Source organism: Staphylococcus sp. HMSC056G08 (genome assembly GCF_001812305.1).
Classification (GTDB): Bacteria; Bacillota; Bacilli; order Staphylococcales; family Staphylococcaceae; genus Staphylococcus; species Staphylococcus simulans.
The window spans coordinates 57672-109573 of the sequence record NZ_KV808446.1; the positions used below are offsets into that span (position 1 = coordinate 57672).

45 protein-coding genes (1 of these 45 only partly in view) are annotated in these 51902 nt (G+C 35.1%); 37 read left to right on the forward strand and 8 right to left on the reverse strand.

Translation table 11 applies throughout. From position 1 onward, the window contains the following. Positions 1 to 1014, reverse strand: partial view of a 2,3-butanediol dehydrogenase gene (locus HMPREF2846_RS02655; RefSeq protein WP_070468887.1) — the 5' portion only. The gene continues 39 nt to the left of window position 1, outside the view; 1014 of the gene's 1053 nt are visible here — the first part of the coding sequence; its start codon is at positions 1012 to 1014; its stop codon lies beyond the left edge, outside the window. Positions 1015 to 1329: 315 nt separating this feature from the next. Between HMPREF2846_RS02655 and HMPREF2846_RS02660 the strand changes: the two genes are divergently transcribed. From HMPREF2846_RS02660 to HMPREF2846_RS02680, 5 genes are all read left to right on the forward strand, one after another. Beyond that, the gene (locus HMPREF2846_RS02660) at positions 1330 to 2019 is read left to right on the forward strand and encodes a zinc-ribbon domain-containing protein (RefSeq protein ID WP_070625567.1); all 690 of its coding nucleotides are present in this window, start codon (positions 1330 to 1332) and stop codon (positions 2017 to 2019) included. A 115-nt stretch (positions 2020 to 2134) separates the two neighbouring features. Beyond that, positions 2135 to 3055: an FAD:protein FMN transferase gene (locus tag HMPREF2846_RS02665; protein WP_070625570.1), complete on the forward strand. Its 921-nt coding sequence runs from the start codon at positions 2135 to 2137 to the stop codon at positions 3053 to 3055. A 251-nt stretch (positions 3056 to 3306) separates the two neighbouring features. Beyond that, positions 3307 to 6327, forward strand: coding sequence for an NADH-dependent flavin oxidoreductase (locus HMPREF2846_RS02670; RefSeq protein ID WP_070625572.1), 3021 nt, complete (start codon positions 3307 to 3309; stop codon positions 6325 to 6327). 17 nt (positions 6328 to 6344) lie between these two features. Next, complete coding sequence (locus tag HMPREF2846_RS02675; RefSeq protein ID WP_060804743.1) at positions 6345 to 7742, forward strand: MFS transporter; 1398 nt, start codon at positions 6345 to 6347, stop codon at positions 7740 to 7742. A 287-nt stretch (positions 7743 to 8029) separates the two neighbouring features. Continuing rightward, the gene (locus tag HMPREF2846_RS02680; RefSeq protein WP_070625574.1) at positions 8030 to 9223 is read left to right on the forward strand and encodes a hypothetical protein; all 1194 of its coding nucleotides are present in this window, start codon (positions 8030 to 8032) and stop codon (positions 9221 to 9223) included. Positions 9224 to 9383: 160 nt separating this feature from the next. Here the strand turns inward: HMPREF2846_RS02680 and HMPREF2846_RS02685 are convergent, their stop codons facing one another. Next, positions 9384 to 10682: a TcaA second domain-containing protein gene (locus HMPREF2846_RS02685; protein WP_070625575.1), complete on the reverse strand. Its 1299-nt coding sequence runs from the start codon at positions 10680 to 10682 to the stop codon at positions 9384 to 9386. After that, positions 10682 to 11524: a zinc ribbon domain-containing protein gene (locus HMPREF2846_RS02690; protein ID WP_070625577.1), complete on the reverse strand. Its 843-nt coding sequence runs from the start codon at positions 11522 to 11524 to the stop codon at positions 10682 to 10684. Before HMPREF2846_RS02690 ends, HMPREF2846_RS02685 begins: the two co-directional genes overlap by 1 nt. A gap of 270 nt (positions 11525 to 11794) precedes the next feature. Here HMPREF2846_RS02690 and HMPREF2846_RS02695 point away from each other — a divergent pair, with 270 nt between their 5' ends. The 14 genes from HMPREF2846_RS02695 to HMPREF2846_RS02765 all read left to right on the forward strand — a co-directional run bounded on the left by HMPREF2846_RS02695 (position 11795) and on the right by HMPREF2846_RS02765 (position 28473). Then, on the forward strand, positions 11795 to 12508 hold the full coding sequence (locus tag HMPREF2846_RS02695) for a zinc-ribbon domain-containing protein (protein WP_070625579.1): 714 nt from the start codon (positions 11795 to 11797) through the stop codon (positions 12506 to 12508). A 171-nt stretch (positions 12509 to 12679) separates the two neighbouring features. After that, positions 12680 to 13183, forward strand: a complete 504-nt coding sequence (locus HMPREF2846_RS02700; protein WP_070625581.1) for a MepB family protein — start codon at positions 12680 to 12682, stop codon at positions 13181 to 13183. Between the two features lie 196 nt (positions 13184 to 13379). After that, complete coding sequence (locus tag HMPREF2846_RS02705) at positions 13380 to 16184, forward strand: type I restriction endonuclease subunit R (RefSeq protein ID WP_070625583.1); 2805 nt, start codon at positions 13380 to 13382, stop codon at positions 16182 to 16184. A gap of 585 nt (positions 16185 to 16769) precedes the next feature. Then, on the forward strand, positions 16770 to 17351 hold the full coding sequence (locus tag HMPREF2846_RS02710; RefSeq protein WP_070625585.1) for a restriction endonuclease subunit S: 582 nt from the start codon (positions 16770 to 16772) through the stop codon (positions 17349 to 17351). Then, entirely contained in the window at positions 17351 to 18907 is a 1557-nt protein-coding gene (locus HMPREF2846_RS02715; protein ID WP_070625587.1) for a type I restriction-modification system subunit M, read from the forward strand. The genes HMPREF2846_RS02710 and HMPREF2846_RS02715 overlap by 1 nt, the downstream gene beginning before the upstream one ends. Beyond that, entirely contained in the window at positions 18900 to 20132 is a 1233-nt protein-coding gene (locus HMPREF2846_RS02720; protein WP_070625589.1) for a restriction endonuclease subunit S, read from the forward strand. The genes HMPREF2846_RS02715 and HMPREF2846_RS02720 overlap by 8 nt, the downstream gene beginning before the upstream one ends. 12 nt (positions 20133 to 20144) lie before the next feature. Further along, complete coding sequence (locus HMPREF2846_RS02725) at positions 20145 to 20849, forward strand: TIR domain-containing protein (RefSeq protein ID WP_070625591.1); 705 nt, start codon at positions 20145 to 20147, stop codon at positions 20847 to 20849. A gap of 450 nt (positions 20850 to 21299) precedes the next feature. Then, complete coding sequence (locus HMPREF2846_RS02735) at positions 21300 to 22355, forward strand: toll/interleukin-1 receptor domain-containing protein (protein WP_256274081.1); 1056 nt, start codon at positions 21300 to 21302, stop codon at positions 22353 to 22355. A 20-nt stretch (positions 22356 to 22375) separates the two neighbouring features. Then, positions 22376 to 23809 carry an SIR2 family protein gene (locus tag HMPREF2846_RS02740; RefSeq protein WP_070625595.1) on the forward strand — a complete coding sequence of 478 codons (1434 nt, stop codon included), beginning with the start codon at positions 22376 to 22378 and terminating at the stop codon, positions 23807 to 23809. Continuing rightward, entirely contained in the window at positions 23809 to 24285 is a 477-nt protein-coding gene (locus tag HMPREF2846_RS02745) for a TIR domain-containing protein (protein ID WP_070625597.1), read from the forward strand. The genes HMPREF2846_RS02740 and HMPREF2846_RS02745 overlap by 1 nt, the downstream gene beginning before the upstream one ends. Positions 24286 to 24423: 138 nt before the next feature. Further along, on the forward strand, positions 24424 to 26364 hold the full coding sequence (locus HMPREF2846_RS02750) for a BglG family transcription antiterminator (RefSeq protein WP_070625599.1): 1941 nt from the start codon (positions 24424 to 24426) through the stop codon (positions 26362 to 26364). A gap of 3 nt (positions 26365 to 26367) precedes the next feature. Next, on the forward strand, positions 26368 to 26811 hold the full coding sequence (locus HMPREF2846_RS02755) for a PTS sugar transporter subunit IIA (RefSeq protein ID WP_002480170.1): 444 nt from the start codon (positions 26368 to 26370) through the stop codon (positions 26809 to 26811). A 1-nt stretch (position 26812) separates the two neighbouring features. Further along, entirely contained in the window at positions 26813 to 27097 is a 285-nt protein-coding gene (locus HMPREF2846_RS02760; protein ID WP_002480169.1) for a PTS sugar transporter subunit IIB, read from the forward strand. 20 nt (positions 27098 to 27117) lie between these two features. Next, entirely contained in the window at positions 27118 to 28473 is a 1356-nt protein-coding gene (locus HMPREF2846_RS02765) for a PTS ascorbate transporter subunit IIC (RefSeq protein WP_002480168.1), read from the forward strand. Between the two features lie 82 nt (positions 28474 to 28555). On the opposite strand, the gene HMPREF2846_RS02770 is transcribed toward HMPREF2846_RS02765, so the two are convergent. Next, a complete protein-coding gene (locus tag HMPREF2846_RS02770) occupies positions 28556 to 28939 on the reverse strand; it encodes a hypothetical protein (protein WP_070625601.1) in 384 nt (127 codons plus the stop codon). Between the two features lie 171 nt (positions 28940 to 29110). Between HMPREF2846_RS02770 and HMPREF2846_RS02775 the strand changes: the two genes are divergently transcribed. The 14 genes from HMPREF2846_RS02775 (at position 29111) to HMPREF2846_RS02840 (ending at position 43721) form a co-directional block, all read left to right on the forward strand. After that, positions 29111 to 29524, forward strand: coding sequence for a hypothetical protein (locus HMPREF2846_RS02775; RefSeq protein WP_023014777.1), 414 nt, complete (start codon positions 29111 to 29113; stop codon positions 29522 to 29524). A gap of 651 nt (positions 29525 to 30175) precedes the next feature. Then, positions 30176 to 30877, forward strand: coding sequence for a DUF5655 domain-containing protein (locus tag HMPREF2846_RS02780; protein WP_371099730.1), 702 nt, complete (start codon positions 30176 to 30178; stop codon positions 30875 to 30877). Positions 30878 to 31067: 190 nt separating this feature from the next. After that, on the forward strand, positions 31068 to 31781 hold the full coding sequence (locus tag HMPREF2846_RS02785) for a GntR family transcriptional regulator (RefSeq protein ID WP_070462979.1): 714 nt from the start codon (positions 31068 to 31070) through the stop codon (positions 31779 to 31781). 62 nt (positions 31782 to 31843) lie between these two features. Then, the gene (locus tag HMPREF2846_RS02790) at positions 31844 to 32959 is read left to right on the forward strand and encodes an SIS domain-containing protein (protein WP_070625603.1); all 1116 of its coding nucleotides are present in this window, start codon (positions 31844 to 31846) and stop codon (positions 32957 to 32959) included. Positions 32960 to 32986: 27 nt separating this feature from the next. Then, a complete protein-coding gene (locus HMPREF2846_RS02795) occupies positions 32987 to 34780 on the forward strand; it encodes a glycoside hydrolase family 35 protein (RefSeq protein WP_070625605.1) in 1794 nt (597 codons plus the stop codon). After that, a complete protein-coding gene (locus tag HMPREF2846_RS02800) occupies positions 34774 to 35253 on the forward strand; it encodes a PTS sugar transporter subunit IIB (RefSeq protein ID WP_031262332.1) in 480 nt (159 codons plus the stop codon). The genes HMPREF2846_RS02795 and HMPREF2846_RS02800 overlap by 7 nt, the downstream gene beginning before the upstream one ends. A gap of 17 nt (positions 35254 to 35270) precedes the next feature. Next, positions 35271 to 36167, forward strand: coding sequence for a PTS mannose/fructose/sorbose/N-acetylgalactosamine transporter subunit IIC (locus tag HMPREF2846_RS02805; RefSeq protein WP_070625607.1), 897 nt, complete (start codon positions 35271 to 35273; stop codon positions 36165 to 36167). After that, a complete protein-coding gene (locus tag HMPREF2846_RS02810; RefSeq protein ID WP_023014770.1) occupies positions 36154 to 36984 on the forward strand; it encodes a PTS system mannose/fructose/sorbose family transporter subunit IID in 831 nt (276 codons plus the stop codon). The genes HMPREF2846_RS02805 and HMPREF2846_RS02810 overlap by 14 nt, the downstream gene beginning before the upstream one ends. Before the next feature lie 21 nt (positions 36985 to 37005). Next, entirely contained in the window at positions 37006 to 37383 is a 378-nt protein-coding gene (locus tag HMPREF2846_RS02815; RefSeq protein ID WP_002480156.1) for a PTS sugar transporter subunit IIA, read from the forward strand. A gap of 23 nt (positions 37384 to 37406) precedes the next feature. After that, a complete protein-coding gene (gene nagA / locus HMPREF2846_RS02820; protein WP_070625609.1) occupies positions 37407 to 38564 on the forward strand; it encodes an N-acetylglucosamine-6-phosphate deacetylase in 1158 nt (385 codons plus the stop codon). A 193-nt stretch (positions 38565 to 38757) separates the two neighbouring features. After that, positions 38758 to 39780 carry a LacI family DNA-binding transcriptional regulator gene (locus HMPREF2846_RS02825; RefSeq protein WP_070625612.1) on the forward strand — a complete coding sequence of 341 codons (1023 nt, stop codon included), beginning with the start codon at positions 38758 to 38760 and terminating at the stop codon, positions 39778 to 39780. A 67-nt stretch (positions 39781 to 39847) separates the two neighbouring features. After that, the gene (locus HMPREF2846_RS02830; RefSeq protein WP_070625614.1) at positions 39848 to 41131 is read left to right on the forward strand and encodes an MFS transporter; all 1284 of its coding nucleotides are present in this window, start codon (positions 39848 to 39850) and stop codon (positions 41129 to 41131) included. Positions 41132 to 41146: 15 nt separating this feature from the next. Beyond that, positions 41147 to 42661, forward strand: a complete 1515-nt coding sequence (gene xylB, locus HMPREF2846_RS02835; protein WP_176745464.1) for a xylulokinase — start codon at positions 41147 to 41149, stop codon at positions 42659 to 42661. Then, complete coding sequence (locus HMPREF2846_RS02840; RefSeq protein ID WP_070625618.1) at positions 42651 to 43721, forward strand: NAD(P)-dependent alcohol dehydrogenase; 1071 nt, start codon at positions 42651 to 42653, stop codon at positions 43719 to 43721. The genes xylB and HMPREF2846_RS02840 overlap by 11 nt, the downstream gene beginning before the upstream one ends. 241 nt (positions 43722 to 43962) lie before the next feature. Here the strand turns inward: HMPREF2846_RS02840 and HMPREF2846_RS02845 are convergent, their stop codons facing one another. Further along, positions 43963 to 44535 (reverse strand): hypothetical protein, encoded by a 573-nt coding sequence (locus HMPREF2846_RS02845; protein WP_083309961.1) that lies wholly within the window; start codon positions 44533 to 44535, stop codon positions 43963 to 43965. A gap of 357 nt (positions 44536 to 44892) precedes the next feature. On the opposite strand from HMPREF2846_RS02845, the gene HMPREF2846_RS02850 reads away from it, so the two are divergent. Then, entirely contained in the window at positions 44893 to 45507 is a 615-nt protein-coding gene (locus HMPREF2846_RS02850) for a hypothetical protein (protein WP_060804728.1), read from the forward strand. Between the two features lie 95 nt (positions 45508 to 45602). Here the strand turns inward: HMPREF2846_RS02850 and HMPREF2846_RS02855 are convergent, their stop codons facing one another. The 3 genes from HMPREF2846_RS02855 to HMPREF2846_RS02865 are packed head-to-tail and all read right to left on the reverse strand — an operon-like array spanning position 45603 to position 48551. Then, complete coding sequence (locus HMPREF2846_RS02855; RefSeq protein ID WP_070625620.1) at positions 45603 to 47099, reverse strand: tripartite tricarboxylate transporter permease; 1497 nt, start codon at positions 47097 to 47099, stop codon at positions 45603 to 45605. Between the two features lie 16 nt (positions 47100 to 47115). After that, positions 47116 to 47559 (reverse strand): tripartite tricarboxylate transporter TctB family protein, encoded by a 444-nt coding sequence (locus tag HMPREF2846_RS02860; protein ID WP_002480147.1) that lies wholly within the window; start codon positions 47557 to 47559, stop codon positions 47116 to 47118. An 11-nt stretch (positions 47560 to 47570) separates the two neighbouring features. Beyond that, positions 47571 to 48551, reverse strand: a complete 981-nt coding sequence (locus HMPREF2846_RS02865; RefSeq protein ID WP_070625622.1) for a tripartite tricarboxylate transporter substrate binding protein — start codon at positions 48549 to 48551, stop codon at positions 47571 to 47573. Between the two features lie 331 nt (positions 48552 to 48882). Here HMPREF2846_RS02865 and HMPREF2846_RS02870 point away from each other — a divergent pair, with 331 nt between their 5' ends. The 3 genes from HMPREF2846_RS02870 (at position 48883) to HMPREF2846_RS14900 (ending at position 51586) form a co-directional block, all read left to right on the forward strand. Beyond that, positions 48883 to 50523: a BCCT family transporter gene (locus HMPREF2846_RS02870; protein ID WP_002480145.1), complete on the forward strand. Its 1641-nt coding sequence runs from the start codon at positions 48883 to 48885 to the stop codon at positions 50521 to 50523. A gap of 173 nt (positions 50524 to 50696) precedes the next feature. After that, complete coding sequence (locus HMPREF2846_RS02875) at positions 50697 to 50882, forward strand: hypothetical protein (protein WP_070625624.1); 186 nt, start codon at positions 50697 to 50699, stop codon at positions 50880 to 50882. A gap of 599 nt (positions 50883 to 51481) precedes the next feature. After that, complete coding sequence (locus HMPREF2846_RS14900; protein WP_107529461.1) at positions 51482 to 51586, forward strand: putative holin-like toxin; 105 nt, start codon at positions 51482 to 51484, stop codon at positions 51584 to 51586. Positions 51587 to 51902 lie beyond the last annotated feature (316 nt).

The following is a 51902-nucleotide window of genomic DNA, read 5'->3' on the forward strand; positions in this document are numbered from 1 at the left end:
TTGTGATTTATCGCTGACTAATTTTTCAAATCCAGATTCAACGATATCTTCTAATTCGATTTCATCTGTAACGACTGGTTTAACATTTAAGTTGCCTTCGCTGATTAAATCGATCGTTTGTTGGAAAGTAGTTGGTGTGTAAGCAATTGTTGATGTTAATTTCACACCTGTGTTTGTTAATTGCATTGGATCAAATTGTACTGGATGACTGAAAATAGATACGATAACGACTGTACCACGTGGGCGTGTCATAGAAATAGATTGTGCTAATGTAGCAGCTACACCAGCAACTTCAAATGTGACATCTACACCATTTTCAGTGTGTTCGCGAACGAATTCTACCGGATTTACTTCACCAGAGTTTACTGCGTAAGTAGCACCGACTTCTTTAGCTTTTGCTAAGCGTTCGTCAGATAAGTCGAATACAAAGATTTTACTTGCGCCAGCAGCTTTTGCCGCGATGACATTTAATAAACCAATTGGTCCTGCACCGATAACTGCTACTGTATCACCAAATAACAATTCGCCTTCTTTAACGGCTTGTACAGCTACTGCAGTAGGTTCTACTAAAGCACCTTCTTTAGCTGATACATTATCAGGTAAACGGTATACATTACCTTCAGGTGCATTAGTGTAGTATGCGAAACCACCATCTGCACCTAAACCGATAAATGAATAGCCATCATATAAATCGATGTTTTCTTCTTTTTCGTGTTTAGAAACAGTAGGGTTAACTACTACACGATCACCTTTTTTATATTCAGTAACTTCACTACCTACTTCTTCGACTATACCTGAAAATTCATGACCCAAAGTAACAGGTGCTTTTTGACCTAATAACGGATCTGGCTCATCGACAGCGATAAATACAGGTCCTTCTAAATATTCATGTAAATCTGTTCCGCAGATACCTGTCCAAGATACTTTAACGCGTACCTCATCGTCTTTTAATGGTCTGATTTCACGTTCCTCAACACGTACATCTTTTTGTCCGTACCATACAGCTGCTTTCATAAAATAAAACGCTCCCTTTCTATAATTCCAATGGGTTAATTGATTGGAATTGTTGTGAATATCTTGATGCTGGGTAACTTGTCTAAAGCCTTGTGACGCTTGGATGAAATGGTTTTCTTTAATATAATTATATCGCTAATTTATGCGTGGAACAATGTTTTTTGAGTAGATTGATATTAAGTTGAAATAGTGCGTGAAAGCGTAGCGTTTAATACAATTTAAGATAAAAAGTTGAATTGAATATTTAATGATATAGCAGTGTATGTTTTTATCAACTATAATAAAGATAACAATAAACGTGAGGGGAAAAGCGTTATGAAGTACTGTACAAACTGTGGGAAACCTTTAGCACCAGATGAACACTATTGCACAAATTGCGGTAAAGAAAACAGAGATTATCATGAATTTTCACGTTCTGAAATTCTACACGAGCGTACATCAGTTTCACCTTGGAAAGTCATCGGTTGGAGTCTGTTAGGCTTAGTTATCTTAGCTTTAATCATAGGCGGCGCTTATCTTGCTTTTTATTTCTATAGCGGAGGTTCAGGAAACCATCAACAAAGCGCAAATAATCATGAACAAGCTACGCAACATAACTTGCCAGACACAGATAAAATCTCAGTCAATGTGAATTCAACGGAGTTTAGTCAAAACTTTATGAAATCATCGAATACACATGGCTATAAAGGCTTTGAAATTGGTCAATCTAAATCAGATGTACAAAGTACATTCGGTAAACCAGAAGGTACAAAAGAAGTTCGTGGAAACAAAGTTGAATTATATGGCGATATGGGTGTCAGCTATGATAATGACAATAAAATTGATCACGTCTTTGTGATTCCATCTCATATGTCTGAAACTGAGTTTACAAGTTTTCATAACGCACCTGATATAGACCATGGAAGTATATGGTATTACGATACGCTGAAAGATAATGGATTCAGTATTAAGGTATATACAAAAGACAATATGATTGAAGCCATTGAAAATATTCCACAGATTTAATTTAAAACGACATTTCTTAAAAAGGAGTGTCGTTTTTTAATTTGAATTTCGAGAATGAAAGAGAGTTTGATAGTATAAAGATAAATCTATCGTTATGTATTGAGGAGTTGCTGAAATGAAACAGAAAGTATTAAACCTCATGGGGACACGTATTACCCTACAAATTGAACATCCTAAAGCGGAAGTACTATTAAACCATGCTGAAGAGATGTTGAAAGACTATGAAAAACGCTTTAGCGCAAATGATGATAAATCAGATTTAATGCATGTAAATCAAAATGCAGGCATTAAACCTGTACAAGTAGATGAAGATTTATTTGAATTGATTGCACAAGCACATGCGGTCAGTCTGTCTTCTGATTCTAAGTTCAATCTGACGATTGGACCATTAGTTAAATTATGGAAAATCGGTTTTAAAGACGCTCAATTACCAAATGAATCTGACATTCAAGAGCGTTTACAAAAAATCCAACCAGAAAATGTAGTATTAGATCATGAAGCATATACAGTTTATTTAAAAGTGCCAGGGATGGAAATTGATTTAGGTGCCATTGCGAAAGGTTACTTTGCGGATCGATTAAAAGATTACTTTGTCTCACAAGGTGTACAAACAGGCATTATTGATTTAGGTGGTAATGTCTTAACGATTGGTCATCCTATAAATAAAGATAAGTGGACAGTAGGGATTCAACAACCTGATTCTGAACGTGGAGGATTAGTAGGTGTAGTAGAAATCGCAGGTCAATCTGTAGTGACTTCTGGTATTTATGAACGTTATTTCTATAAAGGTGACAAACTGTATCATCATATTTTAGATTCAAAAACAGGTTATCCAGTAGAAGGGGACATTGCTAGTATAACGATTGTTTCTGATCAATCTATTGATGGAGAGATTTGGACAACTGTATGTTTTGCGATGTCGATTAATCAAGCGATTGCGGTGTTGAATGAAATTCCTGGTATTGAAGCGGTGATTATCAGTAAAGATGGTGAAGTCTTCACAACACAACGCATGACGCATCTTACATTAATTTAATATAATCACATGGTGATTCGATGCTTAAATCACCATGTGAATTGATAAAGATACTAAAATAAGTGATTGTAAAAATAATTTAAATTTATCTTGTTAACTATTTCACAAACTTTCTTTCTATGTTATACTTTCAGTGAATCAAAGGTAAATATAAAAAATGAATCACTTGATACGCGTTAACTTCTCATATGCTAAGTATGAGAAAAAATTTTGCGGTATCATGTGAAAATATTCACAAAGGAGAAGAGGGTATGACAAAGTCATTATTTGAAAAGGTTAAATTAGCTTCAGGAGCTGAATTAGATAATAGGATTACAATGGCACCTATGACCATCCAATCAGCTTACTTTGATGGATCAGTAACGGCAGAGATGATTGATTACTATAAACACCGCTCTGGTAAAGTGGGTGCGATTATTGTAGAAAGTTGTTTCGTAATGGACAACGGCCGTGGCTTCCCAGGTGCTATCGGCATAGATACAGATGAAAAGATTCCAGGTTTAAAACGTTTAGCAGATGCGATTCACGAAAATGGATCTAAAGCAATTTTACAGTTATATCACGCAGGGAGAATGGCTGATCCTAAATTAAACGGGGGTGCGACTCCAATTTCAGCGAGTCCGGTTGCGGCACTTCGTCCAAATGCGGCAGTACCTCGTGAAATGATAGCGTTACAAGTTGAAGATATGATTCACCAATTCGGTGAAGCAACAAGAAGAGCAATTGAAGCGGGTTATGATGGTGTTGAAATTCATGGTGCGAACACATATCTCTTACAACAATTCTTCTCACCTCACAGTAACCGTAGAACAGATGAGTGGGGAGGAAGCAGACAAAAACGTACGAATTTCCCAATGGCTGTCTTGAAAGAAGTACAAAAAGCAGCAAAAGATAATGGTGCTGAAAACTTCATTATCGGTTACCGTTTCTCACCAGAAGAATTAGAAGAACCAGGTATCCGTTTTGACGATACAATGTATCTTTTAAATACTTTAGCAGAAGCACATCCAGATTACTTCCATATTTCTGCGAACAGCTATAAACGTACATCTATTGTAGATACAGCGGATAAAGAACCATTAATTTCAAAATATTTAAAACTTCAAAGCGATACATTAGCTGACATTCCAATTATGGGTGTTGGTAGTATCGGTCAACGTGAAGATGCTGAAGAAGCATTAGAACTTGGATACGATTTAGTCAGCGTAGGTAAAGCTTATTTAGTTGAGCCACATTGGGCTGAAAAGATTGAAAAGAATGAAAAAGTTGAAGATTTCGTAGATATTCATGATCAACGTTTATTACACATTCCATCTCCGTTATGGAAAGTAATGGACTTCATGATTGTCGATAAAGAAGAAGAACAACGTAAATATGAACGCTTAAAAGCGTTACAAAATAAAAAGGTTAAATATAACCCAGGTACGTATGAAGTCTTCGCACAAGGACACAATGCGAACTTACCAATGAAAGTTGTGTTCTCTGAAGATGAAATCGTGTCTATTGAAGTAGATGACAGTAATGAATCAGAAGGTATCGCAAACCCAGCGTTTGAACGTTTACCAAATGAAATCATTAATGGTCAAACATTGAACGTAGATGTGATTTCTGGTGCGACAGTGACGTGTGAAGCGGTTATTGAAGGTGTGGCAGAAGCGATTAAACAAGCAGGCGAAAATCCAGACATCTTACGTGCGCGTCCAAAACCAGTTGTAGAATGGTCAGACGAAACTATCGAAGAAACAACAGATGTTGTAGTCATCGGTACAGGTGGTGCTGGTTTAAGTGCAGCAGCTTCAGTCTTAGAACAAGGCAAAGAAGTGATTATGCTTGAGAAATTCGCAGCTATTGGCGGTAACACAATCCGTACAGGTGGCCAAGTGAACGCGCCTGAACCTTCATGGCAAAATACATTCCCATCATTACATGGTGAACAAGAAACACTAGAAGCGTTAATGAACCATGATGAAAATGACATTGAAGAAGAATACCTTGAAGACTTCCGTACATTGAAACAACAAATCAAAGAATATTTAGAAACACAAAAAGAAGGACAAGATTACTTGTTCGACTCTATTGAATTACACCGTATCCAAACGTACCTTGGCGGACGTCGTGCGGATAGAAACGGTAAAGTCATCACAGGCCAATATGACTTAGTTAAGACATTAACAGACAATGTCTTAGAATCAGTGAAATGGTTAACTGAAAAAGGCGTACACTTCGATAGAACAATTGTAGATATGCCTGTAGGTGCTTTATGGAGACGTGGACATAAACCAATGAAAGCTCAAGGTTTAGAGTTCATTGAATCACTAAGTGACTATGTTCGTAAGGACCATGGTCAAATCATGACTGAAACAACAGCGGATCGTCTGATTAAAGAAGACGGTAAAATTGTCGGTGTAGAAGCAACGAAACATAATGGTGCGAAAGTTAGAATCCATACACGTTATGGTGTGGTTATCGCCGCAGGCGGATTCGGTGCGAATACACAAATGATTCAACAATATAACACATATTGGGATAACATTCCTGATGATATTAAAACAACAAACTCACCAGCAATCACAGGTGACGGTATTAAATTAGGTGTTCAAGTAGGTGCTGACTTAGTCGGCATGGGCTTCTCACAAATGATGCCGATTTCTGACCCTAAAACAGGTGCATTATTCACAGGCTTAATTGTGACACCATCTAACTTCGTCTTCGTCAACAAAGACGGTGACCGTTTCGTCAACGAATTTGAAAGCCGTGACGTCTTATCTAAAGCAGCATTAGACCAAAAAGATGGCTTGTTCTACATCATTGCTGATGAAAACATTAAAGAACTTGCGATGAACACATCTCAAGAAAAAATTGATAAAGAAATTGAAGAAAAAGTGCTTTATAAAGCAGATACGCTTGAAGATTTAGCAAGACAATTAAATATGGACCCAGACCACTTTGTGAAAACAATTGAACGTTATAACGACTTCGTGGATAAAGGTCATGATGATGACTTCAGTAAGAACGCATTCGATCTTAAGATTGAACGTGCACCATTCTACGCTACACCACGTAAACCAGCAGTTCACCATACAATGGGCGGTCTGAAAATCGATACAACTGCACAAGTCATTGATATCGATAACAACCCAATCAAAGGTTTATACGCAGCAGGTGAAGTTGCGGGCGGTATCCACGCGGGTAACCGTTTAGGTGGTAACGCACTTGCGGACATCTTCACTTACGGTCGTATCGCAGGTCAAAGCATTATTAAAAATCACTAAATGAGGAGGAACAAGTAATGGCACAAAATAAGAAACAACATCAAGCATTTAAACCAGGTACACAGCTCATCGTTGCGATTATCTTATCCATCCTCACGTATTGGTTATTCGCGCAATCCTTCTTGAACATTGCACCGCATGTTCAAAAAGATTACAACATTGATATGACTGTCGTGAATATTGCAGTCAGTTTAACTTCACTGTTCACAGGTATCTTCATTGTTGTAGCAGGTGGCTTAGCGGATAAGCTAGGTCGTGTGAAAATGACACGTGTCGGAATTATCTTGAGTATTGTCGGATCTATTTCCGTCATTATCTCAAGTATTCCTGCACTGTTGATTATCGGCCGTGTCTTACAAGGTTTATCAGCCGCATGTTTAATGCCGGCAACGATTGCGATTATTAATCAGTTCTATCATGACGAAGAACGTCAAAAAGCGTTAAGTTTCTGGTCATTCGGATCATATGGCGGAACAGGTATCGCGTCATTCTTCGCAGGACTTGTCGCAACATTCTTTGGATGGAAATGGATTTTCGTATTATCAATTATCCTATCATTCGTCGCGCTCTACTTATTTAGAGGAGTTCCAGAATCAAAAGAGCCTGGCGCTAAAAATATGAAGTTCGACGTTGTAGGGATTGCTATCTTCTTAATTATGATGTTAAGTATCAACGTAGTTACAACACAAGGAACAAGATTAGGTTGGTTGAACCCGATTACTTTAACACTCGATGCGATTTTCGTTATTTCAGTCTTTGTCTTCTACTTCTATGAAAGACAAAAACATCAACCGTTTATCGACTTCAGTGTATTCTCTAATAAAACGTATATCGGTACAGTATCAGCGAACTTCTTGTTAAACACAGTTATCGGATCACTCGCATTATTTAATATCTATGCACAAGCAGGATTAGGTTTCTCAGGATTAAAAGCAGGTTTCGTCACAATCACTTACTTAATCGGAAGCTTATCTATGATTCGTATTGGTGAACGTTACTTACAACGTAAAGGACCAAGATTCCCAATGCTTGCAGGACCGATTTCTATCGCAGTAGGTATACTGCTTATCTCAACAGTATTCTTACCAGACGTAGTTTATATCATCGTTTCAGTCATCGGATTCTTATTCATTGGACTCGGACTTGGTTTCTTCGCGACACCAGTTCTTGATACAGCATTAACGAGTGTTCCAGCTGAAAAAGTAGGGGTTGCCTCAGGTATCATTAAAATGTCATCAACACTCGGTGCCGCATTCGGTATCGCAATCCTGACGACAGTCTACTCATCACTCGCACCAAATCATACACCAGAATTCTCAGCAGGTATTGCCTTCGTTGTAGGTGCAGCCGTAATGCTTAGCGCATTCGTCGCATCCTTTGTGACAATACCGAAAGGAAAAATGGAGAAACAATAAAATAATATGACACAAGAACTGCTAATCTATACAGGTTAGTGGTTCTTTTTTAATGCGAATAACTCAATTTTATACGGCCGTCATACTCACTTCAGACAAGCGTGAGACTGCCTTGTGCACCAATCAATAAGTGTTTGATAACACACACAAAATCATGGCTTAACAAAATCTTAAAAAAGATTGTTTAATGGACATCTCTTGTCCTCATTATTTGCCATAATTAAATGAATTGAACGAAATTTATTTATACTTTAATAATACTTAAAGACAGAGAAGAGGAGATTTTAATGACAAACAATGAACAAGATAATTTAAGACAATCTATTGAAGCTTTACAAGATTTTTGGAGTAATCATGGAGACTATGATATTAGAGAAAAAGCACGAGAGTATATTGAGTTATATCAGTCTAATGGAAATAGTGATCACTTCTCTTGGGTACATCCAGAAGATGCACCTTATATAAAGGAAAATGGATGTAATGCTGTGCGTTGGGGCATTCCAAATCAAATTCTTGGGGATATTGACAAGGCTAAGTTTATATTTGGTTTATTTAATCCAGGAACACAAATGAGAACAGGGATAGGAAATGAGTGTAAAGACATCACTGAATATGTTGAGGAAGAGAAAAAAGAAGAAAGAAATCTTGGTGTAGATGGTGTTAACTTTGAATCAAAGGAATACAGTGAAAATCTTAACTTCTATTTAGAACATGTGATTTCAGTTGAAAATGTCATGGCTCAAGAACTAAAAAAACTATATAAAATCTTTAAAGAAGATCGTGAAGTGCTTCTAAATCGTAACAAAAATGGAAAGTTAAGTAAGAACTCTTATAATGGAGCCGTCGTTAAAAAGATTGCATACTATCTGTTTGCATACTATTCAAAAGCTTTTATGGATAACGGGCTAAAAAGCAACGGCTTTCAAAATAGCATGAGATATTATTATAATTTGTTTGAAAAAATAGAAAAAGTTAAGGGTATTGTTAAAGAAAAAAGCTTAAACTATAACGTTGAACAAGAGTTTAACCATGCAGTTGAGAAAATAGCGATTTGTAATATAGAAATGATTCCATATCGTTCAAATGGTGCGAAAGATATTGTAAATGCATACAGAAAAAAATTAGTGGATTTGCCGAGTACTTCTAAAATTGCTAGTTTAATTACTGAAAAAATTATAAGAGATACTGATACAATAGCTGTATTCAGAGCATTCAGACCAAAGGGTAAGAATGGATGGAGATATATCTTAGAAAGAAACGCAGAAGAACAAGAGATAAATTTTAAAGAAAATATAAAACCATCACTTTTCCACTTTAGTAATTCAAGTGCAGCACTTTCAAAAAAGAATATCAAAACATATGATAGTCTTGCAGAAAATCCTCAGGAGAAAGTAGATAAAGCTGTTGATGCCCTTTTAGAAGAGCTGAAAATGCAACCATTTGTGGATGAGTTAAATAATATTATCGAAGAAAATAGCTAGAAGTATTGAGTAGATATTAGTGTCTCTGACTTTGACTGACATAGATAGGTGTAACATAAATTATAAGTATAAATCAGAATAGGATATATTATTTTAGAAAGTAATGAAAAGCTGCATGCCCTTAATTTCAAGGTCATGCAGCTTTAATAGTTATATGAAATTATTTTCCGTAGCCAGAGTCGATTTCTTCGCCGTCTTCGTCATATTTAGTGACGTATTTGTCTGGTTCAATGATGTAAGATCCGGCAAGGTCACCGTCTTTATCTGTGAATGAGAATCCCCAGTCGTCTCCATCTTTTTCTGGTTCTTTATATGTGTAAGTGTCTGTATCAAGAGTGCTGCCTTCGAATGATTCTACAACGTCGATGACGTTTTCACGTGTGACTTTTTCGTCTGAGCTTTCGTCATCATCGTCATCTTTGCTCATTTCTTTTTCTAATGCTTTATCGATTTGTTTATCGATTGCATCGTCGTCGAAAGAAAGTTTTACTGTTTCTGGACTTTCTGAATCTCCTTCGAATTTCACTACTTGTTTGTCTGATGTGAAGTTCTTACCTTCAACATCAGCTACTGCGTAGACTTCAACTTTCTCATCTGGCGGATATGGACCATAATCAGTAGAAGAGTCGAAGTCATGTGGTTTGTTGTTGATGTAGAGTGTTGTATCTTCTTCGTTAATACTGTAATTATCTAACTCAACATTGAATTTGATTTGATCAAAGTTTGAGTGAGCAAGACTAGAATGTTGTGATGCATAGATTTGAAGTTGTCCTTTATAGTCTTTGTCGTTAACTTTCTTAGTAGCTTTTAACTCATAAAGACCAAGTGGGAACGAGCCGATATGACCATTACTATCTACTTTGTGTTTCTTGCCTTCGTATTCATAAGTAATTGTGCCACCATCTGAAATATCATCCATACTAATAGAGTAGTTTGGAATATCAAATTTATAATCATCAAAGAAGAGCCATTTCTTTCCATCTTGGTCGATGTTCATAATTGTTTCGCTATCATATTTAACAGTATCACTGTACTTATGATTACGTTTCATGCTTTCGCCTTTTTCCTTAACTTCATTACCGACGGTTTTATAAAGTTTTCCACCTTCTAAGATATCAAGAAAAGCTTTAGCCTCATCTTTACTTAGCTTTTTACCGTCTGACGTGACATACTTTTTAACTTTATTTGGGTCTTTATCTTTAATCGCGTCTGCGACTTGATCTGCTTGATGTGTGACACTTGCTTGTTGTTTACCAACAAAGAAGAGTATCAGTAAAACAATAATGATTGCGGCAATAATACCGATGATTACCCACATCTTTTTAGATTGTGGTTGGCGTGGTGCTGAGTGATAGTTTTGATTAGAGCGCTTAGGTGTTTGATTCGTGGGTGTTCCGCATTGTGGGCAAACTTTCTGTCCCTCTTTAAGTTTGTGTCCGCAATTACGACAGAACTTCACTAGAAACCACCTCCAAATCTAAACAGGTCTTCAAGCATACTTCCAAAGATATCTACAAATGTATTTCGAAGCATTTCACCGTAGATTGATAGTACAATGAATTGAACGACAATATAGATGATGATACCGAAGAATACTGGAATACGTAATGTATGGTAACTAGAGTATTTCGTGATGAGATAAACGGCTGATGCATAGAAGCTGACAATTCCTAGTAATAATAGGAATGAACCGATTGAATAAATTTCGCCTCTTAGTAACAGTAATCCTAAAATGAAGAAAATGAATGAAAAAGTATTAATGAATACAAAGTCAGACAGAATCTTCGCAAAACTGATGTTGTCTTTAACTACTAGACGTGTCACACCAGCAAGTAATCCATAAGAAATAACTAAGAACAATAAAATACCGAAGAATGATTTTGTGACAATACCTGATTTCGTAACGCCATATCCAATGTAGTTAACTTCGCTTGGAACGAAGATAGCTAAAACAATCAGTGTCAAAATTAAAAATACTGCAGAGAGTATGCCGATAAATTTAAGTGAGAAAGATTTAGTACCTGCAATCACACTGTCGTGTGATTTGAAGAGTTGTGAAAAGAAACTCGTCCCTTCGTGTTTAATTTCATTCGCATGTTGATTAAATTTTTCTTTGTCGAAACTAGGTTGTTGATTAGAGTGTGTTGGTTCATTTTCATTGTGGTTATGTAATGCTTGAGATGATTCTGATTCAGTAGAATTTTGTGAGGAAACAGCTGATACTTTAGTTAAATCGATTCCGCATTCTCCGCAGAAACGATCGTCTTGTTCAACAGGTGCTCCGCATTTTGGACATTTCATGTTAATCCCCCTTAACTTTTAATTAAATATAAAAAATAATACACAACATTTTGTGTGATTAATGTCATAGTAGCACACTCATTTTTCAATATCTATAACACAATTAAAGTTATTGAAATATTTTTCAAAAAAGACAAAAAATGTACTATAAATTAAAATAACAAGATGTATAATTGAAGTACATTATCAAGTTGTGAAAACTGCAAAGGTGATAGTTTGTACTTAAAATAACGGCATCTATGTCATCTGAATATAGAAAGGAGTTTAACTTTGAAGTACTGTACAAATTGTGGAAAGAAATTAGAACCTGATGAACTATTCTGCACAAACTGCGGTGCAAAAGTGCCACAAAAAGACAGGCGTGATGCAGCACAATCAAAACCTACAAACGAAACACACCGCATACAGTCATCTAAAAAGAAATTATCAAAAGGTTGGATTATCGTGATTAGTCTTATTATCCTCGTTTTGGTTGCTGCGTTGATTTTCGCTATCTCTCACTTTATGAGTATCCGTGAAGATAACGACAAAAAAGCCGCACAAAACGATACAGCGCAAGAACAAGCAACAACATCAAAACAAGAAACAAAAACAGTTAAAGTTGAAGTAAACTCAGATGACTTCAGCGCTAACTTTATGAACGCAGATAACTCTTCAGGTTATAAAGGATTCCATATTGGAGATACTAAGAAAACGATTGAAAAGAAATATGGAGAACCAGAAGAAAGTCTAGATATTAACGGTCATGACGCTAATAAATATGGCAATATTGCCGTAAGTTATGACAACGACAACAAAGTAGATCATGTCTTCGTTGTACCTTCTAACGTCACAACAAGAGAGTTCACGGACTTCCATAACGTACCGAATGAAAAACGTGGCGATACTTGGTACTACGATAAAAACAAAGACAATGACTATACCATCAAAGTCTATACAAATGGACAATATATTAAAGCAATTGAAAATATTGATCAAATATAAATAAAAGGAGTCTAGGCAACTTGTGAAGTATGCCTAGACTCCTTTTTAATATTCATAGGTTAACTAATGATAAACTAATCATTAAGAGTTAAAGAGAAGGTACAAAAGAGTTGTAGGAATATATTATAGTCAGTGTTCCAGAAGATAACTTGTTACTAAAGGAGAATAACTATGAATAAACAAATAGATGATTCATTGCGTATTATAACAACAGCTCTTAGCTGTTTTGAGAATATACAAATAGATAAATTAAAGGTTGAAGATTGGAACACAGAATATGGTGCGTATGACTGTATTATTAATAACCAATCATTTAAAACTCGTTTAGCTAAAAAGACACCAAAGAAATCAGGATACTTTTTAGCTTTATGGAAAAAAGATGAGTCTAATAAAAATATCCCCTTTAATGAAACAGATATAGAGAATAAGTTGATTATTAGTATTCAAGATGAAAGTAAGATAGGTCAATTTGTCTTTCCTAAAAAAGTTCTGATAGAAAAAGGAATACTTCAATCAAAACGCCATAAAGGAAAAATGGCATTTAGAATCTATCCAATCTGGGAAACCAGTTTAAATAAAACAGCACAAAAATCACAAGCGTGGCAAAAGCAATACTTTATTGATCTCAGTAATGATGTTAATAAAGAAGAACTGTACAGTCTCTATTTTGAATAGTAAATTAAATCCCTAGAAATGACGTATTTTTAACGATGTATAACTAAAATAACTCTGTATTTTGTAGTATTATAGAAATAATGATAAATATAAAAATTCAGTCAAAAGAAAATGAAAATTACAGAATAAAAAGGTTCATTATATTTGTATAAGATGATAAATGGACGATAGGTTTTGGATAGAGTGGAGGGAGACTATGTCATACCAGAGTGAACATGCTTTAGAAGAAGAAGTAATGCAACAACTTAACAACTTAGGTTATGAACGTGTAAAGATTCATAACACAGAACAGTTAGAAAATAATTTCCGCCAGATTCTAAATGAACGTAATGCTGATCGGTTAATGGGCGAACCGTTATCAGATACAGAGTTCAAACGATTAATGGTGGATATTTCGGATAAGTCCGTGTTTGATAGTGCGATGAAATTACGAGATAAATATGAATTAGTTAGAGACGACAGTACTATCGCTTATTTGGAGTTCTTCAATAAAGAAAAATGGTGTCAAAATAAGTTTCAAGTGACCAACCAAGTCACTGTTAAAGATAAACATAAAAGCCGTTATGATGTGACGATTCTAATTAACGGTTTACCATTGGTTCAAATTGAATTGAAGAGAAGCGGTGTCGCAATTACTGAAGCCTTTAATCAAGTTGAGCGTTATCAACGCTATAACTATACGGGCTTGTTTAAGTACATACAAATATTGGTTATCAGTAATAAATTACAGACACGCTATCTTGCTAATAATGATAAGCAATTATTGAAGAGTCATATGTTCTATTGGACAGATAAAGAAAATGAACGTATTACACATTTACGTGACTTCATTGATGATTTCTTGGAACCATGTCAAATCGCTAAGATGATTAGTCGTTATATGGTTATCAATCAAACTGAAGGTATCTTGATGGCCTTGCGGCCATACCAGGTTTATGCCGTGGAAGAAATTTTAAACCAAGCAACTGAAACAAATAATAATGGTTATATTTGGCATACAACCGGAAGTGGTAAAACACTGACATCATTTAAAGTCAGTCAGTTACTAGCGGAGAAAGATGACATTAAGAAAGTGATTTTCTTAGTTGACCGTCAAGATTTAGACAGTCAAACCATATCAGAGTTTAATAAATTCGATAAGGGATCCGTAGATACGACAGAAAATACGAGAACCTTATTAAAACAACTCGGCTCAGACGAAAATAAACTCATTGTAACGACAATGCAGAAAATGGCTAAGGCTGTTAACTCTGGTAATAAAGTAATGGATCGTTATGAGACAGATAAAGTCATCTTTATTATTGATGAATGTCATCGTTCGCAATTCGGGAGTATGCATGGTGATGTAAAGAAACACTTTAAAAATGCACAATACTTTGGTTTTACAGGTACACCACGCTTTGAAGTAAATAAAAGCCAAGATGGCCGCAGTACAGCTGATATCTTTGGTCGTTGCTTACATCATTACTTAATTAAAGATGCTATTAGAGATAATAACGTACTGGGCTTCTCAGTAGACTATGTTAAAGTTGCGCATCTTAAAAAGCATATGAATGATGGAGAAGTTAAAGATATTGATAGACCAGAATATTATGGCTATAAAGAGCGTCATGAAATCATAGTAGATGATATTATCGAAAACTATAAAAAGAAAACATACGATGGTAAATACACATCAATCTTTACAGTAGATAGTATTGAAAGGGCAATGGAATACTTTCGTGTCTTTAAAGAGAAAGAAGAAGCAGGAGAACATAACCTGAAAGTATCATCAATCTTTACAAGTTCTGATCCAAATGAGGACACGAAAGAAAAAGAAGATCATGTATATGTACGTGACGAATTAGAATATGTCATGAGAGACTATAACCAAAAGTTCGGTACTAACTTTGATACCTATAACTATGCAGGTTATTTTTCAGATGTTTCTAAACGTATGAAGAAAGTAATACCAGGTGAAAAGATAGATATCTTAATTGTGGTTAATATCTTCTTAACTGGTTTTGACAGTAAGTTATTAAATACACTATACGTTGATAGAAACTTATATCATCATGGCTTAATTCAAGCATTCTCAAGAACTAACCGTGTTGAAAAAGAAACAAAGCCATATGGGAATATCGTATGCTATCGTAACTTGAAAGCGAACACTGATAAAGCAATAGAAATATTCTCTAAAACAGATAATACAGATGTAGTGTTAAGCCCGCCTTATCACGTGTTATTACAACGTTTCCAAAAAGCGTTAGCTGCAGTTTATGATATAGCGCCGCTAGCGGAAACGATTCAACAATTAGAACGTGATGAAGACAAAGAAAAATTTGTTAAAGCATTTAGAGACTTAACATTCCTATTAGTCAAAATTAAACCATTCCCAGAATTCGAGTTTACGTTAGATGAAATCGGTATTGATCATCAGGAATATGAGGATTATCTCGGTCAATATAAAGAAATCTATCGACAAGTACAACTACGAAAACAACAAAGAGAAGAAAATGCTGGGGAAAAAGCGTCTATTTTAGAAGATATCGATTTCTCAATTGAATTGATGCGTAATGATGTTATCAATGTGGATTACATTTTAGACTTGCTTGCACGTATTAACTTGAGAGATAAAAAAGCACAACAAGAAGATACAGATGAAATACGTAAGTTACTCGATAAAGCAGATGATGAACATTTAAGATTGAAATCTGACTTAATCCGTGAATTCTTAGATGATGTTATCCCGACATTAAGCGTAGACGCAGATATTAGAGAAATGTACTATCGTTTTGAAGAGCGTAAGAAAAGAGAAGAAATAAAATCGTTTGCAATTGCTAAAGCATTCTCTGCTAAACTTTTAGAACGCTTCATCAACGAATACGAATATAGCGGACAAATCAATAAATCAGAGATAGATAAAGAAACTAAAGGCAGTTTGTTATTACGAAACAAAACAGTGAACCAAATCGCTACATTTATCAAAAACACAGTCAATAAATTTACAAGCATAAGCTAGACATCAAAAGCAGACCTGAAAATAAGAGGTCTGCTTTTTCACGTACTAAAAATGTATTAAAAGAGAAAGATAGCAAGCGCGGGATAGACAATAAAAAGGTTAAACAAGTTTAAAAACGTACTCACATAAAGGTAGTTATTAATTCTATCATCTCTATTAAAACGAACACTTAATACAAGCGAAGTAGCTAACAAAGCTAAAGTAAATGTGAGAAATAATGTAATAATATTTGAGCACCATTCTGAAACATGATCAGTAAAAACAGAAATGCTAATCAAACCGATTAAAAGAAGATAATTCAGTATATTGATAATCCACACAATAGCTTTCAAATGCACACGACCTTTCATGATGTAATAAAAACAAGTAGAACTTCACACACTCAAATTAGAAAATATTATTAATATAAATATAGCATATAAAAAGAAAAACAGTTAAAACTTAGGTGAATTGTAAAAAGCTGTGATGATTTTAAAGAATAGACTTTTTAAGGTATAATGGGAACAAATGTTTGTATTCTAGCTTTACTATACGAGGTAAATGAGCTATATTTAATGTAGTAATGAAAAAATACATAATAGTGAGGTGGATGTCATTAATTTTATAGAGGATTATCGAAGTGGTTCATTATTAAACCGATTAAAGACAGTTGGTAAGGCAGAAGGTATCTGTCGCATTGTTTATGATCAAAGTATGATGAATGATGACTTAGGATACTATCTTTCAGAATCACACCAACCTACCACCTTATATTTAAAAGAAGATAATAATGCGACCTATGTCTATGAAAACCAGATTGTAGTGAATATGATGAATGCTGAATGTGTGTTAATCAGTCACAAGCATTCAGGTGCGCTATTACCTTATAACTATACGCAGATAGAGATAGATAGAAATAAGATTTATCCAGCGTATTTTGTTTATTGGTTTAACGAATCACCGGAATCATTAAAACAACTGAATCTGTTTAGACAAGGCGGAAGTTTAGTTAAGAAAATTACTGCTAAACAACTTCAACAAATGAAAATCACTTTACCACCTTACAATAGACAAAAATTAATAGGTGACATTGCGGAAAAAAGAAGACGACTTAAATATTTAAAACAAAAACGTGAAAAGCTTATGGATTGTTATTTAAAAGAAACATTACTCAGGGGGAATCATTAATGTCAACGACTGAAAAACAACGTCAACAAACAGCGGAATTACAAAAGAAACTATGGGATATTGCGAATGACTTACGCGGTAATATGGATGCGAGTGAATTTAGAAATTATATCCTAGGTTTAATCTTCTATCGTTTCTTATCTGAAAAAACAGAAGAACAAGTAGATATTTTACTTAGAGAAGATGATATTACATACGAAGAGGCATGGGAAAACGATGAATATCGTGAAGTGCTTAAAGACGCTTTAACAGACCGTATTGGTTTCTTTGTGAAACCTGAATTCTTATTTAGTAAGTTTGTGAAAGATGCACGTAATAATCAATTTGAATTAGACAAACTAGCTGAAGCAATTCAAGAAGTAGAGAAGTCTACCCAAGGTGAAGATAGTCATGATGATTTTATTAACTTATTTGATGACATGGACTTAAGATCTTCAAGACTAGGTAGAACGTTTAAAGAAAAATCAGATTTAATCGCAAAAGTAGTAAAGAATATTGCGGAATTACCATTTATGCATGATGACATTGAAATCGATATGTTAGGTGACGCATATGAATACTTAATTGGACAATTTGCGGCGACTGCAGGTAAGAAAGCAGGAGAATTCTATACGCCCCAACAAGTGTCTAAGATTTTAGCTAAGATAGTCACAACTGGTAAGACTGACTTACGTAGTGTATATGACCCAACATGTGGATCTGGTTCATTATTATTACGTGTTGGACGCGAAGCTAATGTGCGTAATTATTATGGGCAAGAGTTTAATAGTACGACGTTTAACTTAGCACGAATGAACATGTTACTACATGATGTGAACTATACACGTTTTCAAATTGAAAATGGGGATACGTTGGAAAATCCAGCTGCGAATGAAGAGAAGTTTGAAGCGGTTGTGGCTAACCCACCATACAGTGCCAAATGGAGTGCAGATAAAAAGTTCTTAGATGACGAACGTTTCAGTAGCTATGGTAAATTAGCACCTAAATCTAAAGCAGATTTTGCGTTTATTCAACATATGATTTATCACTTAGATGAAAAAGGTACAATGGCAGTAGTCTTACCACATGGTGTCTTATTCCGTGGGGCTGCCGAAGGCACAATTCGTCGTTACTTAATTGAAGAGAAAAACTACTTAGACGCAGTTATTGGCTTACCAGCCAATTTATTCTTCGGTACAAGTATTCCAACAGCGATATTAGTATTCAAAAAATGTCGTCAATCAGATGATGATGTCTTATTTATCGATGCATCTCAATCATTTGAAAAAGGTAAAAACCAAAATCATCTTTCAGATGAAGATGTAGATAAAATTGTCGACACATACAGAAATAGAGAAGAAATAGATAAATTCAGTCATAAAGCAACACTCAATGAAATTGAAGAAAACGACTACAACCTAAACATTCCACGTTACGTCGATACATTCGAAGAAGAAGAGCCTGTAGATTTAGACCAAGTTCAAAAAGATATCGCAGACATCGACAAAGAGATAGCCCAACTCGAAGAAGAAATTAACGGCTACTTAAAAGAATTGGGAGTGTATAAAAATGAGTAAGCAAAACCAACACAAACCAAATGTTCCTGAACTACGCTTTCCAGAGTTTAGTGGAGAGTGGGAAGAGTATAGATTAAAAGACATTGCTAACTTTTCTAAAGGTAAATCTATTTCTAAAGGAGATTTAAGTGAAGAAGGAGTAAGTTGTATTTTATATGGTGAACTGTATACTCGATATGGTGCTTTGATAAAAGAAATTTATAGCAAAACTGATTTAGATACATCGAAGCTGAAAAAAGGTGAAGAAAACCAAGTGCTCATACCTTCTTCTGGAGAAACAGCTATTGATATAGCTACTGCTTCAACAATAGATACAAATCAAGAGGTATATATTGGTGGAGATTTAAACATTATTGATCCTAAAACTAATTTTGATGGATGTTTTATTTCTTTATCTATAAATGGGGTAAATAAGTTGAACTTAGCTAAATATGCTCAAGGAAAAACTGTGGTTCATTTATATAATAATGACATTAAAGGACTGTATATGAAGTTTCCTCAAGGTTCAAAAGAACAAAAAAAGATTAGTGATTTCTTTAGCAAGCTAGATCGACAAATCGAGTTAGAGGAAAAGAAATTGGCATTGTTAGAAGAACAGAAGAAGGGTTATATGCAAAAGATTTTCTCTCAAGAATTGCGATTTAAAGATGAAAATGGAAATGATTATCCTGAGTGGGAAGTTTCTTCCCTAGGAAAAATTGCACATGTAACTAAAGGGTTTACTCCTTCTACCAAAAATAATGATTATTGGGAAGAATCTAAATATAATTGGTTGTCAATAGCTGGGCTAAATAAAAAATATATAACGGAAGGTAATAAGGGGATAACACAAGCTGCAGTAGCTAATAAAAAACCGGTTCTTAAAAATACACTTGTTATGAGTTTTAAACTAACTATTGGGAGATTAGCTATATTAAAAGAAGATTTATACACTAATGAAGCAATATGTCATTTTAACTGGATTAGTGAAGATGTAAATACAGAGTTTGTTTATTATTATTTAAATATGGTAAATATAAGCTCTTTTGGAGCACGAGCAGTAAAAGGAATAACGCTCAACAATGAATCAATAAACAGTATCGTAATAAAACTACCCAAATATCAAGAACAATTAAAAATAGCAGATTTTCTTGGAAAGATAGATATAAAGATAGAATTGCATAAAAAGAAAGTTCAATTACTTTCAAGAAAAAAAAGCAGTCTTTTACAATCAATGTTTCTATAAGGGAGAGAAATGATGAAGCTTTTAAAAATAAATTTGGAATCTAATCAAAACTGGATTGATGAATTACGAAGTAAAGATTTTGATGCTAAAAAGATATTTAAAGATTTGAGTTGTTATTTAATGAAAAGTGATGGAGAATTAGATGTATTTGATACAGTGAGAATGATGGATGAAAATTTCATGCAAAGTGACTTTACTGTTTTTTTATCTCATTCGCATGACGACTTAGAGGATGGGAAAAAAATAGCAACCATTTTAGAAGAAAGGGGAGAAAAAGTTTTTATTGATAGTTTATATTGGAATCACTTCGAAAGTTTGCTTAAACAGATAGATGATCAATATTCGAAGAATCAAAATGACAACTCGTATGATTATCAAAAAAGAAATATTACTACTGCTGTAGTGCATACATTACTTTTTATTTCGTTACAAAAGGCGATATATAAGTGTGATAAATTTATATTTTTAGATTCCAAATCTGTTGATAAAATAAAAGTGAGTGATCGTAAAAGTACAACATCACCTTGGATATTTTTAGAACTAGAGATAATTAATATGATTATTCAAATTAATAGTTCAAACATATTTAAAAGAGGATTTTATAATAAAGATATTGCTTTTAATTTCGATATAAAAAAACTCCTTGAAAACTTTAATGATATCAAAACGAAAGAACAATTACTACTGAATATTGTAGGTAAAGAGAATGAAAGATAGTACAATAAAGTTTCTTGAAATGATACAAACAATTATTAATAGATTAGCAAATAATAGTTTTCAATTTAAAGGTTGGTTTATAACTTTAATTGTTGCTATTAACATATTTGACTTAACAAAACCATCATTAAATAAAAAACTAATAATAATATTGATAACTATTATATTTTTAATTTTTGATATGTATTATCTTTATTTAGAGAAGCTGTATAGAAAATTGTATGTTGCAGCTTTGTTAGGACAAGTGGAGGACTTTGATATGAATATTGAACGATTTAAAAATAAAAGGTTATATTTTAAAACTCTCTGTTCTGTTTCAGCTTACCCTTACTATTTTACTTTGCTTTTTATCACATTATATATAATTTATAATCATTTTCAAATTTATTTCAGAATAACATGGAACTAAACTGCGGACTTTTAATAAAAATATAGTGAAAGAGGTATTATATGGGGGTAACTAAAAGAAAATATAATGGAGAAAACATAAGAATAATAAAAGAGATTACTTCTTCTTTGAATAAAATTGCTATTTTGTTACCAAAAAAATTTAATGAATATGAAATTTTGAGAAAATATCAAGAATATTATCCGTTTGAATGGAAAATGTTAGTCGAAAGGCAAGAAGTTTATCGAGAAATAGACAATTTTTTAATTAAACAAAATAAAAAAAAGAGATACAATCCCGAATCACCAGAAGCTTACTTTTATAATCATCCGAAAGTTAAACAAATGCTTTCTAATGGCTTCCGTTTAAAACATGCACAAAGTTTAAATGAACCAGATATAAAACAAAAGAAACAACAAATAATTAGTCAAAGAAAAAAAGCTATAAAAAAGCAGGACGAAAAGATAAAGGCAGCAAAAATAAATGCTCAAAACGTAAACCCTAATTATCTTGATAAGTTAATGAATGCTTATCATAAGAAAAAATTGAATGCTGAAGAAAAATTAATAATTTTAGATGAACTTACTAGATTTGATACTAAAAAAATCACGACATTTTTCAGAAAAATAAATGCTTCAGAAAGAAACATGACACTAAGACATTTTGCTTTTTTTCATTTACAGTCATATGGTCACTATGTAACTTTAAGAAAAGGTTTCAAAGGGAAGAAGAAAAGTTATATGATTGAGGAAGCCGATTTAAGCGATAAAACACCTGAAGATTTATACAATTTAATAGCTACTCAAAAAACTATAATGTGTCAAGAATATGATTACTTTATATCTCATAGTAGTAAGGACAAGGAGTTAGTGAGAAAAACGATACAAAAACTTAATGGAGAAGGTAAGTTTTGTTATTGTGACTGGACTTTGGATGATACATTTTTAAAAAGAGATTTAGTTAGTGACTACACTAAAGAAGTATTAAAATTAAGAATGAGACAAAGTAAAAAAATGATTATTATCAAAACAAAAAACTCATCGTTATCTTGCTGGGTAAATTTTGAGAAAGAATATTTTGAAAGTCTGGGCAAAGAAATTATTATAATAGAAAAATGAAATTTCAAGGATGGGATTATATGAATGGTACTATAAATAAAGAAGCTTTTATTAAAAAATATCTTAAAGCTGTAAAAGATGGTGATGCAGCAATTTTTGCAGGAGCTGGTACATCTATAAGTTCGGGATTTTTAGATTGGAAGTCTTTAGTAGAAGAATTTGCTAAAGAAATCAACTTAGATGTCAATAAAGAGCATGATTTAACAAAGGTAATGCAATATTATTATAATGCAAATAATCAAAAAAGAACTCCAATAAATTTAGCTATTGCTGATAACTTTTCAAGTACTAATTTAAATAAAACAGTAAAAGCGATGGCAAAACTACCCATTTCTGTTTATTGGACAACTAATTACGATACATTGATTGAAGAAGCACTTAAAAAATATAATAGATTAGCTGATGTGAAAAGCCAAACAAGTCAATTATCTTATAAAAAAAACAACAGTGATGCCACAGTTTATAAAATGCATGGAGACATTAACGATCCTAATAATGTTGTTTTTATAAAAGATGATTATGACTCCTATGAAGAAAAAAGGTCATTATTCACGACCACTCTAAAGGCGGATTTAATTTCTAAAACTTTTTTATTTATTGGCTTTAGTTTTGAAGATCCTAATTTAGATAGAATATTATCGAAAGTAAACATGCTTATTGAAAATAATACTAGAGACCATTATTGTATTATGAGAAAAGTTAATAAAACAGATTATAGTGATAACAAGAACTATGAATATAATAAAGTAAAGCAAGAGTTGAAAATAGATGACATGGCTAGGTATGGCATTAAAACTCTTTTGATTAATGAATACGATGAAATTCCTGAAATACTAGAGAATATTTACGACTTACAATTAAGAGATTCAATATTCATTTCAGGAAGTATAGAATGCTATGATGAAAATTGGCGTAAAGAAAAGGTAGATGACTTTTGTTATAATTTATCAAAACGACTGATACAGAATGAAAATGTAGTTATATCAGGTTTTGGCTTAGGTATAGGATCTAATGTTATTAATGGAGCTCTTTCAGAGATATATGAAAAAAAATATGGTCATAGTGATGAGTATTTAAAATTGTATCCATTTCCTCAAGATCATATAAACCATACAAAACTAAAAGAATTATGGAAGAGATATAGAGAAACAATAATTTCTAAAAGTGGAATTTGTATATTTATATTTGGAAATAAAAAAGTTGATGGAAAATGTTTGACTGCAAATGGGATGTTTGAAGAATTTGAAATTGCATTTGAACAAAATAAAAAGGTTATTCCTGTACCAACTACAGGGTATATGGCTGAAATAATTTATAATCACCTTGATAAAAATAATGAAATTCCAGATTATTTATTAAAATATAAGGATAAATTATTGAAAGTAAAAAATGATGGACTTATAGATTTGTTGGTAGATGTAGTAGAGTATATACAAAGTTACGGGGTGAAATAATGAGTAGAAGAGTATACTTTAGCTTTCATTATGATAATGATATTTCTAGAGTAATGACAGTAAGAAATAGTGGATTAACAAAAAATGATAAAGTTATGGGCTTTATAGATAAAGCTGAATTTGAAACAATTAAGAGAAATGGAAAAATAGCAGTGCAAAATTGGATAGATGGACAATTAAAAGGAACTTCTGTAACAATTGTTCTTGTAGGAGCAGAAACTTTAAATCGACCGTATGTACAATATGAAATTTTAGAAAGTTTAAAAAGAGGAAACAAAATTATCGGGATAAGTATAGGTAATATTAAAGACTTAAATGGTTATAAGAGTACCTCTCAAAGCTTTTGTAAAAACATTGGTGAAGACGAGTTCGGAAATTCAATATGGTTTGATGATATTATTCAAGGAAAATACGATTATATAATTGATGATGGTTATAACAACCTCCCACGTTGGATAGATGATTCTTTTAAATAATACATCTTATAAAAAGAGTGTCGGTTTTTGAAGACACTCTTTTTTGCTATGCAATTTTTCGGATTCTTCCATGCAATAGATTGCACATCTACATAGTTAAGAAATCGCTTACAATAAAGATATAGGGAGGCTATTAACTTGTTGAGTAATAGACAAATGAATATGTTGCATCTTCTGATTGAAGAAGATGAGTATAAAACGATTGTGGAGTTAGCTGAACGGTTTGATGTATCTCAACGTACTATCCAATATGATTTGGAAGGTATTGAAGATCATGCAAATCGTTTTAATTATCGTGTGTATCGTAATAAATCATCAGGTGTGAAGGTTGAAGCATTAGATGATTATTTATTGGATGATGCTTCTCATACATTACGCGTACATTATACGAAAGAAGAACGTGTTTTAAATATTACGTTGAAATTATTTGAGTCTGAAACACCGATTTCTTCTAATACATTGGCTGAAATGGTTAATGTTTCTAGAAGAACAATCGTTGACGATTTAAAGGCTGTACAAGAATGGTTGAATACTTATCACTTGGAATTAAACTACGTTAAGAATAAAGGTTTTAACATTCAGGGACATGAAGAAGATTATCGTAAAGCATATGCACATCAGATTCGCGCTTATTTTCGTAATGCTGTTCCTTTTGCACGTTCTGGATTGTTTTCTGAAGATGAACTCATGAGAGTGAGACAAACTGTAGTAGATACTTTGAAGAATGAACACTATCACTTAGTACAATCGGCGACCGATGGTCTGATCTATCATGTGTTAATTGCCTTACAACGTTTAAAAGAAGACTTCTCTTTTGATATTCCAGAAGATGAAGTTAAACGATTGTCTAAAACACCTCAATATGAAATTGCTTCAAAGATGAAAGAGAACTTAGAAAAAGAATTCAAAATCGAGTTTCCAAAATCAGAAGCCATTTTTATTACGTTACATTTATTAGGTTCAAAAGTTTCAGATGATGATAACCCAGGAAATAATTCTGAGTTACAAACGTGGGTCACAGAGTTAATTAAACAAGTCAGCATCATATTATGTATCGATTTAACAAACGAACATAAACTACTCAACAACTTAATGATTCATATGAAGCCAGCAATACATCGTTTGAAGTTTGATATGACTCAAAAGAATCCATTAAAAGACGAAATATATCAACGCTATCCAAACGTTATAGAAGCAATTGAAAGTCATATAGATATCTTGGAAGAACCGCTTTACATCACCTTCTCCCAAGACGAACTCGCCTTCATCGCGATTCACTTCGCATCTAGCATTGAACGCGTCTCAACACACGACAACAACAAAATCAAAGTCGTTCTATTATGCGGTTCAGGTATCGGCACCTCCCAACTACTCAAAAGTAAACTCGCCAATACTTACCCGGAACTAGACATCGCAGATGCGTACTCAGTTTATCAAATTAACGAACAACAACTATTAAATGAAAAAGTAGATTACATTATCTCTACAGTTTCTTTTAATATCGACAGCATTCCAGTCATCCATGTGGATCCATTCCTAAACAAAAGTTCACGAGATAAACTGAATCACATGATTAATCAAGCAAGAGAACAACGCATTGCGATGATGAACGAGATGGGTGATGACTTACGTGCTTTACTACCAAAGCATCGTATTTCAATAAATAATGAGGCATTAAACAAATCACAAGCGATTGATGTCTCAGTTCAATCACTTGTTGAAGACAATATCGTAAAACCAGCATATGCGGAAGAAATTAAAATGCAGTTTGAAAAATTCGGTTCATACATGGTGATTAGTCCACATATCGCATTGATACATGCGAGTACAGACCAAGTGATACAAGGTGCAGGGTTTGCGCTGACCTACTTTAAGCATGGTATTACATTCGGTCATCCCAATCATGACCCAGTGCATGTAGTTATTACCTTAGCGACGAAATCACCTAAGGTTCATTTAAAAGCATTAGGACAACTTAGTGAATTACTGATGAACAAAGATTCTCAAGCAGCATTTCTAAAAGGAAACGTAAGTGAAATAAATGAATATATTAACCAAGTGAGTATGAAAGGGGAGTAACACGTGGCACTCGACATTTTGACTAAAGATAAAATCAAAGTGCAAGACCAAGTTCCAGACTGGTCTCAAGCTATTACTGAAGCAGCACAACCTTTGTTAGAACAAGATTACATCGAGACAGGCTATATAGACGCGATGATTGACAGCGTTAAAGAATTTGGACCTTACATTGTGATTGCGCCAGAGATTGCGATTGCGCATGCGAGACCAGAAGATAATGTGAATAAAGTAGGTTTAAGCTTACTGAAGTTAAATGAATCTATCAATTTTGCTGAAGATAGTCATTACGCCTCATTAATCTTTGTATTAAGTGCGACAGATAATACATCACACTTAAATGTCTTACAAAGTTTAGCAGGTCTCTTAGGTAATAAAGAAGTTGTAAATCAATTATTAGCATCAAAAAATAGCGACGAAATTATCGAAATTATAAAGGAGAATGATTAAGATGAAAATTTTAGTAGTATGCGGACACGGATTAGGTAGTAGTTTCATGGTAGAAATGAACGCACAAGAGGCGTTAAGAAATATTAATGCACCATCAGATATTGAAGTTGAACACAGTGACATTATGACAGCTAGCCCTGATATGGCTGACTTATTTATCTGCGGCCGTGACTTAGAAGAAAACGCAGAACGTTTAGGTAACGTGTTAGTACTGGATAACATTCTTGATAAAGATGAATTACAAGAAAAATTAGAAGCTAAATTAAAAGAAGATAACCTTATCTAATTGAAGGGGAGGGATAAGCCATGCAAGCGATCTTAGATTTTATTGTCGATATACTCAGTCAACCTGCAATTCTTGTTGCGCTTATTGCACTGGTAGGTTTAATTGTTCAAAAGAAATCCGCTTCACAAATTACTACAGGTACAATTAAGACAATTTTAGGTTTCTTAATCTTAAGTGCTGGTGCAGATGTTGTAGTAAAATCATTAGAACCATTCGGTAAGATTTTCCAACATGCTTTTGGTGTACAAGGGGTCGTACCAAATAACGAAGCGATTATTTCATTAGCATTAAAAGACTATGGTACAACAGCTGCATTAATCATGGTATGTGGTATGTTAGTGAACATCTTAATTGCACGTTTCACTAACTTGAAATACATTTTCTTAACAGGTCACCATACATTCTATATGGCAGCATTCTTAGCAATCTTACTTACAGTAGGTCATATTAAAGGTTCATTAACAGTAATTATTGGGGCTATCATTTTAGGTTTAATTATGGCAGTCTTCCCAGCATTGCTTCAACCGACAATGCGTAAGATTACAGGTAATGATCAAGTCGCATTAGGACACTTTGGTTCTATTAGTTACTGGGCAGCAGGTGCTGTAGGTAAATTGTTTAGTGGTAAATCTAAATCAACGGAAGATATTAAATTCCCTAAAGGGTTAAGTTTCTTACGTGAAAGTACTATCAGTATTTCATTAACAATGATTGCATTGTACATTATCGCTTGTCTGTTTGCGGGACCTGGTTATGTACATAGTGAAATCAGTGATGGTCAAAGCTTTATTGTATTCTCATTAATCCAAGGTGTAACATTCGCAGCAGGTGTATTCATCATCTTAACAGGTGTACGTTTGATCTTGGCTGAAATTGTTCCTGCTTTCAAAGGGATTTCAGAGAAATTGGTACCGAACTCTAAACCAGCTTTAGACTGTCCGATTGTCTTCCCATATGCACAAAATGCAGTATTAATTGGGTTCTTCGTAAGTTTCATCACTGGTGTATTAGGTATGTTCATCATGTTCCTAATTGGTGGTGTAGTTATCTTACCAGGTGTAGTTCCCCACTTCTTCTTAGGTGCTACAGCAGGTGTATTCGGTAACGCAAGAGGCGGAATTAAAGGTGCAGTTGCAGGGGCAGTGATTAATGGTTTATTAATCACATTCTTACCATTACTGTTCTTGCCATTCCTAGGAGATCTAGGCGTAGCTGCAACAACATTCTCAGATACAGACTTCTTAGTTGTAGGTATTGTCTTTGGTAATATCGTTAAATTCTTAGGACTAATTGGCGCTATCATTGCGATTGTAGTCATTGGTGCTGCAGCATTTATCTTACAAGGCAGAGCGAATAAAAAAGCAGAAAGTAAATAACATAATTTTAAGAACCAGCTATTCAGAGTAGAGTAGCTGGTTCTTGTTTAGATTCGATGTATTAATAACTTATTCTTAATCATTATTTGATTCTATGAAGTATTGCACCTTTTTCTTTATCTTCAGTTTCTGAAATCAAGCCACCATCTGTATCATACATCTTAACTTGTTCAATTATTATTTTGTTAGAATTAATAATACCAAAATAAAAATTGAAATGACCGTAGTCACTTGTTATTTTAACAGTGACTTTATTATCATTTTTAGGGTTGATAACTTCATATGAATATTTGCCTTTTTGATTATTATGTTCACTAATAACTGTATTATTACTTTTAAAAGTATAACTAAGACCATCTTTTGTTTCCCATTTGCCTGTTATAAATTGTTTATCCCCATTTTCACACCCTGTAAGTAAGATAAAGCTTAATAATATAGTTACCCCTAGCTTGATTAAATTTTTCATTGCTTCCCCTCGCCCTTTAATGTAGTGAATTTAATTTAGTTAAAGTAATTATATATTTGTTCAGCTCAAAAGACTATATAAATCAAAAAATATATTCATTCGTGCTATTTTGTAGTAATGCGTATAAGAACAAAGTACTATACGAATTTTAAAGGGGAGAAAGAATTAATAATGTTAAACTTAAAACAACTTTACAAAGAGTATAAAAAAGAAATTGAAGGGATTAGAAATGGACCAAGGTTTAAGTTGGATAAAACGACAATAAATACCACAATCAGTAAGGAGGCTAGAGGAGTATATGGATTGTGGCATAATAATAAATTAATATACATAGGACAGTCGGGAATGGGTAAGACTCAAAAATTAGCACAAAGGGTAAGACAATATACTAATAAAACTGATACTGGGATTAAAAATATGAAAGAGTATTTGGAAAATAATAATATTGAGTATAAGGAATTAGAGTTTTGTTATATTGAAATTGAAGAGAAACCTCTAATATTAATAGTTGAAACTGTGCTTATAAGTTATTTCCAGAAAGCATATCCTGACAGTATGGTTGTGAATAAGAAGTATCTAGAGTAGCAATGACTTTATAAATGATAATTTTTTCATTTCGAGTTGTTCATATTTTGGGGGTTTGTATTGAAGTATGTTGTTAACTAATTGACAAAAATTCTTAATCTACTGATCTTCTTTGGTTTTAAATACAAGAAACATAATTAAGGTAACCACTAAAGGAAGTAGGAAGGCATCAGCTAAGTCCACCTTTCTGTCGAAGATAAACATCATCGAGTTGTAAATAATCAAAGCTAGTATGTAGAATAGTATGAATCTCACAATCCCTTTCATAGAATCACCTCTCAAAAGTTCTTGTTATTTAATAATTATAACAAACAATAATAATTTGTTTTAGTGTTGATTTTAAAGGTGTATAAAATCATTGGTTAACTCACTGTTTTTACATGACTTATAGTAAAATAAAAAAGAAAACTATCAAGATATACATAAGGGTGAGACGTGAAAATGGCTGATATTAAATTATTTGATGTGAATGGTGACGATGTAAGGGAATTAACAGGGCAATCAGTGACAATTGAGAAGGAACTTCAAACGATGATTGAGAATCATTTGGAGACTTTTTAAGGAGTTAAATTTCTCGCAAGTGAGTATACAACAGGAAAAAGACATGGCGGACGTATAGATACATTAGGCATTGATGAAAATAATGTACCTGTGATTATTGAATATAAACGTACGACTAATGAAAATGTGATTAATCAAGGCTTATTTTATTTGGATTGGTTGCTTGATCATAAAGGTGAATTTCAAATGAAAGTAATGCAACAACTAGGTAGAACAGCTTCTGAAGAGATTGATTGGTCGAATCCACGCTTAGTTTGTATCGCAGGTAACTTTACTAAGTATGATGAACATGCGGTTCAGTTGATTGATCGCAATATTGAGTTATATCGATACAGCTATTATGATAATCGCTACTTATTATTAGAACTTGTAAATGTGAATACACCGCAAGTGAAACCAGTTGTACAATCGACAAGTCATCATAAAGCGAGTCATAAAAGTTTGTTTTTAATAAATGTTGAGTTAGCTTCAGATGAACTAACACAGTTATACGATGATTTATATAACTATGTTATGAGCTTAGGGGATGACGTGCAGTTTAAAGCACAAAAGTTCTATGGTGCCTTTAAACGTATTAAGAACTTTGTGTGCGTTGAAATGTTGCCGAAGAAAGGTATTATTCTTATGTATGTCAGAATAGACACGACAGATATAGAATGGGAACCAGGATTTAGTAAAGATATGACACACATAGGTCATTATGGCACTGGTAATGTCGCCTTAACATTGAGAAACAAAAAGGATTTAGAAAAGGCTAAGTCATTTATTGAAGCGAGTTATGAGAATAACTAATGAATGGTACGTATATAATGATGTACATGTGTTAAAATGATAGGCAATTGATAGTAGGGAGGAACTGTTGATGACTCAGCAGTTCTCTTTTTTAATAGGGCAAGAAAAATTGAAATTTTTTCAAAAAAAGTAATGACAGCCCTTACAAACTCAATTATAATAAAAGTGGTTATAACCAGAGGTGATAAAAATGAATAACTCTAAAGCTCCGTTATATTTCCAAGTGTATGAAGATATAAAGACTCGGATTGTAAACGGTGAATATGAGGAAGGAGCAAAATTACCATCTGAAAGAAAATTATGTGATTTGTATGATGTGAGTCGTATTACGATTCGTGAGTCACTGGATCGTTTGGAACAGGAACAAATGATCAGACGTGAACATGGAAAGGGCTCGATTGTACTAGGAAATCATTATACACAAGTGTTAAACAGTCTTTATAGTTTCAAAGATGAGATTGAGAAGAATGGAAAGCAGGCAAGTACGAAAGTAATCAGTATGGAACGTATTGATGCGACGCCATTCTTACAAGAGAAAATGGGCTTAAAATCATTTCACTCAGTGTACCGTTTAATACGTTTAAGGCTCGCAAATGACCAGCCGATGATTTATGAAATTACATATTTACCAGTAAGATTATGTGAAGGGTTGGATAAATTCGATTTTAACCATCACTCACTCTATGAAACATTAGATCAGTATTATGATATTCAGATTGATAATGCATATGAAAGTTTAAGTGCGATTAAATTGAATAAGAGTATTGCGGATTTATTGAATGAAAGCATTAACGCAAGTTGTATGTTCATTGAACGTGTCAGTTACGTTAAAGGTGAAATCATTGAGTATACGCAATCTTATGCAGGTGGTAATAATTACAAATACACAGTGCAGCTGCTTTAAGCTCTGTGTATTCATAATACAACTGGTTATGACAACATAACAACATAGTAGGAGGTAGAATCATTTTGAAGACAACAGATACTTATAGAGAAATACAACAACAGCCTTCTGTGTGGAAGAAAACGTTCGATATTGTAAATGATGTTTCAGCGGATTTCAAACGATTCATTGAAGCCATTGAACATAATGAATCGACTGACAAATTTAAAGTTATTTTCACTGGCGCAGGTTCAAGTGCATATGTCGGCGACATTGCGCGTTTGGCCGTGGATAATAATAAATTCCCGAAATGGAGCTTTGAATCTGTACCGACAACACACTTTGTGACAAATCCGGGCACATATATCGACGATGCAACAACATACTTAGTGGTTTCCTTCGCAAGATCAGGTAATAGCCCTGAAACGCAAGGCACAGTAGAATTATTTAACCAATTGTCACAACACGTTTATCACGTTTTCATCACAAACAATAAAGAAGGATTCTTAGGACGTTACGCAGATACTGAGAATGCATTCAAAGTTATCTTGCCAGATGAAACGAATGATAAATCACTCGCAATGACATCAAGTTTCTCAACTATGTTATTGGCAGCATGCTTATTATTCAGTTCAGAAGAAATCGATGAAGCTTACTTTAAACGTGTCGAACAGAACTTCAGTTGGATTGATGCACATGCAAGAGAAGTTGCAGCGCAACCGTTCAAGAAAATCTTTTATGCCGGCACAGGCATGCAAGGTGAGTTGACCAAAGAAGTCAGCTTGAAACTAAACGAGTTGACTGCAGGTGCGATTGAAATTGCGAAAGAAACTACACTTGGATTCAGACACGGTCCTAAAGCTGGTTTGAATGACAATGCATTATTCATCATGTTGAGAGGTTCAAATGACTATCAACGTCGTTATGAAGCAGATGTGATTCATGAAATCGATATGCCAGAACGTAACTATCAAATCTTAGTGTTAGACGGTAAAACAAGTGATGATGCATTCACATTTACTTTCCCAAATGCTGAACATGACAGTGATTTAGAGTTGACGCTTGCGTATTTGATTTTCGGACAGTTATTAGCGTTTTATAAATCTGTTCAATTAGGATTGAATCCAGATAACCCAAGTCCAAATGGATTTATCAACCGTGTCGTTAAAGGTGTCACGATTTATCCATTTAAAGCTTAAGACACAATATTCAAGGAGGCGAGCTTGTTGAGTAAATTCACAGTGGAAGAAGAATTTATGTTAGATGGAAAGCCTTTGAAGATTTTGTCAGGTGCGATTCATTATTTCAGAGTGTTGCCTGAAGACTGGGAACATTCTTTGTACAACTTGAAAGCCTTGGGCTTTAACGCCGTTGAGACATATGTACCGTGGAATTTTCACGAAACCGTTGAAGGTGAGTTCGACTTTTCTGGGACGAAAGATATCAAACGTTTCATTCATACGGCTGAAGCTATTGGTCTTTATGTCATCATCAGACCTTCTCCATACATTTGTGCAGAATGGGAATTCGGTGGTTTGCCAGCGTGGTTATTAACAAAACCAAACTTACGTGTGCGTTCGCGTGATCCGCAATTCTTAGAGTATGTGGAGCGTTATTACGACCGATTGTTTGAAATCTTAACACCGCTTCAAATCGACCATCACGGCCCCATCCTCATGATGCAAGTCGAAAATGAATACGGCTCTTATGGTGAAGACAAGACCTACCTCAGTGCACTCGCCCGCATGATGCGAGACCGCGGTGTAACAGTACCGCTATTCACATCAGACGGCTCATGGCAACAATGTTTAGAGGCCGGCAGTCTCGCTGAAGCAGAAATTATACCGACAGGCAACTTCGGTTCGAAATCACAAAAGCGTTTAGACAACCTGCACAAGTTCCATCAACAATTCGGCAAAACATGGCCGCTAATGAGTATGGAATTTTGGGATGGCTGGTTCAACCGTTGGGGTGACCGTATCATTACACGTCAAAGCGATGAATTGATTGATGAAATCGGTGAAGTATTAAAACGCGGTTCCATTAATCTCTACATGTTTCATGGCGGCACGAACTTCGGATTTTGGAATGGCTGTTCTGCACGAGGACGTATCGATTTACCACAAGTGACATCTTATGATTACGATGCACCTTTAGATGAAGCAGGCAATCCAACCGTGAAGTACTACAAAATTCAACAGCTGGTACACAAGCTTCATCCAGAGATTCAACAAACAACACCGAAAGTGAAAACGTTGATGTCTAAAGATCATATCACGTTAACTGATAAAGTCAGCTTGTTTAACATCCTAGACGACATCAGCCATCACAGCGAAAGCTTCTATCCAGAATCTATGGAGACTGCTGGAACAGGCTATGGTTACATGGTTTATCGTACACAGTTGAAACGAGCGACTAGACAAGAGTATTTAAGAATCGTGGATGCGAGAGACCGTGTCCAATTGTTCTTAGACAACGAAAAAGTCTATACCGCCTATCAAGAAGAAATCGGTGACAAGTTTGAAGTGGCATTAAAACAACCTGTCGTTCAAGCAGATGTGTTAGTCGAACATATGGGACGTGTCAATTATGGTTATAAACTCGTCGCACCGACACAACGTAAAGGTCTCGGTCAAGGTTTGATGCAAGATCTGCACTTTGTACAACAATGGAAACAATTCGCTATTGATTTTGACTTGTTAGAAGACAAGCACTTTGAACAAGCATGGGAAGCAGACCAACCAAGTTTCTACAGATATCAATTTGACATAGAAACACCTGAAAGTACTTACTTAGATGTAAGCGGTTTCGGTAAAGGCGTTGTATTAGTGAACGGTTTTAACATAGGTCGTTACTGGAACATAGGCCCGACACTTTCTTTGTATATCCCAGGTGCATTATTGAAACAAGGTCAAAATGAAATCATTATTTTCGAAACAGAAGGACAGTACTCAGAGGAAATCCGCTTATTACAAGCACCTCAATATATAGCCTCAAAACGTAAGGAGAGAACATCATGATTATAGCAAACAGAATTGACGGCCGTTTAATTCACGGTCAAGTCGCAAACTTATGGGCAACGAAACTGAATATCACACGTTTTATGGTAATTGATGATGAAGTCGCTCAAAGCACAATTGACAAGCAAGGCTTGAAATTAGCAACACCTGCAGGTGTACGTTTAAGTGTCTTGCCTGTAGCAAAAGCAGCTGAAAATATTTTAGCAGGCAGATACGATTCACAACGCTTAATGGTCATTGCGAAGAAACCAGATCGTTTCTTAGAACTGATCAATCAAGGTGTTGACCTTGATGTATTAAACGTAGGTAATATGTCTCAAACAGATGAAACAAAGTCTATTACCCGTTCAATCAATGTAACGGATAAAGATATTAACGACTTTAAAGCAATTCAACAAAAAGGCGTTAAGATAACTGCTCAAATGGTTCCAAACGATAAAGCAGAAGATTTTATGACATTAATTAAGGGATAGTCAGGAGTGAAGACAACATGGAAATACTTTGGTGGCAGATTTTATTATTAACCTTGTATGCAGGGTATCAAATCCTAGATGAAATCCAAATTTATTCATCTTTAAGCCAACCTGTATTTGCGGGATTAATCGCCGGTTTGATTATGGGCGATGTGACAACAGGGTTGATTATCGGCGGTAGTATGCAATTAACGATTTTAGGTGTAGGGACATTCGGGGGTGCATCAAGAATTGATGCCAACTCTGGTACCTTACTTGCGGTCGCATTCTCAGTAGCACTTGGAATGAACCCGCAACAAGCTTTAGCAACATTGGCCGTGCCAGTTGCGAGCTTAATGATTCAAACAGATATCTTAGCACGTTTTGCTAACACATTCTTTGCGCATAGAATCGATGCGAAAATCGAATCATTTGATTACAAAGCAATTGAAAGAAACTATTTATATGGTATGATTCCTTGGTCATTATCAAGAATGATTCCAGTATTCTTAGCATTAGCTTTTGGTGGCGGCGTAGTTAAAGCCGTTGTAAATTACTTGAACTCAGATTTGAAATGGTTAGGTGATGGTTTAACTATTGCCGGTGCCGTTTTACCAGCCGTAGGTTTCGCAATCCTTTTACGTTATCTACCTATTAAAAAACATTTCCCATACTTCATTTTAGGTTTCGTATTAACAGCATTATTCGTAACTGTATTTGATGGTATGACTGGACTTGGTACAGCAGTAGCTGGCTTAGATAAACACTTCGGTATTAAATTCACTGGTTTATCAATGTTAGGTATCGCATTGATCGGTTTCGCGTTTGCGGCAATTGAATACAAACGTACATCAGAAAGCCGTCCAGTACCGCAGTATGGTGGCGCAGCTCAGAATAATAACAGCGAAGGAGAGATTGAGGATGACGAACTCTAATAATCAAAACGGCACATCTTATAAATTAACCAAAAAAGATTTTAATCAAATCAATCGCCGTAGCTTATTTGCCTATCAATTAGGGTGGAACTATGAACGTATGCAAGCCTCTGGTTATTTGTATACTATCCTTCCGCAATTAAGAAAGATTTATGGCGACGGCACACCAGAACTTAAAGAAATGATGAAAACTCATACACAATTCTTTAACACAAGTAACTTCTTCAATACCATCATCATGGGTATTGATATCGCAATGGAAGAGAAAGAAAAAGTAAAAGCTAAAGACTCAGTACAAGGTTTGAAAGTTGGTTTGATGGGACCATTCGCCGCAATCGGTGACTCAATCTTTGCCTCATTAATCCCGACAATCTTCGGTGCCTTAGCTGCCAACATGGCAATCAACGGTAACCCGATCGGCGCATTTATCTGGTTAGCAGCTCAAATCGCCGTTATGGTATTCAGATGGAAACAATTAGAATTCGCGTATAAAGAAGGGGTATCCCTTGTTACGACAATGCAACACAGACTTGAGAACTTAACGAACGCAGCTACATTGCTCGGGGTCTTCATGGTCGGAGCTCTCGTCGCCACGATGATTAAAGTGAAGTTCGCTTGGATGCCGCACATCGGTAAATTGACAATTGATGTTCAAAACAATATCGATATGATTTTACCTAAATTATTACCACTTGGTATCGTATTAGCAATTTACTGGTTACTTGGACGCAATAAAATGAGTTCAACTAAAGCCATCTTTATCGTATTAGTTGTATCAATTATCTTATCTGCATTAGGCATTATCGGTAAAGCTTAATTCAAAGGTGGAAACAAAGAGATGAAAAAATTAATATTAATCAGTCATGGCGCATTTTGTGAAGGTTTAAAAGAAAGTGCAGAAATGATTTTAGGCGAACAACCTGATATCGTCCCTGTCCCATTATTACCAGAAGAAAGCGCAGAGGACTTCCAAGCAAAATTACTTGCGGAAATGGCCAAAGAAGACGGCTTTACAGTCTTTGCGGATTTAATGGGCGGTACACCTGCCAATGTTGCGGCTAAATTATTAATGCAAGGTCAGCAGTTTGATTTATATGCTGGTATGAACTTGCCGATGATTGTCGCATATGTAAATGGTGAACTCTTAGGAGAAGCACAAGATATCGTTGGAAAAACGAAAGAGTATATTGTGAAAGTAAACGATTTATTATTATAGATTACGAATAAGAAGGTAGAAACATGTCAGAATATGTAATTAGCAACGCTAAGATTTACAGTGAAGATCAAGTGATTGAATCAGGATATGTCCATATTAAAGACGGTAAAATTGAAGCAGTAGAAAGTGGTGTGTATACAGGCCCGCTTACTCAACATGATGCGGAAGGTAAAATCTTACTTCCAGGATTTATAGATATTCATATCCACGGTGGATATGGCAATGATGCGATGGATGCATCTGTTGAAGGGTTGCAACACTTAGCTGAGAATTTACTAAGCGAAGGGACCACTTCTTTCTTAGCGACAACAATGACACAATCTGAAGAAAATATTAATAAAGCGTTAGAATCAATTGTTGCGTATAAAGCAACACAAAACAGCTATAATGCTGCGGAAATTGTCGGTATCCATTTAGAAGGACCGTTTATTTCAGAACATAAAGTCGGTGCACAAAATCCAGCCTACGTACAACAACCAAGTGTTGAGAAACTGAAACATTTCCAAGAAACAGCAGATTATAATATCAAAATTCTCACTTTCGCTCCCGAAGTGGAAGGTGCTGATGTTATGTTAGAAGCTTTTAAAGATGAGATTATCTTCTCTATCGGCCATACGACAGCAGACTTCGACCAAGTCAATGCCGCTGTAGCCAAAGGCGCAAAACACATTACTCATCTATACAATGCAGGTACACCATTCTTACACCGTGCCCCTGGTGATTTCGGTGCTGCCTGGACGAATGATGATTTAAGTACAGAATTGATTGCAGACGGTGTACACTCTCATCCGGCATCTATTAAAATTGCCTATAAAATGAAAGGTAATGAACACTTTTATGTGATTACAGATGCGATGCGCGCGAAAGGTATGTCAGAAGGCGAATACGACCTTGGCGGCCAAACTGTCGTAGTGAAAGGAAAAGAAGCAAGATTAAAAACAGGTTCTCTTGCGGGTAGTATATTAAGAATGAATCAAGGACTTAAAAACCTACTTGATTTTACAGGTGACACTTTAGAAAACGCATGGAGAACAACGAGTTTGAACCAAGCGAAAGCACTCAAAATAGATAATCAAAAAGGCAGTATCAAACCAGGCAAAGATGCAGACCTCATTTTAGTAGATGAAGACATCAACGTTCTGACTGCCATTAAAAAAGGAAAAATCCATTCCTTTAGTTAAAAAATAATCCAATAAAACCCCAACCCCCTAGTGAATATAAGATGATTCATCAACAATCATCACAGTACCCGGTTCCTAAGTAGTCATAGGAGCCGGGTTTATTGTATTTTGTAAATGTAAGCCTTTACATTTATACTAGGATACATTAAAATAAGAATCAGTTTTAACTTAAACGTTTAAGGAAGTAATCAATATGAACAATAATCCAACACTTCACGACGTCGCAAAAGCAGCAGGTGTTTCTGTAGCAACCGTTTCAAATGTGATGAATGGTAAAAAAGGACAAGTCAGCGAAAAAACGAAAGCGAAAGTAGAAGCAGCTGTTGAGTCGCTGGGTTATCAACCTAATACGTATGCCCGTCAGTTAAAAAGCGGCCAGAGTAACTTGGTTGCCTTTATTGTCCCTGACCAAAACCCATTCTTTACGGATATTTTGAACGGTTTAACTACAGTGTGTTTAGAACACAACTTGCAAGTGATTGTGATTTCGTCAGAAGAAAGTGAACAACGACAAAATGAATTGATAGATTTATTTGTGAAACAACGTGTCAATGCGATTGTGTTAGCACCTGTTTCGTCGCACCTGACATTAAAAGATGAATGGAAAAAGACACCGATTGTGACAGTAGACAGAACGATAGAAGCGAGTGATGTGCCAAGTGTCACAGTGAATAACCAAGCAGCGGGTTACCAAGCAACTAAACACTTATTGGAGTTAGGCCACACGTCTATTGCGATTTTATTGGCAAATCCTAATATCAGTACAACTACCCATAGACAAGCAGGATATGAACAAGTGTTAATGGATAACCGGTTAACAGTTGATGCGCGTTTAATGAGTTTTAGTGATGATAAATTGGGGACTGAGGCTCAGATAAGAAGCGGGTATCTTGCGACTAAGCAATGGCTGACTTCAAAAGATGCGCCAAGTGCGTTAATCGCAACGAACTATTTATTGATGATCGGTGCGTTACAAGCCTTTAAAGAACTGGATATTCAAATCGGCAAAGACATTTCATTTATCGGTTTTGATAATAGTCATTGGAACGAAATTTATTCACCGGCAATTACAGTAGTAGAACAACCAGCAAGTAAACTCGGTGAATGTGCAGCACAACTAATCATTGAAATGAACAACGATGAACTTGCAACTTCGGTAGAGTTATCGACGCATTTAGCCATAAGAGCATCGTGCGCTAAGAAAAATGAACGCTAGTTCGTTCTTTTTTCTTAACGTCAAACTTAAACGTTTAAGTTAGTTATAAATGAGGGGGAAATCTATAATGACGATAGAGAAAAATAGAAAGTTATGGATGGGAATACCAACAGTTGTATTCTTAGGTATTATCGCAATCTTTATTTTTATGACAGGAGACGGTATTGAACAAGCCTTCTTGTCTAAATACATCGTAGATATTGGATTCAGCAAAAGCCAAGCATCATTAGTCTTTGCGGTATATGGTGTGATGGTAGTAGTGGGTTCATGGTTAGCGGCAGTCTTATCTGACGTATATGGACCAAGAAAAGTAATGACAAGCGGTGTTGTATTATGGATTGTCTTCCATGTACTCTTCTTGACGTTTGGTTTGCAAGTTGAAAATTACAACATGATGTTATTGATGTACGGTATCAGAGGTATCGCATATCCATTATTCTTATACGGTTTCTTAGTATGGGTGACATACATTACAAATAAAGCACGTCTTGCGACAGCAATCGGTTGGTTCTGGGCGATGTTCTCAGTAGGTATGGGTGTCGTAGGTTCATACTTACCAAGTTTCACAATTCCATATATGGGCTTCATGGGAACACTATGGCTATCTATCGTATGGATTATGATTGGCGGTATTATTGCTTATATCGCAGTAGGTAAAGACAATGTGAAACCTAACGCAGATTTAGCAGTAAGTGATCGTTATAAGAAGGTGCTTAAAGATATCGGTGTGGTTTATAAGAACCCTGAAATTATTAAAGTATTCATTGTAAGAATTATTAACCAACTATCACTCTTTGGATTAGTGATTATCTTCCCAGTTTTATTTACAGATGAAATCGGCTTTACGATGCAACAATGGTTATGGATCTGGGGTACAATGCACGTCACTTGTATTGTTGGTGACGTATTCTGGGGTATTACTGCAGACAAAATCGGTTGGAAACGCCAAGTCATGTGGTTCGGTTGTGTCGGTTGCGGTATCACAACACTGACATTCTATTACTTACCGATGATTAGCGGAGACGTATTCTTGATCGGCGTATTATGTGCTGTATTATTTGGTATTACACAATCAGCATTCGTTCCGATTTTCGCGATTTTCACAGCGTTAGAACCAAATCATATTGGTGCAACATTATCTTCACATAACTTAGCAGCTGGTTTAAGTAACTTCTTACCATCTGTGATTGCGACAGTATTATTACCAGTCTTCAATGAAATCGGTGTAGTATGGGCATTCGCATTATTATACTTCTTTGGTGCTGTATTGACGTACTTCATCAAAGTACATCAACCAGGATTAAAAGAAAAACCGCGCAAAGTGATTCAAGCTGAAAATGTAAATATTTAAAAAGGTAGATGAAACATATTGAAACCACTTGTTTTAGGTATAGATTTAGGAACAAGCTCAGTTAAAGTGATTGCGGTTGACCAACAAGGTTCGATTGTGACATCAAGCAGTGAACCTATCAGTATTTCACAACCGCAAAATGGTTATAGTGAACAAAACCCAGATGAATGGGTACAAGCAACAAAACAAGCAATTCAAACACTGACAGATCAGTTAGACGACAGTCAGTACCAAATAGAAGGTATGTCTTTCTCGGGCCAAATGCATGGCTTAGTGTTATTAGATAAAGATAATTATCCTATTCGCCCAGCTATCTTATGGAACGATACCAGAAACACTGAACAATGTGATGAAATTAAAGCACAGTTCGGAGATAAATTACTGGGCAATCCCATTTTAGAAGGCTTTACGTTACCAAAATTATTATGGGTGAAAGCACATGAACCACAACACTTTGAGAAAGCTGAAACATTCATTCTTCCAAAGGATTATGTCAGATATGCATTAACTGGCAAGGTTCAAATGGAGAAATCTGATGCATCCGGTACACTGCTTTACAACAGTGAAAGTGAAGCGTGGGATAAAGAAACAAGCACGTACTATGAGATTAAACATTTACTTCCAGAACTCGTTAATTCAACAGATGTAGTGGGTGAAGTAACTGAAACAGTAGCGCAAGAATTAAACTTACCAACTTCAACAAAAGTGATTGCGGGTGGCGCTGACAATGCATGTGGTGCACTCGGTGCCGGTATTATCGGTGAAGGAGATGCGATGTGCAGTATCGGTACGTCTGGTGTAGTACTTGTTTGTCAGAAAGACTATAGTGATTATCAAAATAATATTCATTATTTTAAACATGTCACACCGGATATCTCTTATGCGATGGGGGTTACGCTTGCTGCAGGCTTCAGTTTAGACTGGTATAAACGTAATTTCTATGCAGAACAAAGTTTTGAGGACATTACAAAAGATGCGGAAAGCTCATCACCAGGTGCGAATGGTTTAGTATTCACGCCTTACTTAATGGGAGAACGTACACCGCATGGCGATGCAAAAATTAGAGGCAGCTTTATCGGTATCAGTGGTAAACAAACACGTGCAGATTTCTCACGTGCAGTGATTGAAGGCATCACGTATTCGCTTTATGAATCATTAGATTATATCAGACAGTTTTATCCAGCGATCCACACCATCACTTCAATTGGCGGCGGCGCTAAAAGTGATTTCTGGTTACAACTTCAAGCAGATGTCTTCAACTTAGAAGTTAAGAAATTAAAACACGAAGAAGGACCAAGTATGGGCGCAGCAATTCTAGCTGCATATGGTGTTGGTTGGTTCGATTCATTAAAAGACTGTGTTGAAACCTTTATTCAATACGACACGACATTCAAACCAAATACACAAAAACATAAAATTTATGAACGTTACTTCAAAGTGTATCAAGGCGTTTATCAAAATACGAAACAGATGACAGCGGATCTGTTATCAATTCAACAAAATCACGGGGGTTATACAGATGACAAATAATATTCCTGAAACAATGCAGATAGCTTTATTAAATAAACCATTCGATATTGAAATCAAAGAAGTCGATGTACCTAAATTAGGACCGAAGGAAGTCTTAGTTAAAATGATGGCAGTGGGTGTTTGCGGTTCTGACGTCCATTACTATGAACATGGTAAAACCGGTGATTTCATTGTCAAAGAACCATTAATCTTAGGTCACGAATGTGCCGGTATGGTTGCGGCAGTTGGTGAAGATGTGACGAAGTTTTCAGTAGGTGACAGAGTCGCGGTAGAACCAGGTGTACCTTGTGGTAAATGTGAACAATGTCAAAAAGGGCAATACAACTTATGTCAAGATGTTGAGTTTCTAGCAACACCACCGATTGATGGTGCATTCGCACAGTACATTGCACATCCAGAAGACTTCTTATTCCCAATTCCAGATTCATTATCTTATGAACAAGCATCATTAAACGAACCATTCTCAGTAGGTATTCAAGCTTGTAAACGTGCAGGTGTTCAACCAGGTTCAACAGTCGTGATTACAGGCATGGGTCCAGTTGGTTTAATGGCGGTTGTGGCAGCTAAAGCATTTGGTGCGACACGTATCATCGTGACTGACTTAGCAGATATTCGTTTAGAAGAAGCGTTAAAACTTGGTGCGACTGAAACAATTAATATTTCTAAAGAAGATCCAGTAGAACGTATCCAAGAAATTACAAACGGTAAAGGTGCAGACTATGCCTTTGAAACAGCAGGTCATCCAGCAGCACTACAATCAGCTGTACAATCTCTAGCAGTAGGCGGCAGCTTATCTATCGTTGGTCTACCACAACAAGAGGAAATTGCGTTAAACATTCCATTCATTGGTAACCGCGAATTAAATATTTATGGTGTCTTCCGTTACGCAAACACTTATCCAATGGGTATTGAAATGCTAAACAATACAGACGCAGATTTAGACTCAATGTTCACAGATTCATATGAACTTAAAGATACAAAAGCGGCATTAGAAAGAGCCCTCAACAACAAACAAGGTTCATTAAAAGTGATGGTTTATCCTAACGGTTTCTTAGACTAATATAAAGATCAAATAGCCTCGTCCAAAAAAGCGGACGAGGCTATTTTTATAACTATCTGTCTTCATCATTACGCTTCACAAAAAACCTTAATATTACTGCCAACACTAATAATACTATAGTTACAACAGCTTTTATGAATGCGCTGATAGGCAAGAATAAAACAATCAAAATTATAACGAATCCTATGAGATAAAGTGTTTCTTTCTTTTTGGTATTCAAGTGGCATTCACCTCAGTAGTTTTATTTTTCAAAGATAGGTGCACAGGCGCCTACAATTGTTGCGATACCGAAGAAATCTAATAAAGCTTCTTTAACATCTGGTCCAGCCGCTTTTGCAGCTTGTGCTGCGGCGTTCTTAACAGCGCTTTGTTTACTATGACCAAGTTTTCTTAACTGTTTATATGCTCCAGACATCTTCTTAACAAACGTTAATGTGCCCCCGGCAGCTTTTAAAGCAGACTTTACTTTTGCGATTTTAGCAGGTGTAAAATTAGTGACAAGCGCATATCCTATTGCTCCTGTACAAGCTGCATAATTACTGACACTTGCTCCGTAAGTTTGAACACCTACTCCTTGTTCATTTAAGTAGTTTTCAATTGCGGGTTTTCCTTCATTAATAACAGAGTCTGGCATGTGTTCAATAGCAGATAATGTCCTAGTTAAACCTTCCATACCTAATTCTTCATTAGTATAAAGGCTTGAGGATTCGTTTTCACTAGATATTTGTTCAACAGCATCTACAAAAGTTTGACTTGTTACACTGAATAATACAGTTAAAGCAGAAAGTGAGAAAGCAACTTTTTTAAAATTCATGGTTAGGCCTCCGTTTATTAGCAAACATCCCTAACATCCCATTCCAATAATATCACTTAAATAATAACAATATATAAATTTACTATTAATTCCATAAAAAATTAACATAAATATATAATGTAAATATCAACTTTTTAACATAAGAAGATAGAAGGAGTAGTAAGAATTGTTGTGAGTTAGCAGAGAGAGCCAGCTACTTTATTAGAAATCATTATATTATAGGGGGGTGAACCTTTAATAGAAATGCTAAATTTTTAAACTGAAACATTATTTCTTGTTTTTTTGTAAATAATATATCAAAACATTTGATATTGTGTAATACTAAAAAAGAAGATTAGTGTTTAGGAGATGGTATAAATGGTAGAAATTATTTCAGCAATCATCGGGGCTATTACAACATGTGTCATTACAATTTATGGTATTAATTTGCAGTTTGAAAAACAAAAGCGAGAACAAGAAGTGGCTTATAGAAATGATTTAGTCAGTATGCTAGATATTTTGGTGTTTCAAGTAGCCAAAATAAGAAATAACCAACTTACATTTGATATGTCGAATTTAAATAGACAAACGACTAATGAAATATTAAGTGAGGTTGCAGATGATTATAATGCGTATGATATGCATCTACAAAACTTGGTCTTAATGATGAGTCATCATATAGACGAATCTAATAAAGATATACAAGAAATTATGAAAATTAATCAAGATTTAGTTGATAAATATAGAAAATTTGATAAGAGTGCCAAAATATATAAAAATCAATACGATCAACCAAGCTGCGACAAAAATATAGTTGTAAGATCAAAAATCAATTTAGATGTAACTGTTGGAGAGTTCATTGATGGTATAACTAAATTTGGTTTAGAGCGATATAGTCATAAGCTTTATAGACCTGCATTGATAAAGGTATTAGATAAAAATGATGGCGATAAATATAAGCAATATAACGCAAAGAAATATGATAAAGAATAAAAACTGATAACATAAAAAATACCGTATAAAGTTTTCACTTTTTAAGTGTCTGCTTTATACGGTGTTTTTCAAAATGTTAAATCATTGCCTTTCATTTACTCTGCTTTCTTCCGCTTCTTCACCATCTTCATTATCAATGGATATGTTAATGAAAGTACTGTCATAATCGTCAACACAATACTGATCGGTGACCCGAAGAAAATATCGAACACATTATTATTGCTGGTAATTAAGCTTTTACGGAAGTTCTGTTCCATATCTGATCCGACAATAGCTGCCAAGATGAGCGGAGCCATCGGGAAGTCTAAAAGTTTTAAACCTAAACCTAATAAACCAAAGATTAATAAAATATAGAAATCTACAACACTATAACCTAAAGTGTATGTACCTAAGTAAGCTAACACTAAAATAATTGGATAAAGTACTTTAGGCGGTGTACGTAAAATCTTAAGTAACACACCTATGAGTGCGATGTTGATAATCACTAAGAAAATATTACCGATAAACATACTGTTAATAAGTGTCCAAATGGTTTCTGGTTCATTTTCAAAAAGTAAGGGACCAGGTTGTAAACCTAATATAATAACTGCACCTAAAATAACAGCGGTTGTTCCTGAACCAGGTACACCCATCGTAAGTAATGGAATCAGTGCACCGACTGAAGCAGCGTTGTTAGACGCCTCAGGTGCCGCAACCCCCTCAATCGCACCTTTACCAAAGTCTTTACCATTCTTGTTCACTTGCCGCTCAGTAGAGTAACTCAACATAGAAGCGATAGAACCACCAGCACCTGGTAAGACACCAATGACGAATCCAATTGGACTTTGTCTTAACATAGTCCACCATGTCCGCTTCCAATCCGTCTTAGTCAACTTCATTGATCCTAATTTCGCATCAGGCGGCTTCAATGCTTCTAGATGCATATAGTTATACAGCACTTCTGCCACCGCATAGACACCGATAATCACAACTAAGAAGTTAATCCCTTCACTTAGGTGTGGAATATCGAAGGTGAAGCGGTAAACGCTTGTTTGTAAATCGACGCCGACTGTACTGACCATGAGTCCAATCGCAGTAGCGATAAAACCTTTGACCATTTTACCGATAGATAATGAGACAATCGTCGATAATGTAAATAAGAATAATACAAAGTATTCACGCGGTCCGAATTGAAGTGAGAAATCTGATAGTGGTTTGGCGAGTACAATAAACCCGACAACTGCCACAATACCACCGATGAGTGAAGCGACTGCGGAAATCGTTAAAGCTTTGCCCGCTTCCCCATTTTTAGTCATAGGATATCCATCGAAAGTAGCCGCAATCGCAGAACCATCACCTGGTGTATTCAGTAAAATAGAACTACGCGATCCCCCATACATCGCGCCATAATAAATCGCAATCATTAAAATCAAGGCACTGACAGGTTCCATACCGAATGTCACAGGAATTAACACTGCAACTGCGGTCGCTGGACCTAACCCCGGCAGCATGCCTACAATTGTCCCTAAAAATCCGCCGATTAACACCCATAATAGATTCATAGGATGAAAGGCAGTTGTGAGACCTTCTAAGAACGTATTGATATCTCCCATATTGCTCCCCCTTGTCTTATGGTAAACTCACATCTAATAATTGAGAGAAGGTATACCATGTAATCCCTGAAAATACGAGCGCCACAATGATATTTTGAAGCCAGTGTTTCACCCCATTGATTAAAAACAAGACGCCTCCTAAGAAGAGGATTGTTGAAATCAAGAAACCTAAGCGTTCAAAAATCAATGCGTAAATAATAATCATTACTACTGTTGCGCCTAAGCGTATTAAGGTTTTCTTTTGAAGTAACAAGTCTAGAATTTCAAAATGCTCATGTCTTTTTTTATATTCTTGGAAGAAATAAATCACACTCATCACAATCAATAACACTGAAATGAGCAGTGGAAAGTACATTGGACTGTTTGGATCACCAATGCGTGAACGTTGTACATTCAGCGTTAAAACTAAATAGATGATGCCTAATAACGTAAGTAAAATAGGCGGCATTAAACGAGCCATACAATTCCCCCTTAGAAACCAGCATCTTTAATCAGCTGATCATATTTTTTGCGTTGCTCTTTTAAGAATTTTTCAGATTCAGCACTATCTTTGTAGAAGTTATCCCAATCATTGTTTTTACGTAATTCTTGCCATTGTTTAGAATGTACGACTTTACGCATGGTCTTATCCCAATAAGCACGTTCTTCTTTTGTCATATCTTTCGTCCCCATGACACCGCGCCAATGAGGGAACACCATATCGACACCTTGTTCTTGCCAAGTCGGCACATCCTTAATGCCTTCAAGTCGTTCATCAGATGACACTGCTAACATTTTCAGTTTATGTACTTGATGTTGCTCTTTAACTTCTGATACTGCTGTAGAAGCGACATCTACATGACCGCCAAGTAGGGCAGTTTGTAAATCTCCGCCACTCTTATACACTAAGAAATCAAGTTTATCGACATCTACACCATATTGTTTCGCTGCTTGTACGAATGCAAGGTGGTCGTTATTTCCTAAACCAGGTGCGACACCGATTGTCAGTGATTTCGGATCTTTCTTGAGCTTTTCCATCACTTCTTTACCAGAGTTCAAATTAGATTTATTTGATGCGGTTAAACTAATCCATTCAGTTGCCAGAATCGCAATAGGAGTGAAGTCATCATCTCCAAGGTCACTTAACCCTAATTCTTTATTAGACAGTAATAGACTTGAGTTAATGGCGATCGTATTTGGTGAACGTGATTTTAAGTATTGCCAACCGACTTCACCGCCGCCTCCAGGCTTATTCACAACTGTAATGTTTTGATTTGTCAGCTTTTCATCTAACATGACTTTCTGAATTGCGCGTGCAGTGGTGTCCCAGCCACCGCCTGGTGAAGCGGGTGCTATAATCTCAACAGTTTCATCAGGAAACGTATTGGATTTTGCGGTTTTCGTATCATCAGATTTACCGCAGCTCGCTAAAATAACTGTCATGGCTAACACGAAGTACCCCAATCTTCGCATAAAAATCCCCCTTTGTTTAAAAATATTCAATTTTACGATAATTTATCACAATTTTCAAAATTTAACAATGATAGTTAGATGTAATTATTATATAAATAACTAAGGGTATAAATTATAAAATATATATTGGAATCTGTGAAAATAAATGAAAACTTGAGGTTATCATCTTTAAGTGTCTGTGAGGCTGATATTAAATTCTCAAAATGTTTCGTAATAAAAATTAAATAATGATGTAAATGTTTTTAATGATGAATTGTGATTATGTTCTGTTTATGGTTTAATGAAACAAACGCTTATATGAAACAAGCGGGAAGGGGATTATTAATTTCACATGAAAACCAGGAAAGAAAAACATAGAAATATAGTTTATTTCACTTCGGTAGGGATTATCCTGCTGGCGACTTTAGTTGCGGGCATTTTCCCGAAACTATTCGGAAAATATGCGCAGAGTACGTATGATGTCATCGCAGGGGCATTTGGATGGCTCTTCTTAGTCATTATTGTCGTACTGGATATTTTCTTAATCGCTTTAGCCGTTTCACGATACGGCCGCTTCAAACTCGGCGCAGATGACTCTGAACCAGAATTCTCATTCATGTCTTGGATTGGGATGTTATTCTCAGCAGGACTTGGTGTTGGGATTGTCTTCTGGGGTGTAGCAGAACCGCTGACACACTTCTTACACGCACCATTCCCAGGTGTTAAAGATCAATCTGCAGAATCTGCACGTTTAGCTATGGGTTATACCTTCTTCCACTGGGGTATCTCACAATGGTCTATCTTCGCAATGGCAGGTTTAACAGTAGCGTACTTCCAATTCCGTAAGAAACGTAACGGATTAATTTCTACAGCTATGGAACCAGTCTTTGGCGAGGCTTATCCAAGACCTTTACGTAACTTGATCGATATTCTCGCAATTATCGCGACAGTTATGGGGATTGCGACATCTATCGGTTTAGGTATTATGCAAATCAGTGGTGGATTAAATCATGTCTTTGATGTACCGAATACGAATGTGACTAAAGTTGCGATTACAGTCATTATGGTATGTATCTTCTTAGGATCAGCACTTACAGGTTTAAACCGAGGTGTTAAATGGTTGAGTAATATCAATATCGGACTTGGGGCAATCTTATTGATATTCATCTTAATCTTTGGTGATTTAAAATTCGTGTTAGAATCTTATACACTTGCGATTTCAGATTACTTAACACACTTTATTCAATATAGTTTACGTATCAATCCATACACAGGTGATAACAGTTGGGTTCAACAATGGACAGTCTTCTACTGGGCATGGGTCATTGCTTGGTCACCATTTATCGGTGGTTTCGTTGCCCGTGTATCACGTGGACGTACAATTCGTGAATTCGTCATTGGTGTATTAATCATTCCACCATTAATTTCATTCACTTGGATTGCTGGATTTGGTGGTACGGCATTAAAAATTGCATTAACACAAAATACAGGTATCGAGAAAATTGTAGATAAAGATTATTCAGTCGCATTATTCGAGTTGTTGAAACAATTCCCAATTTCAGATATCACAAGTATTCTAGCCATTGCCTTAATCTTTATCTTTATTGTGACAAGTGCTGACTCTACAACACACATTGTCGCAAGTATGGCGACAGGCGGGGTTGATAACCCTAACGTAAAAGATAAAGTTATTTGGGGCTTATTAATCGGTGCGATTTCAGTCACAATGACTATTGCAGGTGGTTTAACAAGTTTACAAACTGCTTCACTTGTGACAGGCTTACCATTCTCTATCATCTTAGTGTTGATGATCTTTGCGATTATGGGTGCCTTACGTCGAGAACCGACAAAACACTTCCAGATGTCATATATTGATGACGAAAAAGACTTCTCTATTCCATTAGAGAAACGTGAGAAAGAAATTCAAAAAGAACAAGAAGCGCAAGAACAAGCGCGACAAGAAGAACAAGAGAACCAACATAAAGAAGATTAAAATTTAGAGATAAAGTGATAGCCGCTTCGCACGATGGGTGTGTGAAGCGGCTATTATTTATTGTATGATTTAAATAACTATTACATATTCTAATAAAAAGTGAATGCATCTAATCAATTAGTAGAGCACACTTAATCAGATAAAAAAGCTTAAAGAAAGAGAGAAGGACAACCATGATTAAAACGTTAAAAATCATCGCTTTTATTTTTTCAATTAGTTATTTAACCCTATTTATTACCAAGTTTGTTTACCAACCCATTTTAAGTGAAAAGATTGAAGGTTTCGCAACACTAATCATTATAATACTGGTTCTGGTAATTGCGGTAAGTGAAAAATTAAGTAAAAAAGACAAAGCATAAAACGTTTCGCGACATCACGAGGCGTTTTATGCTTTGTGTTTATTCCGATAGTGACTGATCCCATAAGCAATTAATATCACCCATAATAAAATATCAAAAGGATGAAGTAATGCCTGAAGGACAGACTTATGTTCAATAAAAATACTATCAAGTATCTTAAAGATTTGAAGTAGAATCATCGCAATAATGACATAATACAAAGGCTTTCGCTTAACTGTACAGTAAATAATGAAGCTTAAGACAACTATGGGAATAAGGATAACGCTCAATGTATAAATCATATGTTATGCATACCTTTCTTTATCTAAACTTATAAATAGCATCGTATTTGATTTATGAATACAAGCACATACTCAGATATTTAACTTAGACATATACTGTCATCTTCATAAAAATATTTGTAAAAATTGCAAGTATATTTATATGTAAGTGTACTTGCAATTTGGCTATAAAAATAAAGAATTTTATTATGTCATAATGTAAAGTAAATTGAACCATAATATAATAAATGCATGAGAAAGTTGAATAGATGGTGGCAAATCTAATTTAAAGGAGGTGATGCCTATAGTATCGCTGAATTTAGAAAGGAAATGCCTTAAATGACAACATTTGAAGTCATAGTATTGCTACTGGCATTTGGTGAATTTATACTAAATCTAGTCTCTACTATTACGAAACTTGTTGAAAAAAGAGATAAAAAATAAGCCATCTTTCTGCTTTGACTAAGGAAATGGCTTATTTTAAAAATTTTCTATGTCACCGTCTTTGAAACGGTCTCAAAGAGTCGTGTACAAGCACGGCTCTTTTTTATTACATTTATATTATCGCACAACACGCATAAGAAGTACAACTAGAATAGTTTATGAGTTACTGAATTTAGAAAGGAAATGCTTTATGAGTGTATTTGAAGCTATAAGTATAATGATTGCGTTCTGTGATTTGCAGTTCACAATTCTAGTATTTATCTTTTTGTACATTTCTAATAGAAAAAAATAAACCATCTACAAACTTTGACAAGTC

Bases quoted from the DNA above. Each gene is read 5' to 3' on its own strand.
- HMPREF2846_RS02660 (WP_070625567.1), top strand. From the start codon at position 1,330: ATGAAGTACTGTACAAACTGTGGGAAACCTTTAGCACCAGATGAACAC.
- HMPREF2846_RS02665 (WP_070625570.1), top strand. From the start codon at position 2,135: ATGAAACAGAAAGTATTAAACCTCATGGGGACACGTATTACCCTACAA.
- HMPREF2846_RS02670 (WP_070625572.1), top strand. From the start codon at position 3,307: ATGACAAAGTCATTATTTGAAAAGGTTAAATTAGCTTCAGGAGCTGAA.
- HMPREF2846_RS02675 (WP_060804743.1), top strand. From the start codon at position 6,345: ATGGCACAAAATAAGAAACAACATCAAGCATTTAAACCAGGTACACAG.
- HMPREF2846_RS02680 (WP_070625574.1), top strand. From the start codon at position 8,030: ATGACAAACAATGAACAAGATAATTTAAGACAATCTATTGAAGCTTTA.
- HMPREF2846_RS02690 (WP_070625577.1), bottom strand. From the start codon at position 11,524: ATGAAATGTCCAAAATGCGGAGCACCTGTTGAACAAGACGATCGTTTC.
- HMPREF2846_RS02700 (WP_070625581.1), top strand. From the start codon at position 12,680: ATGAATAAACAAATAGATGATTCATTGCGTATTATAACAACAGCTCTT.
- HMPREF2846_RS02705 (WP_070625583.1), top strand. From the start codon at position 13,380: ATGTCATACCAGAGTGAACATGCTTTAGAAGAAGAAGTAATGCAACAA.
- HMPREF2846_RS02715 (WP_070625587.1), top strand. From the start codon at position 17,351: ATGTCAACGACTGAAAAACAACGTCAACAAACAGCGGAATTACAAAAG.
- HMPREF2846_RS02720 (WP_070625589.1), top strand. From the start codon at position 18,900: ATGAGTAAGCAAAACCAACACAAACCAAATGTTCCTGAACTACGCTTT.
- HMPREF2846_RS02725 (WP_070625591.1), top strand. From the start codon at position 20,145: ATGAAGCTTTTAAAAATAAATTTGGAATCTAATCAAAACTGGATTGAT.
- HMPREF2846_RS02735 (WP_256274081.1), top strand. From the start codon at position 21,300: ATGGGGGTAACTAAAAGAAAATATAATGGAGAAAACATAAGAATAATA.
- HMPREF2846_RS02740 (WP_070625595.1), top strand. From the start codon at position 22,376: ATGAATGGTACTATAAATAAAGAAGCTTTTATTAAAAAATATCTTAAA.
- HMPREF2846_RS02745 (WP_070625597.1), top strand. From the start codon at position 23,809: ATGAGTAGAAGAGTATACTTTAGCTTTCATTATGATAATGATATTTCT.
- HMPREF2846_RS02760 (WP_002480169.1), top strand. From the start codon at position 26,813: ATGAAAATTTTAGTAGTATGCGGACACGGATTAGGTAGTAGTTTCATG.
- HMPREF2846_RS02765 (WP_002480168.1), top strand. From the start codon at position 27,118: ATGCAAGCGATCTTAGATTTTATTGTCGATATACTCAGTCAACCTGCA.
- HMPREF2846_RS02770 (WP_070625601.1), bottom strand. From the start codon at position 28,939: ATGAAAAATTTAATCAAGCTAGGGGTAACTATATTATTAAGCTTTATC.
- HMPREF2846_RS02775 (WP_023014777.1), top strand. From the start codon at position 29,111: ATGTTAAACTTAAAACAACTTTACAAAGAGTATAAAAAAGAAATTGAA.
- HMPREF2846_RS02785 (WP_070462979.1), top strand. From the start codon at position 31,068: ATGAATAACTCTAAAGCTCCGTTATATTTCCAAGTGTATGAAGATATA.
- HMPREF2846_RS02805 (WP_070625607.1), top strand. From the start codon at position 35,271: ATGGAAATACTTTGGTGGCAGATTTTATTATTAACCTTGTATGCAGGG.
- HMPREF2846_RS02810 (WP_023014770.1), top strand. From the start codon at position 36,154: ATGACGAACTCTAATAATCAAAACGGCACATCTTATAAATTAACCAAA.
- HMPREF2846_RS02815 (WP_002480156.1), top strand. From the start codon at position 37,006: ATGAAAAAATTAATATTAATCAGTCATGGCGCATTTTGTGAAGGTTTA.
- nagA (WP_070625609.1), top strand. From the start codon at position 37,407: ATGTCAGAATATGTAATTAGCAACGCTAAGATTTACAGTGAAGATCAA.
- HMPREF2846_RS02825 (WP_070625612.1), top strand. From the start codon at position 38,758: ATGAACAATAATCCAACACTTCACGACGTCGCAAAAGCAGCAGGTGTT.
- HMPREF2846_RS02830 (WP_070625614.1), top strand. From the start codon at position 39,848: ATGACGATAGAGAAAAATAGAAAGTTATGGATGGGAATACCAACAGTT.
- HMPREF2846_RS02840 (WP_070625618.1), top strand. From the start codon at position 42,651: ATGACAAATAATATTCCTGAAACAATGCAGATAGCTTTATTAAATAAA.
- HMPREF2846_RS02845 (WP_083309961.1), bottom strand. From the start codon at position 44,535: ATGAATTTTAAAAAAGTTGCTTTCTCACTTTCTGCTTTAACTGTATTA.
- HMPREF2846_RS02850 (WP_060804728.1), top strand. From the start codon at position 44,893: ATGGTAGAAATTATTTCAGCAATCATCGGGGCTATTACAACATGTGTC.
- HMPREF2846_RS02855 (WP_070625620.1), bottom strand. From the start codon at position 47,099: ATGGGAGATATCAATACGTTCTTAGAAGGTCTCACAACTGCCTTTCAT.
- HMPREF2846_RS02860 (WP_002480147.1), bottom strand. From the start codon at position 47,559: ATGGCTCGTTTAATGCCGCCTATTTTACTTACGTTATTAGGCATCATC.
- HMPREF2846_RS02865 (WP_070625622.1), bottom strand. From the start codon at position 48,551: ATGCGAAGATTGGGGTACTTCGTGTTAGCCATGACAGTTATTTTAGCG.
- HMPREF2846_RS02870 (WP_002480145.1), top strand. From the start codon at position 48,883: ATGAAAACCAGGAAAGAAAAACATAGAAATATAGTTTATTTCACTTCG.
- HMPREF2846_RS02875 (WP_070625624.1), top strand. From the start codon at position 50,697: ATGATTAAAACGTTAAAAATCATCGCTTTTATTTTTTCAATTAGTTAT.
- HMPREF2846_RS14900 (WP_107529461.1), top strand. From the start codon at position 51,482: ATGACAACATTTGAAGTCATAGTATTGCTACTGGCATTTGGTGAATTT.